We start from the raw sequence: 57,671 nt of genomic DNA, 5'->3' as shown, positions 1-57,671 counted from the left end.
AGGATCAGGCCCATCGCGATGCCCGCGGTCGGCCGCTTCAACGGCACGCCCGCATCCATCAGCGCGAGCGAGGCGCCGCAGACCGAAGCCATCGAGGACGAACCGTTCGATTCGGTGATCTCCGACACCACGCGCGTGGTGTAGGGGAATTCGTGATGCGGCGGCAGCACCGGGTGGATCGCGCGCCAGGCGAGCTTGCCGTGGCCGATTTCGCGGCGCTTGGTGCCACCGAGGCGGCCGGTCTCACCGACCGAATAGGGAGGGAAGTTGTAGTGCAGCAGGAACGTCTCTTTGTACGTTCCGGACAGTGCGTCGATGTACTGCTCGTCCTCGCCGGTGCCGAGCGTGGTCACGACCAGCGCCTGGGTTTCGCCACGGGTGAACAGCGCCGAACCGTGGGCGCGGGGCAGCACGCCGACTTCGGCGACGATGTTGCGGACGGTCTTCGAGTCGCGGCCGTCGATGCGCTTGCCGGTGTCCAGGATGTTCCAGCGAACGATCTTCGCTTCGAGCTCCTTGAACACGCCGGAGATGCGCAGCTTGTCGTATTTCGGCTCCTGCCCTTCGGGGAAGTAATGGGCGATCACCTTTTCCTTGACCTTGCCGACCGCGGCGTAGCGATCCTGCTTGACCGGAATGGCGTAGGCGGCGCGCAGTTCCTGCTCGACGAGGCCGAGCATTTCTTTTTCGAGCGCCGAATTGTCGATGGTGGTGACTTCGCGCGGCTCCTTGGCGGCCTTCTCGGCGAGCTCGATGATCGCGTTGATCACCGGCTGGAAGTGGCGATGACCGAACATCACGGCGCCGAGCATGATGTCTTCGTTCAGCTCCTTGGCTTCCGATTCCACCATCAGCACGGCGTCGGCAGTGCCGGCGACGACGAGGTCGAGCTGGGTGTCCACCATCTCGTCGAGCGTCGGGTTGAGGATGAACTCGTCATTGGCGAAGCCGACGCGTGCCGCGCCGATCGGGCCCTTGAACGGAGCGCCTGACAGGGTCAGCGCGGCCGACGAAGCCACCAGTGCGACGATGTCGGGGTCGTTTTCCATGTCGTGCGAGAGCACGGTGACGATTACCTGGGTCTCATTGCGCCAGCCGTCGACGAACAGCGGACGGATCGGGCGGTCGATCAGGCGGGAGACAAGCGTTTCCTTCTCGGTCGGACGACCCTCGCGCTTGAAATAGCCGCCGGGAATGCGGCCGGCTGCGTAGGTCTTCTCCTGGTAGTCGACGGTCAGCGGCAGGAAGTCGACGCCTTCGCGCGGCGACTTCGCGGCAACGACGGTGGCGAGCACCACGGTCTCGCCATAGGTGGCGACGACGGCGCCGTCGGCCTGGCGGGCGATCTTGCCGGTTTCGAGCTTGAGAGGGCGTCCACCCCAGTCGATCTCGACTGAATGCTTATTGAACATAGAGGTCTTCTTTCATGGGTTCTCGAAAGAAGGACGGGTCGAAAAACAAAAACCATGCGCAAGATTGCGGGACGTTGATCGAAGCGGGCGATCAGCGTCCTGCGATCCTGCCATGGTTTTTGGATTTCGGATGGCGTCCATCCCTTCGGGTCATACGGGCGCCTTGCCCGTTGTGCCCAGCCGCCGGATTGCTGCTGGACTGTCAGTCGGCACGAACGCGAACACCGAAGCGCGGTGTTCGCCCATCATGCCCCGGATGCTCGCCGTCAACGGCTCGCATCCGACGCGCACGCAGCCTCGACGAAAAACCTTTGAACAAACGCTTTCGTTCGAAATCACGCGCGAAAACGCGCGCCGTTTGGCGCGCGCAGGAACTCTTAACGACGAATGTTGTGCTTCTCGAGCAGCGACTTGTACCGCGCCTCATCCTTCTTCTTCACATAGTCGAGGAGCGAGCGGCGGGTCGAGACCAGCTTCAAGAGGCCGCGACGCGAATGGTTGTCCTTCACGTGGGTCTTGAAATGGTTGGTGAGGTTGGCGATGCGTTCCGACAGGATCGCGACCTGAACCTCCGGCGAGCCGGTGTCGCCGGCCTTGTTGGCGTTCGTCTTGATGACTTCCGCTTTGCGTTCTGCGGCAATCGACATCGTCAATTTCTCTCGTTGCGACCGGAGCTGGCAGTCAGGCCGGTCAGGTTGAACACACGCTTGGGGATGATTTCGCCGTTGCCGACTTCAGCAAGCGCGAGAAGACGGCCTGCCACCGTGACATAGACTGTGCCGCTACTTGTGGGCGCATCCCGTCCGCGCAACAAAACGGCCTGGCCCCGATGGAGCCTTGCCGCATCAGCCCGAGTGACGGCCAGTGCCGGGATGTCGTCCAGCGCGGTCTCAACGGGCATAAGCGCGTCCGCGAGGCTACCCTCGCCGGACGCGGCTCTATCGCACAAAGCCTCCAGCTGATCCAGCGGAATCATGTCGTTTTCGCCAAATGGGCCGACCAGGGTCCGCCTGAGCGCGCAGATATGGCCGTAAGTGCCGAGAATCCGGCCCATATCGCGGGCAAGTGCCCGGACATAGGTGCCCTTGCCGCATTCGGCCTCGAACACGGCGTGGTCGTTATCCGGTTGATTTACAAGGGTTAAATGGTGAATCTCGACCGGGCGGGCCGCCAATTCCACGATTTCGCCATCGCGGGCGAGGTCATAGGCGCGTTCGCCCTGGATCTTGATCGCGGAATAACGCGGCGGAATCTGCTCGATCACCCCTGTGAAGCGGGGCAACAGGGCCAGGATGGCCTCGCGGGTCGGACGCTGGTCGGAGGTCGCGGTCACCCGGCCCTCGATGTCGTCTGTGTCGCGCTCCTCGCCCCAGCACACCGTGAACTGGTAGCGCTTGCGGCCGTCCATGACGAAGGGAACGGTCTTGGTGGCTTCCCCGAGCGCGATCGGCAGCCCTCCCGAGGCGAGCGGATCGAGCGTGCCGGCGTGTCCGGCGCGCTTGGCGTTGAACAGCCGCTTGAGCACCGCAACCGCCTGCGTCGAGGTCATGCCGATCGGCTTGTCGAGCACGACCCAGCCATGGACGTCGCGCCGGTCGCGGCGGACCTGGTTGCCCTTCTGCCTGGTGTTGGCGCGCGGATCGTTGTTGACGCGGCGCGGCTCCTGATGCGGCTGCGAATCGCCGCCCAGGCCCGCAAAATTATCGTCCGCCAGATTATTCTTCTGCACGTCGCGCTGATCGGCCTGTTCGCCGCTGATCGTGTCGTGAGCCGGGTCCATCGTCATCGTTCTTCTTCCCGATCCGTGTCCGGATCCTGTTCCAGATCCTTCTGCACCGCAGGTGTTCTCAAAAGCTTCTCGATCCGTTCCGCTTCATCGAATCGTTCGTCGACGCGGAAGCGAAGGTCAGGTGCAAATTTCAGGTTAACGCGCCGCGCGATCTCGCCGCGCACGAATTTCTTGTTGCGCTCGAGCGCAGCGATGACGACCTCGGTGTCGCGGCCACCGAGCGGCATCACATAGACTGTCGCGAGCTTCAGGTCGGGTGACATCCGCACCTCCGGCACGGTGATGATGTGACCTTCAAGATCCGCATCATGCACGTTGCCTTGCGCCAGAATCTCGGCCATCGCGTGGCGAACCTGTTCGCCGACGCGCAGCTGCCGCTGCGAGCCTCCGCCTGGCGCGGAACTCTTCTTCTGATGATGGCGTGGCATGGTTGGAAATCACCTCGTCATGCCCGTGTTTGGGACACGGGCATTGTCATTTGTCCTGTTGAAACGAAGAGGGGTGGATGGCCGGAAAAATCCGGCCATCGCACTCCCGCAATTTCAGCTCAAAAAGATCCGGACGCTTCGGTAAGATTTGGACTTACAGGGAGCGCTGGATCGTCTCTACGCGGTAACACTCGATCACGTCACCGGCACGCATGTCGTGGTAGTTTTCGAAGGCCATGCCGCATTCCTGACCGGACTGGACTTCCTTCACTTCGTCCTTGAAGCGCTTCAGCGTCGACAGCTTGCCTTCGTGCACGACGACGTTGTCGCGGATCAGGCGCACATTGGCGCCGCGTTCCACGGTGCCGTCGGTGACGCGGCAGCCGGCGACCTTGCCGACCTTGGAGATGTTGAAGATCTCCAGGATCGAGGCATTGCCGAGCATGGTTTCGCGCAAGGTCGGCGCGAGCAGGCCGCTCATCGCCTTCTTCACGTCGTCCACGAGGTCGTAGATGATGTTGTAGTAGCGGATCTCGATGCCGTTGCGCTTGGCGGCCGCAGCGGCCTCCTTGTTGGCACGAACCGAGAAGCCGATGATCGCGGCGTTGAAACCTTCCGCCAGCGTCACGTCGGATTCCGAGATGCCACCGACGCCGGCATGCAGGATGCGGGCGGCGACTTCGTCGGTGCCGAGCTTCTCCAGCGAGCCGAGGATCGCTTCCAGCGAGCCCTGCACGTCGGCCTTGATGATCAGCGGGAATTCCTTGCGGCCCGCCGTCTTCAATTGCGACATCATCTGCTCGAGCGAGCCGCGCATGCCGGAGATCGAGGCAGCCGCGTTCTCGCGCTTCTGGTGCGCACGGTAGCTCGTGACCTGGCGGGCGCGGGCTTCGTTCTCGACCACGGCGAGACGATCGCCGGCTTCCGGCGGACCGTTGAAGCCGAGCACTTCGACCGGCACCGACGGACCTGCTTCCTGGACGGTCTCGCCCTGATCCGAGATCAGCGCGCGCACGCGGCCCATCTCGGCGCCGGCGACGATAATGTCGCCGACCCGGAGCGTGCCGCGCTGGACCAACACGGTCGCGACCGGACCGCGGCCGCGGTCGAGCTTGGCTTCGATCACGGTGCCCTCGGCCGGCCGTTCCGAATTGGTCTTGAGGTCGAGGATATCGGCCTGGAGCGCGATCATCTCGAGCAGCTTGTCGAGATTGGTCTTGTTCTTGGCGGACACTTCGACGTCGACGACGTCGCCGCCGAACGATTCGACCTGCACCTCATGCTGGAGCAGCTCGGTGCGCACGCGCTCGGGCTTGGCATCGGGCTTGTCGATCTTGTTGATGGCAACGATGATCGGCACCCGCGCCGCCTTGGCGTGGTTGATGGCTTCGATCGTCTGCGGCATGACGCCATCATCGGCCGCGACCACCAGCACGACGATGTCGGTGACCTTGGCGCCGCGGGCGCGCATCGCGGTGAACGCGGCGTGGCCGGGCGTGTCGATGAAGGTGATCTTCTTGCCGCTTTCGGGCGACAGCACCTGATAGGCGCCGATATGCTGGGTGATGCCGCCGGCTTCGCCGGAGACGACGTTGGCATGACGGAGCGCGTCGAGCAGCGAGGTCTTGCCGTGATCGACGTGGCCCATCACGGTCACCACAGGCGAACGGGTCTCAGTGTCGGTCGAATCGTCGGTGGCGTCGAACAGGCCTTCTTCAACGTCGGACGCGGCAACGCGCTTGACGGTGTGGCCGAGCTCTTCGGCGATCAGCTGCGCGGTGTCGGCGTCGATCACGTCGGTGATCTTGTGGATCGCGCCCTGCTTCATCAGCATGCGGATGATTTCCACCGCGCGCTCGGACATGCGGTTGGCGAGTTCCTGGATCGTGATCGCTTCCGGAATGACCACTTCGCGGATCAGTTTTTCCTTCGGCTCGTTCGCGGCATGGCCCTTCAGGCGCTGGGTGCGGCGGCGGAACGAGGCGATCGAGCGCTCGCGCACGTCGTCGGCATTGAATGCGGTGACGACGGTCAGGCGGCCGCGCTCCTTCTGCGGGCCGGGCTTGTGGGTGGGCTTGGGGGCTACCACGGGACGCGCGGCGCCGCCGGGACCGCGGCGGATCTGGCGCGGACCATCGTCCTCGTCCGGGCCGGCAGCAACCGCGGGCGCGCGGCCCAACGGGCCACCTGCCGGTCTCGCTGTGGTCGCTCCGGGACGCGCGGTCGATGTTCCCGGGCGTGCCGTGGTGGTGCCGGGGCGCGCGGCGGGGGCGCCGGGACGCGGCGCCGGAGCTGCGGGGGCGGCGGCTGCGGGGCGCGGCGCAGATGCCGGCTGCTCGCCTTCGCCAAAACGCTTCTTGGCCTCGGTCTCTGCCTTGCGCTTGGCTTCGTCCTCGTGACGGTGACGCTCTTCCTCGGCCTTGCGGCGGGATTCGGCCGCTTCGCGCTCGATGCGTTCAGCGGCTTCGCGAACAGCGCGGCGCTGGGCCTCTTCCTCGGCCTGGCGGCGCTCTTCGACTTCGCGCACCTTGGCGTCGGCCAGCGCGCTGGCGCGGGCGGAACGTTCGTCCTCGGTCAGCGTGCGCAGCACCACGCCGGATCCGGCGTTGCGCGGCGGTGCCGGGCGCGACGGAGCGGGCGTCGGAGTTGGCGCGGCCGGTGCCGGCTTCGCGACAACCGTGGGAGCCTGCGGTTCGGCACTGCCGTCGATGCGGCGCTTGCCGCGCTTCTCGACCACGACCTGCTTGCTGCGGCCGTGGCTGAAGCTCTGGCGGACAGTGCCCGTTTCGACGCGCGGCTTGAGCGATAGCGTCTTGCTCGGAACGCTCAGCTTTTTGTCGTCAGGGGTCTTGGTATCAACCATTCAGCAGTCCTAATCCTGATTTATCAGTGTTGTGCGTTGCCGCACCGTCCAATCGGGTCGTCGTATCTCTCAGAAATCCTGGCCGGGCTTTTCGGCAGTCTTGTCAGCGTCCGCCATCCGGTATCGGACCAGCATCTGGCTACGTGACAGGAATGACCTGCTCGCCGGGCCCGCGAGCAGGGCAGCATGTATCACATTTGACCGGGTCAGTGCCAAATCCAATTCTAACGATTTCAGCGCCGTGACGACGGTAATCTGCGGCTTGGCGCCGCGATTTCCGGCATTTTGACGCGCCAGCATGTCCAATTTGCGGATTCCGTCCGCGGCCCCGTCGCTGGCGTGGATCAGGACCTCGGCCGTGCCTTCCCGAAGGGCGCTTTCGACCTTGCCGAAGCCGGCCACGACCTGACCGGCCTTGGCAGCGATCCCAAGGGCTTCCGTCACGCTCCGAACCAGGAGCGCCTCGATATCGGCAGGAAGCGTCTGAGGGATGCGCAACTCGCGCTTGAAGGCCTTGCCAAAATGGTGACGCCGGACGGCTTCCGCAACCACCCCGCGAGAGGCGGTGAGCCACATGCCGCGTCCGGGCAGCTTGCGCTTGAGATCTGGAACTACGTCGCCCTGCGGCGAAATGACGAAGCGGATCAGCTCGTCGATCGGCCGGACCTGCCGACTGACCGCGCACATCCGCATGGTCGCGGACCTTTCGGTCCGCGGTCCATGGTCAAGTTCGGGGTCAGTGTCGGTGAGCATCCGGGCGACATCCTCCTTCGCCCTAAGCCGGCTGATCTTCAGTCGCCTCGGCCTCCTCAGTGGGCTTGGCGAGATCGGCCTCGGTGATCCAGCCGGCCTTGACGCGGGCCTGCATGATCATCGCCTCTGCATCGTCACGGGAAATGTCGATACCGTCGAGCGCGCCCGGGAACTTGGTCTGTTCGCCGCCTTCCTTGCGCTCGGTCCAGCCGACCAGATCGTCGGTGGCGCAGCCGGCGAGGTCCTCGACCGTCTTGATGTCGTTCTCGCCGAACTTCACCAGCATCTTGGAGGTGACGCCGGGCACGTCCTTGACGGCGTCCTCGACACCGAGCTCCCTGCGGCGGGCCTCGATCTCCGCTTCCTGCTGCTCGAGATATTCGCGGGCACGGTTCTGGAGTTCCTGCGCGGTCTCCTCGTCGAAACCTTCGATGCCGGCGAGTTCCTTGAGGTCCACCATGGCGAGTTCCTCGACCGAGGTGAAGCCTTCGGACGCCAGCAGCTGGCCGACCACTTCGTCGACGTTGAGCGATTCCATGAAGACGCGGGTGGAGTTCTCGAAGTCGGCCTGGCGGCGCTCCGATTCCTCCTGCTCGGTCAGGATGTCGATGTCCCAGCCGGTGAGCTGCGAGGCCAGACGCACGTTCTGGCCGCGGCGGCCGATCGCCAGCGAGAGCTGGTTGTTGGTGTCGGGCACCACGACCTCGATGCGCTCGCGGTCCTCGTCGATGACGACCTTGGACACTTCGGCCGGCGCCAGCGCGTTGACCACGAAGGTCGCGATGTCGGGCGACCACGGGATGATGTCGATCTTCTCGCCCTGCAATTCGTTCACCACGGCCTGCACGCGCGAGCCGCGCATACCGACGCAGGCGCCGACCGGATCGACCGAGGAATCCCGGGAAATCACGCCGATTTTCGCGCGCGAGCCCGGATCGCGGGCAACCGCCTTGATCTCGACGATGCCGTCATAGATCTCCGGCACTTCCTGTGCGAACAGCTTCGCCATGAATTGCGGATGGGTGCGGGAGAGGAAGATCTGCGGGCCACGGGTCTCGCGGCGGACGTCGAAGATGTAGGCCCGGACGCGGTCGCCGTTGCGGAACACTTCGCGCGGCAGCATCTCGTCGCGGCGGATGATGGCTTCCCCCCGGCCGAGATCGACGATCACGCTGCCATATTCGACGCGCTTGACGACGCCGTTGACGATGTCGCCGATGCGGTCCTTGAATTCCTGATACTGCCGGTCGCGCTCGGCCTCGCGGACCTTCTGCACGATGACCTGCTTGGCCGACTGCGCGGCGATGCGGCCATATTCCAGCGGCGGCAGGGTGTCGGCGATAGTGTCGCCGACCTGGGCGCCGGGATTGGCGCGCTGTGCATCCACTAGCGAGATCTGGTTGGAATGGTTTTCGACCTTCTCGACCACCAGCATGTGGCGCGACAGCCGCAGCTCGCCCTTCTTCGGGTCGATCTCGGCGTGAACGTCAGTTTCGCTGCCGTAACGTGCCCGCGCCGCCTTGGCGATGGCATCCTCCATCGCGGCGATGACGATGCCGCGGTCGATCGATTTCTCGCGCGCAACGGCATCGGCGATCTGGAGCAACTCAAGTCGATTGGCGCTGACTGCCATGGCTAGTCTCCTTCGTCAGGCTCGATCTCGCCACGCCGCGCGCGTTCGGCAGCAAGGCGATGTTTCTTTGTGTTGGTCGGGGCCGGCTTCTTTTGCGGCTTGGTGTTTTTGGTGATCTTCGCGCTGATCTCGGCGTGCGGCGCAGCCGGCGGCTCCAGCCCGAGATTGCGTCGCATCTGGCGCTCCTCGGCCTTGCCGCGGCGCATGGATTCCGCGATCAGATCGTCGGTCAGCACCAGCCGGGCCTCGCCGATATCTTCCATCGTCAGCAGGACGTCGGGATTGTCGCTCGCCTTGGCGTCGTCGCGACGCAGGTGCACCCGGTCGCCCTCGACGGCGCCCAGCTTGCCACGGAACCGCTTGCGTCCTTCATGGGCGACGGCCATGTCGATCTTCACCAGATGGCCGGAATAGCGTTCGAAATCGGAACGGCGGACCAGCGGCCGGTCGATCCCGGGCGAGGAAACTTCCAGCCGATAGGCGCGATCGATGGGATCGGCGACGTCCAGCACGGGCGACAACGCCCGCGAGATCGCCTCGCAATCCTCGAGCTGCATCGAGCCGTCCGGCCGCTCGGCCATGATCTGCACGGTGCAGCCGGCCTCGCCGGAGATGCGGATCCGCACCAGCCGGTAGCCCATGCCCTCGAGCACCGGACCTGCGACCGCAGACACACGTGCCGCCACGCCCGGCTCGACCACGAGCCTCGGCTCGGCCAGCAACTCGGCATCCGTGGAACCAGTGTTCGGTTCGGTCATATCAGGGGTCAAGGCGCTCGTTGGATAAGGCTTGGGGTTAAGGCTTGGTTAAGATTTTCAAAGCCCGCTTCGGAAACTTCCCGACAGCGCGTCAGGCTACATCTTCCGCCAAGCCGCGTTCGGGTAATAAAAAAGAGCGGGTCCTTTCGGGCCCACTCTCACTACGCGGATCGTATGAGAAGATGAATTGGCGCTGATATAGCGCTTTCTGTCCCTCCGGACAAGGCCCATCGCAGGCCAAACGAGGCTTTTTGCGCCCGATTCGCGGCGTCCCGGGCCTAACGCTTCCTTCACCTCGGAGGTCTAAATTCCCTGATTGTGGGGCGGCTTGGACCAAGGGCGCGCCCGCGGCGTGCCCCCTACGAGTTTGCGTTTTCATGACCGTTGCCACGTCGCTCATTCCCGGACTGGACGATATCGTCAAGCGCGGCGATCCGCGGCGACGCGGAGAGATCGCGCGCGCCATCTCCGAACTGTTCTTCCAGGATTCCGCCAATCTTCGTCCCGAGCTCATCGATCTCTTCGACAATCTCCTGATCGATCTCGTCCCGCATGCGGAGCTTGCCTCGCGCGTCGATCTCGCCGAGCGCTTCTCGCAGTTGAACAATGCACCGCCGCATCTGGTGAATCAGCTCGCGCGCGAAAACGAAATCGCGGTCGCGGGTCCGGTGCTGCGCCGCTCCCCCGTGCTCGACGACGCCGCGCTGGTCGAGATCGCGCGGTTGAAAGGTCAAGGGCATTTGCTGGCGATGACGGAGCGCCCCGCTTTGTCTCCTCTCATCACCGACGTGCTGGTCGAGCGCGGCGATCGCAACGTGGTGCGCCGCGCCGCGGGCAATGCCGGTGCGGTGTTCTCGCCGGGCAGCTATTCCGAGCTGATCAAGCGCGCGGCGCAGGACGGCGTGCTGACGCTCAAGATCGGCCAGCGCAACGATCTCTCGGGCGAGAACCTGAAACAGCTTTTGGACGGTACGCTCGACGTCATCCGCCGCCGGCTCTCCAGCGTGGTCAATCCCGCGCGCCAGGTCGAGATCAAGCGCGCGATGGTGGCCATTGAGGAGGCCGCGCTGCCGCCGGGGCCACGGCGCGATTTCTCGGCTGCCCAGCGCACGGTGCTTGCGTTGCATCGCGGCGGCCATCTCGGCGAGAGCGCGCTGCTCGGCTTCGCCAAGGCGAGCAAATACGAGGAATCGATCGCATCGCTCTCGGCGATGTCCGGCGTTCGCCTCTCGATCCTCGACCGCCTGATCTCAGGCGATCGCTACGATCCGATTCTCATTCTCGGCCGCGTGCTGAATCTCGGCTGGCCCACGGTGCGCGCGCTCATCCTGCTCTGGTACGGCCCGCACCGCACGCCGGCCGATGCCGACATCGAGGCCGCGCGCGTCAACTTCACGCGCCTGATGCCGACGACCGCCGAGCGGGTCGTGAATTTCTGGCGCAACCGGCAGACGATCTAGAGTCGCCTGAACCGCAGATAGGCCGCCTTGCGTCCTTCGCGCGTGGCCTTTCGGCCGTAGCGCGTCATGGTGTAGCCCGCCCATGGCTGCCTGAAATCGTCGGCGCGTTCGGCAAGCCAGACGAAATCCTGGGAATGCGCAAGATGCGACAGTGTCCAGGCGCAGTAATCGTCGATGTCGCAGACGAAGCGGAATTCGCCGTTCGGCTTCAGCACGCGCGCCATCGCCGCGATCGTCCTGTCCTGGACGAAGCGCCGTTTCCAGTGCCGCCGCTTCGGCCAGGGATCCGGATGGATCAGGTCGATCCGCGACAGCGATGCCTTAGGGAGCCAGGCCAGCAGTTCGGCCGCATCGCCTGCGAAAAGGCGGATGTTGCCGATGTTGGCGGCCTCGATCTGCGCGAGGATCTTTGCCATGCCGTTGACATAGGGCTCGCAGCCGATGAAGCCTGTCGTGGCGAAGCTCTGAGCCTCGGCCGCGAGATGCTCGCCGCCGCCGAAGCCGATCTCGAGCCGCACATCTTCAGTGGCGGGGTCGAAGATCTCGCCTGCATCCGCCGGCGTCTCGCTGGCGATGTCGAGCGACAGATGCGGCAGCAGATGACCAATCAGCTCGGCCTGGTGCTGCCTGAGCTTGTGGCCCTTGCGGCGCCCGAAGAACGCGCGCTCGCTGTCATCGCGATCGGGTCTGATTTGCGCTCGCTCATCGCAGCGTCTGGTACAGGCGATGGAGCAGCCGCGCGCGGGGGGCGAGCGACGAGATGTAGATCTGCTCATAATGGGTGTGCGCGCCCTTGCCGTCGACGCCGAGACCGTCGAGCGTCGCGGTATGGGCCGCGGTGAAATTGCCGTCCGAGCCGCCGCCGGTGTGGGTGTCGACCAGCTCGAAGCCGATCTCGCCGGCGAGTGTCTTCGCATGCTCGTAGAGCGAGGCGCCTGCGTTGCTCTTCTCGTAGGGCGGACGATTGAGCCCGCCGGTGACGGTGACGGTGACGCCGTCGGTCTTCGATGTCAGCCCAAGGATCTTGCCGACGAACTCCTCTGCGTCCCTGAGGCTCAGCACGCGCAAATCGACTTCGGCATAGGCCTCTTCGGGGGTGACGTTGGGGCGCGTGCCGCCACGCACCACACCGACATTGACGGTGACGCCACGCGCGAGGTCGTTCATCCCTTCCAGAGCCAGGATGACGTTGCCGAGCTCGCGCACGGCGCTGCGGCCGTCTTCCGGCCGTGAGCCGGCATGCGCGGGCACGCCTCTGATTGATACCTTGAAGCGTCCGACGCCCTTGCGTCCGGTGACGATCTTGCCGCCGTCGCGCGCCGGCTCCGTCACCAGCACGTATTTGGCCTTGCGCCCTTCCGCCTCGATGAGTGTGCGAGAGGTGGGGCTGCCGATCTCCTCGTCGGAGGTGAACAGATGCGTGATGCCGAGCGGCGAGCGATCGACTGCGGCACACAGTGCGCGAAACGCGTGATGGGCGATGTAGGCGCCGCCCTTCATGTCGTAGATGCCGGGACCGAACGCGACGTCACCGTCGACCTTGAACGGCAGGCGCTCGATGAATCCCATGGGATGAACGGTGTCGAGGTGGCTCAGCACCAGGATGCCCGGCCGGTCCTGCCCCCAATTCGTGCGCGCGATGAGATGGTCGCCGCAGCCGTCGACGCCGTCGACGCGCTCAAGCGTGACGGGCAGGTCGCGGTATTGCTCCGCGACCACGGACATCAGCCTGTTGACCTGTTCAGGCGCTTCCGTCGGCGTCTCGATCTCCACCCAGCGGCGGATACCATCGAGAATAGTTTGGGAATCGAACCAATTGGAGCTGGTCATGCGCGCATCTGTGCCCTTGAATCGCATCATCGAAGCGGACACGCATCAAAGCGCGGCCGGAAATGACGACATAGGCCAGATTTCACGCCGTCTCAAATCGCCATTGAGATAGTGCGTCAGCGCTTGTCGGGGCCTTCGCGGGCCGCGATCTGCTCGACGAGATCGACGATCGAGCGGCGCATCTTCGAATCGGTGATTCGCGTGAATGCCTTGGTCAAGGCAAGCCCCTCGGAGGTCGCGAGAAAGTCCGACACATAGGAGGGCGAGGCGCCTTCGCTGAAGCCATCCGGACCCGCCACGCCGCTCGGGCCGCCCTCGAACAGGAACGACACCGGCACCTGCAGAATCTCGGCGATCTGCTGGATGCGGCTCGCGCCTACACGGTTGGTGCCCTTCTCGTATTTCTGAACTTGCTGGAAAGTCAGGCCCAAAGCTTCACCGAGCTTTTCCTGGCTCATGCCCAACATGATGCGGCGCATACGCACGCGACTGCCGACATATTTGTCAACAGGGTTGGGCGCTTTCGACATTTCCTCAGCCCTCCAAACACCACCTTCAGCGCAATCAACCGGAGTGCCTCAGGTGCTAGCAACGTCAAATCAAACCCTCTTATTGGAAAACATTGCGGAGAAATTTAGCAATGCACCACTGTCTTTTGCAGCCGGTGCAGAATGGGGAGCCCGCGTGCAGTCTGTCAACCGTGGGACTACGGTTGTCAAAAGCTTCCGGCCGCGACGGCGCGATCAGGCCTTCCGCTTGGCGGTGCGTCGGCGGACGGCCAGAAACACGGCCACTGCGACGAGCATGGCGGCCGGCACATCGCCCACCCGCGCATAGACGGTCGGTGAGATCGCGGCAGGCAGACTTGCATCCAAAATGCCTTCGATTCCGAGACCGAGGCTGGCGACGGTGCGGCCCACGGGATCGATCACCGCAGAGACACCCGTATTGGCCGAGCGGACGAGCGGCAATCCAAGCTCGATGGCACGCATCCGCGACTGCTCCAGATGCTGATAGGGACCAGTCGAAATGCCGAACCAGCCGTCATTGGTGAGGTTGACGATCCAGCCCGGGCGTTCGTTGCGTCCAGCCACTTCGCCGGGAAAGATTGCTTCGTAACAGATCAGCGGTAGCGCAGGCGGCGCGCCGGGCACCTGCAGCGCATGACGCACTGTGCCGGGAATGAAGCCGCCGCGCATGCGCGTCAGTTGCTCGAAACCGAGCTTCTCCATCAATGCCTGGTAGGGAAGAAATTCTCCGAAAGGCACCAAATGCAACTTGTCGTACACTGCGAGCACGCTGCCGTCGTGATCGATGACGTAAATCGAATTATAGGCACGCGTGATCGGCGTGCCGCGCGGCAGGTCGGGCGCGCGGACCGAACCCGTGATCAGCACCGTGCCTTTCGCCAGAAGCTCGGCGATTTGCGCCATCGCGTCGACTTCGCGGGTCAGGAAGAACGGAAAGGCGGATTCCGGCCAGATCAGGATGGTGGCATCGCGCACGCCTGTCGATTGCGGGCCGGAGGCGCGGTCCGACAGCGCCAGGTATTTTTTCATCACCTCCGATTTGGCGGCGTAGTTGAATTTGGCGTCCTGCTGCAGGTTCGGTTGCATCAGGCGCAACTTGACGCCTGAGACCATCGTGGTTGGATGCAGCGACAGGCGGATCGCGCCGAAGATGCTCATGACAAGCAGGAGCGCAATTGCAGCCGCCGGCACGCGCCACGCCAGGCGGCGATCGGGCGTGCGGTCGATCAGCGTCGCGGGGCTCGCGAAGATCGCAACCGTCAGGAACGTCATGCCCCACAGGCCGACCAGCGAGGCGGTCTGCGCCAGCGGCAACGGCTCGGACAGCGCGTAACCGAACGCGTTCCAGGGAAAGCCGGTCAGCGCGTGACCGCGCAGCCATTCGGCGATGGTGAGGCTTGCGGCGAGCGCCAGAATGCGCGTGGCATCCTTGGTCCAGAGTAGGCGGGCCAGCGCAAATCCGATCGCGGTGAAGATCGAGAGATAGGCCGGCAGGCCAAGCACGGCGAACGGCGTCAGCCAGGCGAATGTATCGGCATCGACGAAGAAGGCGTAGCCGATCCAGTAGAGACCAGGGACGAAATAGCCGAGCCCGAACCAGTAGCCGGTCAGCGCCGCGGCGGGGACGCCGCCATAGCGTCCGGCGCCGGCGCCGTCGATCAGCCAGACCAGCACCGGGAAGGTGATGAACAGCACCGGGAACAGGTTGAACGGCGCCAGTGCCAGCACCGACAGCGCTCCGCACGCCATGGCGATGACGGCGCGCTTCCACCCCCAGGCGAGGATGATGGCAAGTGCAATTTGCCGAAGTCGCTGGAACGGGCTCACTGCTGGCCGGTCCCGTCGCTCGGCGGCGGGGCGGGCGTGTCATTGGCCGGCGGTTGACCGCTGTCCGGCGCGGCCTCGCGGCGCCGGGTCTCGCGCTGAGTGCGCGGCGCGGGGCGCTCCTTCCGCGTCGAGATGCGCAGCCGCTTGACGCGGCGCGGATCGGCATCGAGCACCTCGATCTCGTAATTGCCAGGACCCGAGATCACCTCGCCGCGCACCGGCAGGCGCCCGACGAAGCTGACGAGATAGCCGCCGAGAGTCTCCACTTCCTCGCCCGCCTCGCCGGTGACGAAATCCTCGCCGATCACCGTGCGAACGTCATCTAGGCTGGCGCGGGCGTCGGCGATGAAGGCATTGTCGGGCAGGCGCACGATCGAGGGCGGCTCGTCGCTGTCGTGTTCGTCGTCGATCTCGCCAACGATCTGCTCGACGATGTCCTCGAGCGAGACCAGCCCGTCGCTGCCGCCATATTCGTCGACCACCAGCGCCAGGTGAATGCGCGTGGCCTGCATCTGCGCCAGCAGGTCGATCGCCCGCATCGACGGCGGCACGTAGAGCAGCTTGCGGATGATGCGCGCATCCTCGAGCGGCATCGCGAGGTCGACGGCGCGGAGGTCGAGCCCGGCCGGCAGCGGCTTCTTGCGCTTGGTCTTGGTAGCTTCCGGCACGCGGGCACGCGAGGTCATGAAAGCGAGCAGGTCGCGGATGTGGACGATGCCGACGGGATCGTCGAGCGTCTCGTTGAAGACCACGAGGCGCGAATGGCCGGCGCTCTCGAAGCGGTCCATCAACTCGCCGAGCGGGATGTCGCGCTTGACCGCGATTACGTCGGCGCGATGCACCATGACGTCGGCGATGCGGCGCTCGTGCAGACCAAGGATGTTGCGCAGCATGGTGCGCTCGACCGCCGAGAAGCCGGTGTCGTCGGGCGTCGTTGCATCGAGCACGACCTGGAGGTCGTCGCGCACCGATCCCGCCTTCCAGCCGAACAGCGTGCGAATGGCGCGCAGGAGCCAGCCGTCGGCGGTCGGGCGCATCACCTCGCCCTGGGTCACCACGACCGGCAAATTGGCCGAGTGGCGCGGGTTGTCGTGGATCGGGTCGGAGTCCGGCATCTCAGTGCGTCCCTGCGCGGTCTGCATAGGGATCGGGAATTCCCAGGTGAGCCAGGATCTGCGTCTCCAGTGCTTCCATCTCTTCGGCGTCGCCGTCGTTCTCGTGGTCGTAGCCGATCAGGTGCAGGAAGCCGTGCACGGCGAGATGGCTCAAATGGTGGTCGAACGGCTTCTGTTCCTCGTCCGCCTCGCGCCGCATGGTCTCGTAGGCGATCGCGATATCGCCGAGCATGCGCGGTGCATCGCCCGGCTTCCATTCGCTCTCCTGCTGGAGCGCGGGAAACGACAGCACGTTGGTCGGCTTGTCGATGCCGCGCCAATTGCTGTTGAGGGTGCGGATGCCGGCATCATCGGTCAGCATCACCGCCACTTCGGCGTCGGCAACGTCTTCGTCGACACTTTCGGCCGCGGCTGCGACCGCACGTTGGATCACGGCTTCGGAGTCGGGCTCGCCTTGCCAGCAATCGGCGACGACGAGAACCTCGGTCATGGGAAGATTCGGTTGCGACATTGTCTTTGTTCGGAACGATGAGGCGCCGTGTCCGCGCCCTCTGGGTCCGGCTGTTGCCTCGTCAGGATTTGCCGGCGGCCGGCCGCGGCGGCGAGCCTTCGTAGGCGGCGACGATCCGCGCCACGAGTTCGTGGCGGATCACGTCCTCGGCTTTGAAATGAACCTGGGCAATGCCCTCGACGCCGCCCAGGAGGCGGGTCGCCTCGGCCAGGCCCGAGGTCTGGCCGTTCGGCAGATCGATCTGCGAGGGGTCGCCGGTCACGATCATGCGGCTGTTCTCGCCGAGGCGCGTCAAGAACATCTTCATCTGCATCGACGTGGTGTTCTGCGCCTCGTCCAGGATGATGGCGGCGTTGGTGAGGGTACGGCCGCGCATGAAGGCGAGCGGCGCGATCTCGATCTCGCCGGTCTGGAGCGCGCGCTCGACGATGCGCGCATCCATGAGGTCGTAGAGCGCATCGTAGATCGGGCGCAGATAAGGATCGACCTTCTCGCGGAGATCGCCGGGCAGGAAGCCGAGCCGCTCGCCGGCTTCCACCGCCGGACGCGACAGGATGATCTTGTCGACCTCCTTGCGCTCGAACAGTTGCGCGGCATGCGCGACCGCGAGCCAGGTCTTGCCGGTACCGGCCGGGCCGATGCCGAACACCAGCTCATGGCGCTTCAGCGCGCGGATGTAGGAGTCCTGCGCGGCGGTGCGCGCGCGCACCGGGCGCTTGCGCAGATTGATGCTGTCGAAGGCCGCCGATTTGGCCGATTTGGCGTCGAACTCGAACAGCGAGCCTTGCGCGATCACGGCGCGAATCGCGCCCTCGACCTCGCCCTGGTCGAGATCCTGCCCCTTCACGGCCTGGGCATAGAGCGTTTCCAGCACGCGGCGAGCGGCGTCGCAGCCGTCGCGCGAGCCGCCGATGGTGATGTGGTTCCCTTTGGAATCGACGACGACGCCGAGCCGCCGTTCGATCTGCGCCAGATGCTGGCCGTAGGGGCCGACCAGCGCAGAAGCGGCGCGATTGTCGTCGAAGTCGATGACGACCTGGGTCTCGGGCGGAACTTGCATGTCGCGGTCAAATTTGCGGCTGGGAGCTAGCGAAGACGAATCCGATGCGCTTTTGGGCAAGGGTTCAGGCTCCAGTGGCTTGCGATAAAGCGGGCTCGCGCGCGCCGTGCGGGGGCACGAGCTCGCCGAGGAAACTGTAGCGTTCGAGGCTGTCGATCCTGACAGGCAGGATCTGTCCGATGATGTCGGGCGGGGCCATCACATGGGCGGGCTGCAGGAACGCGGTGCGGCCGACGATCTGGCCGTGCTTGCGCGCCGGACGCTCGAACAGCACGTCGACCGTTGAGCCAATCGCAGCCTTGTTGAAGGCCGATTGCTGGCTGTCGATCAGTTCCTGGAGCCGCTCCAATCGCTGGTCCATTTCGGCGGGGGACACCGTCTCCTGCATGTCCGCGGCCGGCGTTCCCGGCCGGGCGGAGTATTTGAACGAATAAGCCGCAGCGTAGCCGATTTGCGTGACAAGCGCGAGGGTGGCGAGAAAATCTTGCTCGCTCTCGCCGGGGAAGCCGACGATGAAATCTGATGAAAAAGCAATGTCTTGGCGCGCAGACCGGAAACGGTCGATGACATCGAGATAATCATCGGCGGTATGTTTCCGGTTCATGGCCGCCAGAATCCGGTCCGAACCCGACTGCACCGGCAGGTGCACGAACGGCATCAGGGCACCGAGATCGCGATGGGCCGCAATCAGACTGTCGTCGACGTCGCGGGGGTGGCTGGTCGAGTAGCGCAGCCGCGCGATGCCGGGAATCGTCGCCAGATGTTCGAGCAGCCTGCCGAGCGGCCAGGTTTTTCCGTCCGGCCCGTCGCCATGATATGCGTTGACGTTCTGCCCGATCAGCGTGAGCTCGCGCACGCCGTTGTCGGCGAGCCGCTTCACGTCGTCGACGATCTTCGCCACGGGCCGGGACACTTCGGCGCCGCGCGTATAAGGCACGACGCAGAAGGTGCAGAACTTGTCGCAACCTTCCTGCACCGTGACGAAAGCGGAAATGCCGCGCGCGCGGATGGCGTCGGGCTTGGGTTGGGCGAGAAAGCCGAACTTGTCCTGGGCGGGAAACTCGGTCTCGATCGCGCGGCCTTCGTCGCGCGCACGCTTCAAAAGCTCAGGAAGGTGATGATAGCTCTGCGGGCCGACAACGACGTCGACCACAGGCGCGCGGCGTGTGATCTCCCCACCTTCGGCCTGCGCGACGCAGCCCGCGACCGCGATCTGCATCGTGCGCCCGGCGCGGGCGGCCTCGTCCTTGGCGACGCGCAGTCGCCCGAGCTCGGAATAGACCTTTTCTGAGGCTTTCTCGCGGATATGGCAGGTGTTGAGGATGACAAGGTCGGCGTCATCAGCGCTGGCCGTCTCCACGAATCCTTCCGGAGCCAGCGTATCCACCATGCGCTGGGCATCGTAGACGTTCATCTGGCAGCCATATGATTTGATGTGCAGCTTGCGCGGCGGCGTCATGGAACCCGGAATTGTGGTGGAGGACCTTCCTCAAATATAGGTTGGAGGGACGAAAATCCAGCCAATGGCGGGACGGAAGGTTCGTTCGGGGCGCCAAGCAGCCGCCAAGCAGCTGCCAAGTACGGAATCGCGAGGTTTGGCGTCAGATTCAGCCCGCCAGAGTGTCCAAAGCGACCCGCCGGACCAACTCCGGCAACTGCCGCATATCGTCGAACGTCAATCTGGCGCCGGCGGCGCGCAGCCTTTCGGCGTGTCCCGGCGGGCAATGGCTGCCGCCGTGAAAGCCCAGCACGGTCATCCCGGCGGCGTGTGCACCGGTCACCCCCGGGACGCTGTCCTCGATCACGAGGCACCGTTCCGGCGCGACTTTCATCTGGGTGGCGGCAAACAGGAACAGGTCGGGCGCGGGCTTGCCGCGTGCGACCTGGCTCGCCGAAAAGATATGCGGAGCGAGCAGGTCGTAGAGGCCGGCGCAGGTCAGGCCGTGCGTGATCTTCTCTGGCGTGCCGCTCGATGCGACGCATTTGGGCAGATCGATTGCACCGATCGCCGCTGCAACATGGGTGATCGGCTGCAGATCACTGGCGTAGAATCGCAGTGTGGCTGCGCTGATCTGCTGCTCCAGATCACCCGGGAGGCTGCGGCCGATCTCCTGTTCGACCATCAGCCGCGCGTCCTTCTCGGATACGCCGAGGAAGCGGACCAGCACCTGCTCCGAGGTGATCGGATAACCGTGCCGCGTCAGCACATCCGCATGGGCGCGACAGGAGATCACCTCGCTGTCCACGAGCACACCGTCGCAGTCGAAGATAATGAGGTCTACGGGCACCAAACTCAAGACGTCGGCTTGTCGTCGTCGAGCGGGACGCAATAGAGCTCGAGCCGGTGGTCGACCAGCTTGTAGCCGAGCTTGCGGGCGATCTCCGCCTGCAGCTTCTCGATCTCTTCGGAGGTGAACTCGATCACCTTGCCGTCGCGCAGATTGATGAGGTGGTCGTGATGGCTGTCGCGCATCTGCTCGTAGCGCGCGCGGCCTTCGCGGAAATCGTGACGCTCGATGATGCCGGCATCCTCGAACAGCTTGACGGTGCGATAGACGGTCGAGATCGAGATCTTGTCGTCGACCGCGACACAACGCCGGTACAATTCCTCGACATCGGGATGATCGAGCGCCTCCGCGAGCACGCGGGCGATGACACGGCGCTGCTCGGTCATGCGCATGCCGGTGGCGGCACAGCGCGCTTCGATGCCGGACGCCTTGGATGCGGAAGAAGGTTTCAGTGCGGTCATAGTTTGTCTGCCTGGCGGGGGCGCTTTCTGCCACCAATGTTACGACAAGTCACGCCGCATCAGAAGGGCGTTCAATTGGTCCCCGTTCGGCTGCTTATAGTAGCGTTCGCGGCGCCCGACCACTACGAATCCGGCACCATCGTAGAGCCGCCGCGCCGGCTGGTTGTTTTCCTCGACCTCGAGAAATATTGTGCGCACGCCGCGCCCTGCGAGATGGCCGAGATGGGTCATCAGCAGCGTGCGGGAGAAGCCGCGGCCGCGATAGGCCTCGTCCACGGCGATCGAGAGGATTTCGGCTTCATCCGCCCCGATCCGCGACACCGCGAATCCGACGGTCCTGCGTCCCTGGCGCAACCGATGTACGAGCGTGTTGCGCTCGCTGACCATGCTCTCGAATTCGCCCTCGCCCCAGCCGCGTGCGAAGGAGGCGCCGTGAAGCTGCGCCAGCCGCGCGGCGTCACGCACGGATGCGGGCTCGACGGCGGCAGTGCCGCCGCGCCACCATTCCAACAGCCATCTCATCATGGGGTCGCGGCTTGCGCTGCAAACGGCGGCTGTGCCGCCGGCTTGGCGTCGGGCGCTTTCAGATAGAACGGCCGCGCCGGATTCGTCGCGGGATCGGCGGCAGCGCCGAGCCATGCGACCCAGCCGATATCGGGCGCGGGCTGCGCGTCGACCGCGACGGGCTGCGGGACGTCGTTCGGCCAGCGCTCGGCGAGGATATTTGCGGCATTGCCGACCAGATGCGGCGCGCCGAACTGCGAGGCTGCGATCGCCGCGTCGACGGACGCGACGCTCGGCCGCACCAGCTGGCTGCCGTCGCCGGCGACGATCTGGAAATAGACATGGTCGTGGCGCGCGTCGATTGCGGAGATCACGGGTGCCGATTTGCTCTGGCCCACGATGGCGGCGGCATAGCTCGACAAGGTGGTCAGGCCGATCGCCGGCCGCGCTGCCGCGAGCGCAAGGCCGCGCGCCGCCGAAATGCCGACGCGCAGGCCGGTGAAGCTTCCGGGGCCGACCGTGACCGCGATGCGATCGAGCGAGGTGAAGCCGAGATTGGCCGATTGCATCACGCGCGCGATCATCGGCATCAGCGCCTCGGCGTGGCCGCGCTTCATGAGAAGCTGCTCCTGCGCGAGGAGCTCGGCCGCTTCGGTGTCGAGCACGGCAACGGAGCAGGCGTCGAGCGCGGTATCGATGGCGAGGATCAGCATGAAAAAACGAATGGCGAGTGGCGAATAGCGAACACTCTAGCCGATCGGAGTTCCATTCGCCATTCGCTACTCGCCATTCGCGCTCTAATCACATCGGCCGGACTTCGACCACGTCCGGCACGAAGTGCTTCAGCAAATTCTGGATCCCGTGCTGGAGGGTCGCGGTCGACGACGGGCAGCCGGCGCACGACCCCTTCATGTTGAGATAGACGATGCCGTCCTTGAAGCCGCGGAAGGTGATGTCGCCGCCGTCATTGGCGACCGCCGGCCGCACGCGGGTCTCGATCAGGTCCTTGATCATGTCGACCGTTTCGGCATCGGACTCGTCGAAGAACTCGTCCTCGTCGTCGAGATCGGCATCGTCTTGAGCCGCGCCGCCGACGAGCAGCGGTGCGCCGGACATGTAGTGCTCCATGATGGCACCGAGGATCGCGGGCTTGAGCTGCTGCCATTCACCGTTTGCCTTGGTCACGGTGATGAAGTCCGATCCGTAGAACACGCCGGTGACGCCGGGCACCTCGAACAGCTTTTCGGCCAGCGGCGAGCGCGTAGCGGCTTCGCGGGTGGCAAATTCCATCGGGCTGCCGTCGACCACGACGCGGCCGGGAATGAACTTCAGCGTGGCGGGATTGGGGGTGGCTTCGGTTTGAATGAACATGGTTTTCTCCAGACGTCGCCGGTTCAAGGCCGGCGCGTGAGCTATCCAGTAGCAGATGGCGACGGCGAACGCACGGTCAAGGGGGTGGCGAGGAAACTTCGTTGTTATTTCAGCGAGTTAGAGAGCCAAAGAGCTTCGCAATCATGGCCGGGTTTGACCCGGCCATCCACGCCTTGCTTCCCAGTGCCAAAGAACGTGGATGCCCGGGACAAGCCCGGGCATGACGAATATCTGGCTGGACGCTACGACAGCGAATCCACGCTTCCGTCGCTCAGGGCGCCGGAAATGATCGTCACCGGCACCGGGAACGCCCCCAGCGCATGGGTCAGCAGCGAGACCAGCGGCCCCGGACCTTCCGCTCCGGGATTTGCGGCGAGCACGAGCATGGCGATGTCAGGGTCCTCGTCGATCACCGCGAGCAGCTGTTCCATCGGCGCGCCTTCGCGGATCACCCGTTCCGGCGTGATCGCGGCGATCCCATTGGCGCGGCCGGCGGCACGGTCGAGCGCGGCTTCCGCCGCTTCCTGCGCCTCGGCGCGCATGATGTCGGCGACCCCTAGCCATTCCTGGGTCTGCTGCTCGGGCTCGATGATGCGCAGCATCACCACGCCGCCGCCGGCGCGGATCGCCCAGCGGCTGGCGTAGTAGACCGCGCGATCCCATTCGGCGGTGTCGTCGACGATGACGAGGCATTTGGGCTTGTGACCCGGCTCGAAGCAAAGTCGCTTGCTGGTCATGCATGTCCCGGAATGTGCAGGGACGGCATGCTGCCACACTCCCGCAGCGTTGGGGAGAGGAGATGCGGCCGGCGCTCTGGCACCGACCGTCCTAGCGCCGGCGAATGAATCCAACGATGTCCTTGGAGAGCTTCATGGTCTCGTCGGCGATGGCGCGGGCCCGATCGGAACCTTCGTTCAGGATCGAATCGATATGGCCGGGATCGGCGACGAGGCGCTTCATCTCGCCGGCGATCGGCGCCAGCTTGGTGACGCAGAGCTCCGCCAGCGCGTTCTTGAAGCTGGAGAACTGGCCACCGCCGAATTCTCGCAGCACGTCCGCCTTGGGGCGGCCGGAGAACGCGGCGAAGATGCCGACGAGATTGTCGGCCTCGGGACGGGCCTCCAGGCCCTTCTCCTCCGACGGCAACGGCTCCGGATCGGTCTTCGCCTTGCGGATCTTCTGCGCGATGGTGTCGGCGTCGTCGGTCAGATTGATGCGCGAATTGTCCGACGCATCCGACTTCGACATCTTCTTGGTGCCGTCGCGCAGGCTCATCACGCGCGTCGCCGGCCCCGTGATCAGCGGTTCCGGCAGCGGGAAGAACAGGCCGTCATTGGCGCCGAGGGTGCGGATCGAATCGCCGAAATCGTTGTTGAACTTCTGCGCGATGTCGCGCGAGAGCTCGAGATGCTGCTTCTGGTCCTCACCGACCGGCACGTGGGTGGCGCGGTAGAGCAGGATGTCGGCGGCCATCAGCACCGGATAGTCGAACAGGCCGACCGAGGCGTTCTCGCGGTCCTTGCCGGCCTTCTCCTTGAACTGGGTCATGCGGCCGAGCCAGCCCATGCGCGCGACACAGTTGAAGATCCAGGCGAGCTCGGCATGGCCGGAGACCTGGCTCTGGTTGAACACGATGTGCTTCTTGGGGTCGATGCCGCTTGCGATGAACGCCGCGGTGACCTCGCGGGTATTGCGCGCGAGCTCGGCCGGTCCGCCCCAGACGTCCACGCCTTGCGTGATCGCGTGCATGTCGACGACGCAATAGATGCAGTTGTGGGTTTCCTGCATCTTCACGAAGTTGACGATCGCGCCGAGGTAATTGCCGAGGTGCAGATTGCCCGTCGGCTGGACGCCCGAAAAGACCCGTTCAACGAATGGCATGGTAAGCCTTCCCATAGGTATTCGGCCGTCGTTTCCAACAGCGGCGCTGCCCCGTCAAGGGCAATTCGATGGACCCGCGCACCGGGGCCGGGCTAGGCGGGCCGCTTCAAGGCGGCTACAGCCTCGCGCAAGGAAGAGGCACCGAGGAATTGCAGCAGCAGGCCATAAACCGCCAATCCGGCTCCGATCTGCACGCCCAGCACGACGAACTTGATCAAGCCATGGGTCTCGGCAGGCACGAGGCCCACGGTCAGCCAGAGCAGGGCGCCCATGGCGGCTGCGGCTAGGACGATCCGCGGCAGCCGCTTGCGGGCGGCGGCATCGACCGAGAAGCCGAACGCGGCCGTGCCCTTGCGAAGCAGCGAGAGCGCGCTGCTCCAGGCGCCGGCCGCGATGCTCGCGGCGATCCCGCTCGCGCCGAAAAAATGGCCGAGCAGAACCGCGAGCACGACCGCGACCACGAACCCTTTGGCCGTCGCGAGCAGCGGCGTCATTGTGTCGCCGCGGGCATAGAAGGCCGGCGACAGCGCCTTGATCAGCACGTGCGCGGGCAGGCCCAGAGCCAGCCATATCAGCGCGTGCGCAGTCGCCGCGCTGTCCCCGGCACCAAACGCGCCATGCTCGAACAACAGCCGCACGATCGGTTCGGCCAGCACGGTCAGGCCGAGCGTGGCAGGGAGCGCCAGCCCGGTCGCAAGCTCGAGAGCGCGCGATTGCGCATGCGCCACCGCCTCACGGTCGCCGCCACTCACCGCGCGTGTCAGCTCCGGCACCAGCACGGTGCCCATGGCGACGCCGACGATGCCGAGCGGCAGCTCGATCAGGCGGTTGGCGAAATAGAGCCATGACACCGCGGACGGCGTCGCCGATGCGATGATCGCGCCGGCCACCATCAGCCATTGCGGGCCCGAGCTTGCGATCATGCCGGGGATCGCTTTGGCGAAGAAGCTGCGCATCTCCTTGTCGAAACTGATGCGCAGAGGCGTCGCAAGGCGCGCGCTGCGCTGCGACAGCAGCATCAGGAGTTGCAGCAGGCCGGCGACGCCGACCGTGGCGGCAAGCAGCCAGGCGGCGAAGCCGGCGTCAGCGTGCCAGACCAGGAGCAAAGCGATCGCGGCGATCAGCGCGATGTTGAACAGCAGCGGCGAGAACGCCGTGAGCGCAAAGCGTCCGAGCGCATTCAGCAGGCCCATCAGCACCGTGACGGGACCGGCGAAGGCGAGGTATGGCAGCATCAGCCGCGCGTTCTGGACCGCGAGATCGAGCGTGCCGGTACCGAGAAAGCCGGGCGCGATGACCATCATGATCAGCGGCATCAGCAGGGCAATGCCGAGCGAGATCCCGATCAGGGCCGCGCTGACGGTGCCGAGCACGCGTCCCGCGAATGCCGCCGCAGCCGCCGCGCCATCGTGGTCCCGGACGCGCAGCCAGGCCGGGACCAGCGCCGCGTTCAGTGCCCCCTCGCTGAGCAGCCGGCGCACCACGTTGACGAGCTGAAACGCCGCCAGAAACGCATCCGCCACCGCGCCGGTGCCGAGCAGCGCCGCGATCAGGGAATCGCGGGCAAAGCCCAGCAGCCGCGAGGCCAGCGTTCCCGTCGAGACGGTCAGGAAGGAGCGGATCATCGGCTCTTTATCATACCGTTGCTTGCCCGCGCAGGCCCGGTCGTGATAGGCCGCGAGCCAGATTTCAGGCCGACAGGAAGCGGATTTTCGCAGGGTTCGCAATCCGCCAGACAGGATCAAGGTGAATGGCTGACGTGAAATATGACGTTCTCGGCATCGGCAACGCGCTGTTCGACGTGCTGGTCAGGACCGACGAGGCCTTTTTGGCCAGACACGGCATGGCCAAGGGCAGCATGTCCCTGATCGACGAGGCGCGGGCGGCCGCCATCTACAACGACATGGGGCCGGCCACTGAAGTCTCGGGCGGCTCGGCTGCCAACACCATCGTCGGCATCGGCAGCCTGGGGGCACGGGCCGCCTATGTCGGCAAGGTCAAGGACGACCAGATCGGCAAGCTGTACGTCCACGACATCCGCTCGGCCGGCGTCGCCTTCAACACGCCCGCCGCGACGGACGGCCCCGCCACCGGCTGCTCCTACATCCTGGTCACGGATGACGGCGAGCGCACCATGAACACCTATCTCGGCGCGGCGCAGGACCTGTCGCCCGCCGACATCGACCCGACCGAGATCGCTGCGGCCGGTATCGTCTATCTCGAGGGTTATCTCTGGGACCCCAAGAACGCCAAGGACGCCTTCGTCAAGGCGGCCAAGATCGCCCACGACGCCAGGCGCAAGGTGGCGCTGACGCTGTCGGATTCCTTCTGCGTCGACCGCTATCGCGACGAGTTTCTCTCACTGATGCGCAACGGCACCGTCGACATCGTCTTCGCCAACGAGTCCGAGCTGCATTCGCTCTACATGACCTCCGACTTCGATACCGCGCTGAAGCAGCTGCGCAACGACGTCAATCTCGGCGTGGTCACCCGCAGCGAGAAAGGCTGCATGGTGGTCTCCTCTGAAGACGCCGTCGCAGCGCCTGCGTTCCCGGTCGACAAGGTGGTCGATACCACCGGGGCCGGCGATCTGTTCGCCGCAGGCTTCCTGTACGGCCTGTCGCGCAATCTTGCCTACAAGCAGTGCGGTGAGCTCGGTGCGCTCGCGGCTGCCGAAGTCATCCAGCACATCGGCGCGAGGCCGCTGGTGTCGCTGAAGGAGTTGGCCGGCCAGCGCGGGCTGACGGCTTAGGGAGAGGCTCTCTCGTCCGTCATTGCGATCCACAATCACCGCTGTCATCGCCCGGCTTGACCGGGCGATCCAGTACGCCGAGACGTTCCCAGCTTACGGAGAGGTCGCGGCGTACTGGATTCCCCGCCTTCGCGGGGAATGACACTCGTCGTGTGACGAGAGCACTCACCTCACGCCGTCTTCGCCGCCTTCAGCCCAAGCCGCTGCTCCACGGCATCGCGCATCACGAATTTCTGGATCTTTCCCGTCACCGTCATCGGAAACTCGTCGACGAACTCGACGTAGCGCGGAATCTTGTTGTGCGCGATCTGGCCATCGCAAAAGGCGCGGACCTCCTCGGCCGTCAGCGTTTCGCCCGGCCTGACGCGGATCCAGGCACAGAGCTCCTCGCCGTAGCGGCTGTCGGCGACGCCAAAAATCTGCACGTCCTGAATCCTGGGGTGACGGTACAGGAATTCCTCGATCTCGCGCGGGTAAAGGTTCTCGCCGCCGCGGATCACCAGGTCCTTGATGCGGCCGACGATGTTGCAATAGCCGGCGTCATCGATGGTGGCGAGGTCGCCGGTATGCATCCAGCCATTGGCGTCGAGCACGTCGGCCGTCTTTTCCTTCTCCTCCCAATATCCCAGCATGACGCTGTAGCCGCGGGTGCAGAGCTCGCCGCGCTCGCCCCGCTTCACGATCTTGCCTTCGAGATCGATCACCTTGACCTCGACATGCGGGTGAATGCGGCCGACCGTGGAGACGCGCCGCTCGAGCGGGTCGTCGGTCGCGCTCTGGAAGCTCACCGGGCTGGTCTCGGTCATGCCATAGGCGATCGTGACCTCGCGCATGTTCATCTCGGTGTTGACGCGCTTCATCACCTCGATCGGGCAGGGCGCGCCCGCCATGATTCCGGTGCGCAGTGATTTCAGATTGAACGTCTTGAACTCGGGGTGGTCGAGTTCGGCGATGAACATGGTCGGCACGCCGTACAGGGCGGTGCATTTCTCCTGCTCGACCGCACGCAGCGTCGCGAGCGGATCGAAGCCCTCGCCCGGGTAGACCATGGTGGTGCCGAGCGTGACCGAGGCTAGGTTGCCCATCACCATGCCGAAGCAATGATAGAGCGGCACTGGAATGCAGATGCGATCCGCTTCCGTCAGGCGCATCGCGCGTCCCGTGAAATAGCCGTTGTTGAGGATGTTGTGATGGGTCAGCGTGACGCCCTTTGGCGATCCCGTGGTGCCGCTGGTGAACTGGATGTTGACGGGGTCGTCGAACTGAAGCGCAGCACCGAGCGCGGCAAGTTGCTCGCGATGCCCCGCTCTGCCCATGCGCGCGACCTCCTCGAAAGGGATCGTGCCTGAAGCCGCCGGGCCGCCGATCTGGATGACCATGCGCAAGGCCGGCAATCGCGCCGCCTGCAGCTGTCCGGGCGTGGCGTCCGCCAGCTCCGGCAGCAACGAGTTGAGCATCTCCATGTAATTGCTGGTCTTGAATGCAGTGGCGGTGACGATCGCCGCGCAGCCGACCTTTTTCAGCGCGAATTCGAGCTCGCTGAGCCGGTAGGCCGGATTGATCGTCACCAGGATCAGGCCGGCCTTGGCGGCGGCGAACTGGGTCAGCGTCCATTCCGGCCGGTTCAGCGACCAGATGCCGATCCGTTCCCCGCGTTCGAGCCCGAGCGCGAGAAAGCCCGCGGCGAGCGCATCGACCCGCCCGGCGAATTCCTTCCAGGTCCATCTGACGCCGTGGCTGGGCGAAACCAGCGCCTCGCGATCGCCCCAGCGCCGCACCGCGTGGTCGAGGCTGCGACCGATGGTGTCGCCGAGCAGCGGCGTGTCCGAGATGCCGCAAACGTAGCTGTCGGCCTCACCTGCCAGATCGTTCGCCAAGTTCGTCTCCTCAAAGTTGATACCTCGTGCCTGATGCCGATGGCTTTGGGCACGAGGTTATCGATTGCGGCGAAGTTGCGCGAGGCTGCGCACCTCGTATTGATCGGCTACGCCGCCTTCTGGCCGCTCCCTGCATCAAGACCGGCATAAACCCCGCGCTCGAATCCCGCGAAGGCTTCCAGGCATTTCGCGTCTGCGAACGGCAACACCTGCATCAGGATCACGCCGGTGACGTCCCGGGCCGGGTCGATCCAGTAATAGGTGTTGGCAAGGCCCGCCCAGGCGAGGCTGCCGGCGCTACGGCCTTCGGCCGTCTTCGCCGTGTTGATCATGAAGCTGAGGCCCCATTTCTTGACCTGCTCCGGATAGAGGTCGACGTCGTTGGTGTACATCGGCGCCGCCGTCGTCATCTTGGTCATATTGAGATCGCCCATCTGGTTCTGGCTCATCATGGCGATCGTCTCGGCCTTCAGCACCTGGTTGCCGTTGCCGCGTCCCTTGTTGAGGATCATCTGGGTGAACTTGATGTAGTCGGCCGCGGTCGAATAAAGGCCGCCGCCACCCATGTGGAATTCGGGATTCTGCTCGAGCTCGAACGGGATCGATGCGAGCTGGCCGTCCTCGCCGCGCGCGTGCATGCCGACCAGGCGCTTGCGCATGCCCTCGGTGATCTTGAACGCCGTGTCGCTCATGCCGAGCGGGTTGAACAGATTGTCGCGCAGGTAAGCATCCAGCCGCTTGCCGCTGACGGCTTCCACGGCCTTGCCGACGAAATCGATATTGGTGCCGTATTCCCAGCGCGTGCCGGGGTCGGTCATCACAGGCGTCTTCAGCGCCGCGTTCTGGCAGGTGGTGATCGCGGGAATGCCGTTCTTGTCGAGATAGACCGCGAGATCGCCGTTCCACATATTGTAGCAGAAGCCGGCGGTGTGGGTCATGAGCTGGCGCAGCGTGATCGGCCGCTTGGCCGGGCGCAACTTCGCCTCGCCCTTGGCATCGAAGCCTTCGAGCACTTGCGGATTGGCGAGATCAGGCAGCACCTCGCCGATCGGCGCATCCAGCGACAGCTTGCCCTGCTCGACCAGCTGCATCGCGCCCGCCGATGTCACCGCCTTCGTCATCGAGGCGATCCAGAACACGCTGTCCGCCGTCATCGCGTCGGGCTTGGACAGGTCGCGCTTGCCGAACGCGCCCTGATACAGCACGTCGTTGCCGCTGGCGGCGATCACGACAACACCGGGAATCTCCTTGGCGTCGCTCTTCTGGCGCAGAATCTCATCGATCTCAGCTTTGCTTTGCATGGCGTTTCCTCAGGGTTAATTATTGTTGGCAGCGATCGATTGTCCTCCGGCCCGCTTCGTGGGGCAAGCGCGTCCAGATGCCCGCTTCGGTCGCGATGTCGTGACTTGACGGTCCTCGCCGCGCGCAGGACGACAGGCAGGCCGAACGGCAACACTCCGTCACAATCTGCGGTGGATGGTCGCTACTCGCCGTGACCGTGGACGGTCTCTGGCGATATGTTTCACGTGTTTGAAGCACTTGAAACATTTTGTGCGCTGCGGCGTTCAGCATTCGGCCCAATCGGCGGCCGAAATTAAGACTTGATGCAAATTTGGCGGTCCTGAGTGGCCGTGAGGGGGCCTCAGATGATTTCGACCTGGAGCGAATGGAAGCGCTATCCCCGTCCCGGACGGGGCGAGAACCTGGAGGCGCCGATTTCGCCCGGGATCTACGAGGTGCGAATCGCCGGTACCGGCGCACTCTATTCCTTCGGCGCAGTCGACAATCTGGCGCAATCCCTGGCGCTGCTGCCGGTCGGCTCGAAGAACTGGTTCGGCCGCCGCAACCCGTCCGACGTTCCCGATCTCGAATACCGGACCTGCGCAACCTCGTCGAAAGCCGACGCCAAGGCCGCGGCAGAGCGCATGATCGGCCGCCGCGAGACCTATATGAGCGGCGCGGCCTAAGGCCGCTGCCGGTTTGGCTCCCATCAGTTGTGCGTTGTGGGACGGTGCATTGCGCGCCGCTTGTCCCTATATTCCGGCCGATCCGATCGCCCCAAAATGATCGTTCGAGGAGCAACGCCATGACCCCGCCCGCTGCCGCACGCGCCACGCAAGCCACCGCCACCCTGCGCGACCGGTTGAAAGACCCCTCGCTGCTGAAGGAGGCCTGCTATATCGACGGCGCCTGGGTCGGCACGCCGGCCTTTGCCGTCAACAATCCCGCGACCGGCGTCGAGCTTGCAAAAGTGCCGCAGCTCGGTGCGGATGATACGACCAAGGCGGTTGAGGCCGCGCAGCGCGCCTTTCCGGGCTGGGCCAAGCACACCGCCAAGCAGCGCTCCAACATCCTGCGCAAATGGTTCGAGCTGATCATCGCCAACCGCGAGGATCTCGCGCTGATCCTCACCTCCGAGCAGGGCAAGCCGCTGTCGGAAGCGCTCGGCGAGGTCGACATCGGTGCCGCCTATGTCGAGTTCTTCGCCGAGGAAGCCCGCCGCGTCTATGGCGAGACCATTCCGACGCAGCGGCCCGACGCGCGGCTGCTCGCGATCAAGCAGCCGATCGGCGTCTGCGGCGCGATCACGCCGTGGAATTTCCCCAACTCTATGATCACGCGCAAGGTCTCGCCGGCGCTCGCCGCCGGCTGCACCGTGGTGCTCAAGCCCGCGAACGAGACACCGCTCTCCGCGCTGGCGCTGGCCGTGCTCGCCGAGAAGGCCGGCATTCCCAAGGGCGTGCTCAACATCGTCACCGGTGACGCGCCGCCGATCGGCAAGGTGCTGTGCGAGCATCCGGCGGTGCGCTTCGTCGGCTTCACCGGCTCGACCGCGGTCGGCAAGATCCTCTACCAGCAGGCCTCCGTCGGCGTGAAGCGGCTCGGCCTCGAGCTCGGCGGCAATGCGCCCTTCGTGGTGTTCGACGACGCCGACATCGACGCGGCAGTTGAAGGCGCCATCGTCTCGAAATACCGCAACATGGGCCAGACCTGCGTCTGCGCCAACCGCCTCTATGCCCAGGACAAAATCTACGACGAGTTCGTGCAGAAGCTGTCGAAGAAGGTTGCCGCGATGAAGATCGGCGACGGCACCGAGAGCGGCGTCACCCAGGGTCCGCTGATCAACATGAAGGCGGTCGACAAGGTCGAGCGCCACATCGCCGATGCCGTGAAGCGCGGCGCCAAGGTCGTGACCGGCGGCAAGCGCAGTGAGCTCGGGCGCTCGTTCTTCGAACCGACCGTGCTGGCCGACGTCAAGTCGGACTCGCTGGTAGCGCAGGAGGAAACCTTCGGCCCGCTGGCGCCGGTGATCCGCTTCAAGGACGAGGCCGACGTGATCGCGATGTGCAACGCCTCGCCGTTTGGCCTGGCGTCCTACTTCTACTCCCGCGACCTCGGCCGCGTCTGGCGCGTCGCCGAGGCGCTGGAGTCGGGCATGGTCGGCGTCAACACCGGTCTCATCACCACCGAAGTCGCGCCCTTCGGCGGCGTCAAGGAAAGCGGCCTGGGGCGCGAAGGCTCGCATCACGGCATGGAAGAATATGTCGAGATCAAATACGTGATGATGGCGGGGGTGTGAGTTCGAAGTCTTGCAGCCCGGATGGAGCTGTGCTCCATCCGGGCTGCGGGCTGATCATCGCCGCAGCACCGCAATCGTCCGGTTCGCAAAGGTCAGCCGCTCGGCCATGACCGACACAAAATAGGTCAGCAGCTTGTGGCTGAGTGCGGGGTCCTCATCCCGGATCGAGTCGAACTGGCGCGTGTTGAGCACGTAGAGCACGCTGTCGACCTCGGCCTGGATCGTCGCGCTGCGCGGCGTGTTTGACACCAGTCCCATTTCACCGATCGTGGTGTAGCGGCCGAGGCTGCGCACGCGCGTGGTGCGATCCTCCTCGGCGGGAACCATGATGCCTACGCGTCCTTCGAGGATGAAGTGCATGGAATCGGCGGGGTCGCCGGCCCGCACGATGATCTCGCCGGACTCGACCTCGATGCGCTGGCAGCGGTGGATCAGCCTGTCGGCATCGTCCTCGCTATCGAGGATTCGTGTGAACCAGCCGCGCAGGCTGGCCTCCTCCTGCTCCAGCCCCTGATGCTGCGCGATGAGCTCGTTCTCGCACCATTCCAGCGCATGATCGAGCTCGGGAATGATAGTGACGCCGTCGCCGACGAAGTCGCTGGAGCGCAGCACCTTCTCCGCCGCGGCCGGCAGATGCACCAGGATCAGCTCGACGCCGAGGTCATGCGCGCTGCGCTTGATCTGGGCAAAGCTGTAGGCAGCCGAGGAATCCACGCCGGTGACGAGCTTGAAATCGAACAGCAGATAGCGGCATTCCGGGCGCTCCTGCAGCAGTTGCTTGACATGCTGGTAGAGCCGGTTGGCGGAGCCGAAGAACAGGTAGCTCTGGAGATTAAGACCCTGAATCTTGCCGCCATGGGCCAGCAGCACCTCCTGGTCGTCGCGCGAGCGATCCAGCGAAGAGCGAAACTCGGCGCCGTCAAAGCTGTACTTGATCGACTCGACCCGCGCCGCGCTGAACGCAAACGTCGCGCAGCCGATGATCACGCCGATCAGGATGCCTGGGACGAAGCCCCAGCCGATGATGATGACGATGATGGCGATCAGCGAGAGATATTCGAGCTTCGACAGCCGCTTGCGCGATTCGATGATCCATTTGTGCAGCTGGTCGGCGCCCAGATAGAGCAGCAGGCCGCCGAGTACGAATTTCGGCATGAAGCCGAGCAGCTCGGGCGCGACCGCGAGCATCAGTAGCGACATGGCCGCAACTGTGAGTCCGGACAGGCGTCCGCGACCGCCAGCGCCGAAATTGAGGACTGACCGGCTGACCGAGATGCAGCCGGCATAGCCGCCGAGTGCGCCGGTCAACATGTTCGCGGCACCGGTGACGTTCAGCTCGCGCTCCAGATTGGCTTCGCGATGCACGGCGACTTCGATACCGGTGGTATTGAACAGCGTGCTCGACGCGGCGACGAAAATGACGGCAACGAGGTTGCCGAGCAAGTCCGGCACCGCTGACCACGGATATCGCGCGAGCTCGTCGATGTGCCAGGGCAGCATGAAGGCTGCCTGCGGAGGAGGCCGGAAGGTCCAGCCCAAGGCACGCGCCTGCTCCAGCGAGATTCCCGAGGCCCAGAACGCCACATGAGCGGTGAGCATGCCGCCGATCAGGATGATCGGCAACCCGAACGGGCTACGCGAGCGGTGCCAGGTCAGGTACAGCACCAGCGCCATCGCGCAGGCCGCACCCAGCTCCAACAGCGCGACGCCATTGGCGACGCGCCGGAGCGTCGCGAACTCCACGGGATGATCGGTGATGACCCGGATCGCACCCATGACGATCACGAATCCGGTGGCGCCGAGAAAACCGCCGACCACGGGGTAAGGCACATAGCGGATGGCGCGGCCCATTCGCGTCAGGCCCAATCCGCACAGCACGAATCCGGTCAGGATCGTCGACAGACCGAGCGTGATCAGAACGGACGAGAGCAGCGGCGCGGGCAGGCTGGCCGTCTCGATGCGCTCGACCAGCGAGGCCGCCAGGATGCCCGTCATCGCGGCGGTCGAGCTGTCGGGTGCGGCGATTGCGAAAGGCAGGGAACTGCCCAGCGCGATCACGGCCGCAAGCACGGCGGAGCTGATGAAGGTCGCGGCGATGCCGAACGAAAGATAGGGCGACAGAGGGCCAGCGAAGATCAGCAGCGAATAGGACAGCCCGAAGGTGACGGTCAGGACGCTGGCGGCGCTGCCGCCCAATATATCGTTGAGCGCACGCTTGAGGGACGGATTGAAACGGGGAGCCGGACTGAAAATGATCGCTGGATCGGTCACGCCGCTGCGCTCGCCCCTGGAAGTCCTGTCCAGACGTAGACCACTGCAGGTTTAACGCAACTGAATTCTTGTAGCTATGAAGTACTCAGACAGTTTTGGCGATATCTCGTAGCGATCCGATCGATGGCTTGTGAATGGCCAATCATCCGGAGCCGCGGATGGTGCCGGGCACGCCGGCCTCTCCAATTCATTGCGAACGGAGCGAAACCATCCAGCATCGTTCCGCGGGGTAGCGACGGAGCTAGATCTTCAGCTCTGTTCCGGTCACCCGCCGATACGCTTCGAGATACCGCTTGCTCGTCGCCTCAACCACGCTCGCCGGCAGCGGTGGAGGCGGGGCGTCGCCGTTCCAACGGCCGGCGTGGCGCTCGACGTCGAGATAGTCGCGCAAGGGCTGCTTGTCGAAACTCGCCTGCGGCTGGCCGGGCTTGTAGGCATCGACCGCCCAGAAGCGCGAGGAATCCGGCGTCATCACCTCGTCGATCAGGATGATGCGGCCGTCCTTGTCGCGGCCGAACTCGAACTTGGTGTCGGCGATGATGATGCCCTGCTCGCGCGCCAGCTCCTCGCCGAGCGTGTAGATCGCGCGTGTCATGCTCTCGAGCGTGTAGGCGGTCTCCTCCCCGACCACCTCGCGCATCCGCGCGATGGTGATGTTCTCGTCATGGCCGGTCTCGGCCTTGGTTGCCGGGCTGAAGATCGAGGGCTCGAGCTTCTCGCTCTCGACGAGGCCCGCCTTCAGCTTCTCGCCGGCGAGCGTGCCGCTGGCGGCGTATTCCTTCCAGGCCGAACCCGAGAGATAGCCGCGGATCACGCATTCGATCGGGAATACGGTGGTGCGCTTGCAGAGCATGGCGCGGCCGAGAAGCTCGGCACGGTGCGGCTTCAACGCCGGCACGGCTGCGATGATCTCGTCGGTGTCGGCGCTGATCATGTGGTGCGGGACCACACCCTCGAGCTCGTTGAACCAGAACGCGCTGATCTGCGTCAGCACCGCGCCCTTCATCGGGATGGTCTCACCCATCACGACGTCGAAGGCGCTGATGCGATCGGTGGTGACGAGCAGCAGGCGGTCGTCGTCGACGGCGTAGATATCGCGCACCTTGCCGCGTCCGATCTTGGGCAGGGGCAGGTCGCTGGAGAGCATGGTGGTCATCGCAAAGCTTTCGCAGACTTGGCTTTCAGGCAGGACTTCCGGCCGCGACTGATGGCACGGCCGGCAACCGGATTAGCCTATTCCGGCAGCGGAATGAACTCATGTTCCTGCGGAACTGCAGCGAAACGGCCGGTTTTCCAGTCCTGCTTGGCCTGCTCGATCCGCTCCTTGCTGGAGGAGACGAAATTCCACCAGACGTGGCGCGGCCCTTCCAGCGCATCGCCGCCGAGAAACATCATCCGGGTGGGCCTCACGGCCTTCACGGTGATGCGGTCGCCCGGGCGGAAGATCAGCAGCCGCGGCGCCTCGTAACGCTCGTTCGCGATCTCGACCTCGCCGTCGACGATATAGATCGCGCGCTCCTCATGATCGGGGTCGAGCGGCACGCTCGCGCCTTCCACGGCCGTGACCTCGGTGTAGAACCAGGGCGAGACCATCGACACGGGCGAGGTGATGCCGAACGATGAGCCCGCGATCACCTTCGCGGTGAAGTCGCGCTCGGAGATAACAGGCAGGTCGCCCGAGCCGTAGTGCTGGAACGACGGCGCGATCTCTTCGGAGCCTGCCGGCAGCGCGATCCAGCTTTGCAGGCCGAGCATCTTCTGGCCCGAGGCGCGTTGCACCTCCGGCGTACGCTCGGAATGCGCGATGCCGCGCCCGGCCGTCATCAGGTTCATCGCGCCGGGCTGGATCTCCTGCACGTTGCCCTCGCTGTCGCGATGCATGATCGCGCCGTCGAACAGATAGGTGACGGTGGCGAGCCCGATATGCGGATGCGGCCGCACGTCCATGCCCTTGCCGGAGACGAATTGCACCGGCCCGAAATGATCGAAGAAGATGAATGGGCCGACCATCTGCCGCTTGCCATGCGGCAGTGCGCGCCGTACCTGAAAGCCGTCGCCGAGGTCGCGCGTCCGCGGCACGACGACGAGATCGAGCGCATCGCAGGACGTGGGATCGCCGAGCACGGGATCGTTGGAGGGTTGCCAGCTCATGGTGGATTCCTTCTGTATATGCGGCGATCGTAACAGGATTTGACGTGTCCGTCGCGGCGCCCCCGCCTTGCCGCGATGGCCTATTTGCCGACATCGCGCGATATCGGCGATACCTAATCTGGAAACCGGAGCGGGCGATGGTTTCTCCGATCAAGCCGGGCGCAAATCTGGTCGAGCTCAACGGTGCCGGGATCGAGACCGCCTCATTCTGCGCGATCCATCTTGAAAAGCGCGGTCTGACGAAGGATGTTCAGCTGGCCTCAACCGCGAACGATCGCATCACCCGATGACACTTGCCGCAACCGAGCTTGCCTTCCGCGCTGCATCCGTCGCGCTGCTGCTGATGCTGGCGACGTCGCTGGTGTCCGATTTCCGCAACGTGCTGGCGGCCCGTCTCGCCACCGCCTTTGCCCTCGGTTCGGCCGCGCATGCGGCGAGCTATTCGGTGGATGTCACGTCACCGATCCCGCTCCTGCACGCGCCGCTGATCGCGCTGTCGACCGGCGACATCGTGGTGTTCTGGCTGTTCACGCGCTCCCTGTTCGACGACGAATTTCGCCTCCGCTGGTGGCACGGATGCATCTGGGCGCTGGTGGCGGCCTTCAGCTTCGCAGGCTGCGTCTGGATTGCGCCCAGCGGCTATGTGCGGTTCTCGGTGACGGTGGTCAATCTGATCGTGCTCGGTTTCATCGTGCTTGCTGTCGGGCAGATGATCGCCTCCTGGCCGGCCGACCTGGTCGAGCGCCGCCGCAGCGCTCGCGTCTTCGTCGTCTGCGCCATCGCGCTCTATGGCGGGTTGAACGCTGTGCTCCAGATCGCCGCCGCCGGCTACCACGTCGGCGATGTCGCCGAAACCGTCAGTGCCGGCGCGCTCACCTGTACTGTTGCGGCGATCGTCTATGCCATGATGCGCGTGGACGGAGCGGACCTGTTTCCGGCCACAGCGGAGCCCGAACCACCGATTGTTTTCAGTCAGCCTGCGACCGAGGATGCTGCCGACCAAAAGCTCATCGACGCCCTGATGCGCCTGATGGCGGACGAGCGGATCTATCGCCACGAGAACATCACCATCGGGGTGCTCGCTGGCCGGCTGAAAATCCCGGAATATCGGCTGCGCCGGTTGATCAACCAGCGGCTCGGCTACCGCAACTTCAATGTGTTCCTGAACAACCACCGCATCGAGGAGGCCAAGGCCGCGCTGGCCGATCCCGCACAGGCCGAGGTCCCCGTCATCACCATCGCGATGGATGCGGGCTTCCAGTCGCTCGGCCCCTTCAACCGCGCGTTCAAGGCGGTGACGGGTGTGACGCCGACCGAATACCGGCGTCTCAAGGTGACCGCGGCGTAGATTTTTAGCCTATTGGAATCACATAGGAATTTCGAAATCGGCTAGTTTCCGTCAGTTTCGACGTTGTCATTTTTTAAATCCGGCGAGCGCGTATCGCCGATCTCCGGCCTGCTCTCCCGCACTCGCCCCGAAGCCGGAGAAAGCCCGTGACCCGTCGCCGCAAGATCATCCTCGCCACCACCGCCATCGCCTGTGCCGGCCTCGCGTTCGGCGCGGCGCGCGCCCGCGACGTGCCGAAGGTTGCGACCGGCTTCATCGCCGACAGGCTCTGCTCGGAGACCTTCGTCTCCGGCCTCGATCCCATGCGCGACCTCGCCGAAACCACCGACGCGATGCCGGGCACCGGCCTCCTGACCTGGGCGATGGATTTGCAAATCGACCGCGCGCGCAAGGATGTCACGGTGACCCTGTTCGGGATCGGCCGCAGCCATGCCGTCTATCGCGAAGGACTCGGCTGCACGCTGGAGCACGGCGAGGGGATCACCGACGTCGCGCTGCCGCCCGACGACAAGCAGACGGCGTTGCTCCCCGAGATCGCCGGTCCGGGACTGGTGTCGCCGCAAAGCGAGGGACTGTCAGCCGCGCTCGACCGCGCCTTCACCGAACCCGCACAGCCGCCTCACCGCCGCACCCGCGCCATCGTCGTGATGAAGGCCGGCCGCATCATCGCCGAGCGCTACGCCGACGGCATCGGACCGGAGACACAGCTGCTCGGCTTCTCCATGACGAAGTCGGTGATTTCGGCGCTGACAGGCGTGCTGGTGCGTCAGGGCAAATTGAAGCTCGACGGGCCCGCACCGGTCGCCGCGTGGAGAAATCCTGACGATCCACGTCATGCCATCACCCTCGATCAGTTGTTGCGGCACACTGCGGGCCTTGCGCTTGGCAGCTCACTGGAGGCCTCGCTTGGCTCGGCCTTCGAACCGGTCAACCGGATGAAGTTCGTGGAGGCCGACATGGCCGCCTATGCCGCGAGCATCCCGCTCAAGACCGTGCCCGGCACGGCGTGGAACTATCACGACGGCAACACCCTCATCCTCTCGCATCTGATCCGCGTTGCTGCGGGCGGCAGTCCCGCAGACGCGCTGCGCTTCGCGCGCCGTGAATTGTTTGCCCCGCTCGGCATGCGCCATGTCACGCTCCAGCTCGATGGCTCGGGCACGATCGAAGGATCGAGCGAGATGCTCGCATCCGCGCGCGACTGGGCGCGCTTCGGCCAGCTCTATCTCAATGACGGCGTCGCTGGCGGCAAACGCATCCTGCCGGAGGGCTGGGTGAACTATTCCGCGACGGCCACGCCGAACGCCTGGGTCGGCATCGGCGCTGGCTTCTGGACCAATCAGGGCAACAGTTTTGGCGCGAAGTTTCGCATCACACACGGCTGGCCGCGCGATGCCTTCTTCGCCAAGGGCACGATCGGGCAATACACCATCGTGATTCCGTCGGAGCGGCTGGTGATCGTCCGCCTCGGCCGCTCGCCGAACGCGCCGCCGCAAGCGGACGGCGTATTCGATCTCGTCCGCGATGTCGTGGCAGCGACGCGCGAGAAGGGGAAGATGGCAGGGGTGAATTGAGGTGCTACTTACCCTCCGGGGGTGGGTGGAGCACCGCGAACGCGACTCTATTAATTACCGCCCCAGCTCCGTCGCCTGCGCGACGCGATCGAATCGCTCCAGCGTCATGATCGCGTCGGCGAATTTTTCCGCCCGTGCATTCAGCACCGGCCGGGCCAGTGTCAGGAACTTCTGCTGCATCGCCTGCGCGTCCGGGAACGAATTCGGCTCGCCGGAGGGATCGGCATAGAGCCGCTCATGCACGCCATCCTCAGTCGTGATGCTGACTCGCGCGCCGAAGGGGTGCGTGCGGCCGACTTCGAGCCGATCGTCCTGCACCACGTCGAACTTGTTGGCGAGCGCGTCGATGGCGGCGTCGCCGAGGCGGTTGTAATCGTCCCAGCCGAACGAGCCCTGGTCGAGTGCGAGCGCGCCGGTGAAGAACATTGAGAACTGGCCGCCGACGATCGAGGTCGGGTGCCGCTTGGTCGCGGCATCGCCGGTCAGCGTGATGCCGTTGCGGTGCAGGCCGATCTCGACGCGCTTGACCTGGTCGGGTGTCAGATTGTGCTCGCGCCGCATCGCGATCAGCGCGTCGATCGCCGCATGGGTGTAGCGGCAGCTCGGATACGGCTTCACGCCGATCTTCATCGTCTCATAGGTGTTGCCGAGCCCGGCGACCGCCTTGTCGGGATGCGGATCGTCGGTATAGCCGGCGAGCAGACCGTGCTTGCCTTCGACCGATTCGGCCGAGCCGACGAAATCGTTGCGCGCCAGCGTCGCGGCGATCACGCCGTTCATCGCGGCGGCGCCGACCTGGTAGCGCTTGTTCCAGGCGCCGTTGACCAGGAATTGCAGCGAGCCCGCGGCCTGGCTGCCGGAGACGCCGAAGGCAGCGATGATCTGCTGCTCGGACAGCCCGAGCAATTTTCCCGCCGCCGCGGCCGCGCCATAGGTGCCGGCGGTCGCAGTCGGGTGGAAGCCGCGTGCGTAATGCGAGGTCGGATCGAGCGCATTGCCGAGCCGGCAGCAAACCTCATAGCCTGCGACGATCGCGGTCAGCACGTCGCGGCCGGACGCACCGACCATCTCGCCGACGGCGAAGGCGGCCGGAACCACCGGCGCACTCGGATGCAGCGAGGAATCGGCATGGGTGTCGTCGAAATCGAGGGAATGGCCGAGCGCGCCGTTGAGCAGTGCCGCGACCGCCGGGGTCCAGGTCTTGGTGTCGCCGAACACGGTGGATTCGCCCTTGGTGTCGAGAGCGAGCGCCTCCAGCATCTTCAGGATCGACGGGGTCGATTCCGCCTCGCTGCGGGCCCGGATCGCGCTGCCGAGGAAATCCAGCGTCAGCACTTTTGCGCGATCGAGCACCTCCGCCGGAATATCCTGGTATTTCAGATTGAAGACATAGGCGGCGAGCGTTGCGGTTTCGTGGGCCATCGTGTTTCCTCGTTTTGGCGCGCAAGTTAGGCGGGCTGATTTGGCCTTTCAAGCGGCCTTGCGGCCGCGGGCATCAGCCATGCTTTTGCTTGGCTGCAAGAGGATCGGACCGGGACGTTTGACCATGGCATTCGCGGGGAAGCTGTTTGAACTGGTCAGGTCGCGGCGGACGCAGCTGGGCCTGGCGATCCGGGTCACGGTGGCCGCGACCGCGGCCTATGCGCTGGCCACCGCGCTGCATCTGCTGTTGCCGCTCTGGGCGGTCCTGACCTCGCTGATCGTGACCCAGATGAGCGTCGGCCGCTCGCTGAAGGCGACGCGCGACTATTTGCTCGGCACCATCGGCGGCGCCATCTATGGCGGTGCCATCGCGATCCTGATCCCCTACTCCAGCGAAGCCGGGCTTCTGGGATTGCTGGTGCTGTCCGTCGCCCCGCTCGCCTTCATCGCCGCGATTAATCCGAGCTTGAGTGCGGCCACGGTGACAGCCGTGATCGTGCTGCTGGTTCCGACCATGCATCATTCCGATCCCATGACTTCGGCGATCGACCGCGTCAGCGAGGTCGGGGTCGGCGCCATCACGGGATTGCTGGTCTCATTCCTGGTGCTGCCGTCACGCGCGATACGGCAGATCCGTGCCAGTGCGGCGATCCTGCTCGAGCTGATTGCGGACGCCTTCACCGAGCTGCTCGCGGGCCTCACCCGCGGCCGCGACAACGACGCGCTGCACCGGATCCAGGACGGCATCGGCACCGCAATGGTCGGGCTCAATGCGATTGGCGCCGAAGCCGAGCGCGAGCGCGCCGCGCGCCTGTCGGGCGGGCCCGACACCGGCCCCCTGCTGCGAACGGTCCTGCGGTTGCGCCACGATGTCGTGATGATCGGCCGCGCCACCGTGGTGCCTTTGCCGATCGAGGTGCAGACGCGGCTCGCGGGGCCGTTGACGGAAGTCTCGACCGTTATCGCGCATTTCCTGCGATCGGCTGCCGCGGCCATGCGGCAGGGCGCCGGCGCGCCGCCGATCCATCCTGTCCACGTCGCGCTTCAGCACTACGCCGAGGCGGTCGCCGCGGTGCGCCAGGACGGCCTGATCCGCGGCCATTCCGGCGACACCGCCGAGCGTTTCTTCGCCATCGGCTTCTCGCTGGAGCAGATGCACCAAAATCTCTGCGATCTCGACCGCGTCGTCGGCGAATGGTCGGAGGCCGCGGCGGGCAAGTCGGTGCGTGTGGCGGAGTAAGCTACCGCTTCGTCAGTCCCTTGCTTTGCATGCGCCACACCAGCAGATCGATGCGGTCCTGGCCGAAGAACGGCTCGTTCTCGAACACGAAGGTCGGCACGCCCCAATGGCCGGAGGCGGCGTGGTGCTTTTCGTTTTCCGCGATCACCTGTTCGTAGCGATCCGGGTCGGCGCTGATCGCGGCATCCATCGCGGCGAGATCGAAGCCCGCGGCCTCGGCGGCGCGCGCGAGGTGATCGCCTTCGTTCCAGCCCGCCACCGAGCCGTCCCACAGCACGCGCGCGATCGCGTCGGTGAATGCGAGCGAGCGTCCTTCGAGCTGCGCCAAGGCGCCGAGGCGGGTGAGGCGGTGGATGTAGGGCTGCTCGGCCGCGACATCGAGCGTCGTCATATCCTGCACGATCGGATCGGGGCGGGGAAACCGGAATGCAATGCCCTCGTGCTCTGCGACGCGGCGAGAGTCCAGCACGACATATCGCGCGAATTGCGGATTGGCCTTCTTGAAGAAGCCGGGCACGCGCACCGCGAGCGGATAGACCGGCCGCAGGTTCACCGCGAGATCATACTCTTTGACGAGCTTGAGCGTCTTTGGCAGCGCCAGATAACTGAACGGGCTGCGGAAGGAGAAGAAAAGATCAACTGACAGGGTCATCGGCCGGCTCCGCGATCCGCCGCATCATGGCGCGGACGACGAGCTTGTGAAAGGGCATGATGAGGGCGAGGTAGGTACGGCCCAGAAGATTATGCGTCCGCACCAGCGTGGTCGAGGTCACCTGGCGGTCCGCCGCGGTGCCCGCGACATCGACCACGATGCGGAAATCGAGGTGAGAATCGTCAAAACCGGCGACCAGCCGCTCCGGCGTCTCGTTCAGCACCGGAAACAGGCCGATCAGCCCGCCCGGGGCCGGCGCGCCTTCGCCCGATGTTTTCAGCCCGAACGGACTCACCAGGATATTGCGCAGGCGTATCAGCACGTCGATCCAGCGCGGCCCGTGCAGCACCATCCTCGTGCAGGCCTCGCGCGCGTTCACAGCCGCTGCGCCAATCCCGACACGGAACGCGTCGATGAACTGCGCACCTGCCAGCACCGTGCCGGCATCGACATCAGGCGTGACTTCGTGGACTGTCCCGATCATGCCGCCACTCTGCGCGTCAGCATCCGGAAGCGCAAGATCAACAAGCCGGCATAGACGAACGAGCCGATCGACAGTCCGATCCAGACGCCGACTGCGCCGAGATCGGCGTGGAAAGCGAGCCACCAGGCGATGGGAAAGCCGACGCACCAATAGCCGATCGCGGCGAACACCAGCGTCATCCTGGTGTCATTGATGCCGCGCAGGGCCCCGCCCATGATGGTCTGGAGCGCATCGGCAATGAAGAAAGTGGCGCCAACCAGCAGCAGCGTCGCGGTCAGCTCGACCGTTGCCGCACCGGTCTCGCCGCGGCCAAAAAACAGCCGCCCGAGCTCGTAGCGGCCGAAGATGATGGCGACGGTCAGCGCGGAAACGAACGTGATCCCGAGCAGCGTTGCGACGAGGCCTGCACGCCGCACCGCGGCCTGGTCGTTGCGGCCGAATGCGTGGCCGACCCGCACCGTGGCGGCCATGCCGATGCCGAGCGGGACCATGAAAAGCACGGCCGTGACCTGGAGCGCGATCTGGTGCGCGGCGAGTGCCGTCGTCGAGATCAATCCCATCAGCAGTGCGGCCGACGAGAACAAGCCGTATTCCAGCAGAAGGGAGAACGAGATCGGTGCTCCGATCGCGATGAGCTGCCGCATCAGGGGCCAGTCGATCCGCCACAGCCGCGCAAGCGGCTGGTAATCGGCAAAAGGCTTTCGCCATGCGGCGATGGCCAGCGCAGCGAGAAAGGTGCCGAGGTTGACGATCGTGGTCGCAAGCCCCGCGCCGAACAGGCCGAGCTCCGGCAGGCCGAACAGGCCGTGGATCAAGGCATAGACCAGCACGGCGTTGACCGGGATCGCCGCCAGCGTGATCCACAGCGGCGCCTGCGGCCGGTTCACTGCGCTCATCATGCTGCGCAGCGCGATGAAGCCGAGTGCCGGCGCGATGCCCCAGGCCAGCCCGTTCAGATAGCGTTGGGCGAACGCGGCCGACTGCGGTGCCTGGCCGAGCGCAAGCAGGATCCTTTCGCCGTAGAGTGGCGAAGCCATCATCGGCAGCGAGATCAGGAACGAGACCCACAGGCCGACGCGCAAGGCGTGACGAAGCCGTTTGACGTCGCCCGCGCCAAACGCCTGTGCGGCCAGCGGCGATACTGCGGTCACCAGCCCGAGCCCGAAGGTGAAGCTGACGAAATAGACCGTGTGCGCCAGCGCCGCCGCGGCGACTGCATTCTCGCCGAGATGACCGATCATCGCCAGATCGGTCGTGATCATCGCGATCTGGCCGAGCTGGGTCAGCATCATCGGCACAGCCAGCCGCAGCGTCTCGACGAACTCTTCGGCGAGATGATTTGGCGGCACGCCGGCTTGCGGCTGCGATTGATGTCGCACGGTGTCGAGCATGGCGGGTCAATAGCACGGCCGCGCGACGAAAACATGGCCCGTGAGAACGAGGGGTGAGGTGCTCTATCCGCGAGCTCGGTCTCGTAGGGTGGGCAAAGGCGCACTTGCGCCGTGCCCACCATCTCTCCAATATTGCTACAGAGGCGTGGGCACGCTTCGCTTTGCCCACCCTACGATACTAGGCGCTTCGCATCACTTTCTGCCGTAAGGCAGAAGGGAGAAGATGCCTCAGCCCTTCCGCTCCGGCACGCGCTTGATCTTCGCGCCCAGTGCGTTCAGCCGTTCCTCGATGCGTTCATAGCCGCGTTCGATCTGGTCGGCGTTGTTGATGGTGGACGTGCCCTGGGCGCACACGGCGGCCAACAGCATCGCCATGCCGGCGCGGATGTCGGGCGAGGTCATGGTCGCGCCATGCAGGCGGCTGGGGCCTGCGATGATCGCGCGGTGCGGGTCGCACAGCACGATGCGCGCGCCCATCGCGATCAGCTTGTCGACGAAGAACATCCTGGATTCGAACATTTTCTCGAACATCAGGATCACGCCCTCGCATTGCGTGGCGGTGACGATCGCGATCGACATCAGATCTGCCGGGAAGGCGGGCCAGGGCTGATCCTCCAGCTTCGGCACGTGGCCGCCGAAATCGTCCTGGATCTTCAGCGTCTGGTTCGACGGCACGATCAGGTCGTCGCCCTCGACGCGGCAGACGATGCCGAGCCGCTCGAACCCCATGCGGATCGAGCGCAGATGCTCGACGCCGGCGCGGGTGATGCGCAAGGGAGATCGAGTCACGGCGGCAAGCCCGATCAGCGAGCCGACCTCGATGTGGTCGGGCTGGATCCGATAGGTCGCTTCTCCCAGCGTTGCCGGCCCATGAATGATCATGGTGTTGGTGCCGATGCCCTCGATTTTCGCACCGAGCGCGACCAGGAAATTGGCGAGATCCTGCACATGCGGCTCGGAGGCCGCGTTGCGCAAATAGGTGACGCCGTCGGCGGCAACCGCCGCCACCAGCGCGTTCTCCGTCGCGGTGACGCTTGGCTCGTCCAGGAACACGTCCGCGCCGGCAAGCCTGGGTGCACGGAATTCGAGCCGGTCGGTCGCGGTGACCTTGGCCCCCAACTGCTCCAGCGCCAGCACATGCGTGTCGAGTCGGCGGCGGCCGATGACGTCGCCCCCGGGCGGTGGCAGCATCACTTCGCCGCAGCGCGCGAGCAGGGGGCCTGCGAGCAGGATCGAGGCGCGGATACGCACGCACAGCTCGGGGTCGAGATCGGCGGCGCGGATGCTCTTGGCATGGATGTGAAGCGTATTGCGCCCGGTCCATTCCGCGGAGGCACCGACCGAGCGGATCAGCTCGACCAGCGTCTCGGTGTCGCGGATCCGCGGCACGTTCTCCAGCGTCACCGGATGCTCGGTGAGCAGCGCGGCGGCGATGATCGGCAGCGCGGAATTCTTGTTGCCTGACGGCTCGATCGAGCCCGAGAGCCGGTGACCGCCCTCGACGATGTATTGGATGGGCGCCAAATGGAGTCTCGCTGTCCTGATGGGTGGGCTGTTTCGGGCGGAAACTATAGAGAATCGAGCAGGGGAGCAATTCCACACTTGTTGCGGCGGAAGGCCACTCTGCGGCCGAAGAAGCCCTTTTTTTGGGCCGGCGTTTAGAACAGGCCGATGATATTCGCCACCACATAGAGGATCACGATCAGCATCAGCACGCCCATGGCCAGGAAGGAGATCTCGATGGCGATGGCGCCGGTCCCCAGCGCGGCTGCCACGCCGGCCAGGAGCCTCTCTTCGCGAAACACGAGGGCAAGGACCGAGAACAGGATGGCGAGCAGGCCGAGCGAGATCGCGCCGATCGAGGAGGTCTCCCTCAACTGGCTTCCCGTCGATTTCTCGCGCGGCGGCGCCTGATATTCGACGCCCTTGACCCGCGCGATCAGGCGGTCCTTGAGGCGGTGACCGGTGTCGACAATCACTTTGTCCGCCGGCGGTGGCGGGTAGATCGCAGGTATCACCCAATGCGGCAACACGGCCGCGATCAGCGCCAGCACGCCGACGATGCTCCCGATCACGCCGAGCCGGCGCGAGGGAAGGACAGGGTTGGTCGTTGCAGAGGCGGTCATGGCATGGCGCTTCCCGGCCCGGAACGGGCCAGCGGGTTCATGCGGTTTCGTCGCGATGACGGGTGGTGAGGTTCAGGGGAGCCAGGATTGATCGTCTTGCCCGGGCTTGTCCCGCCTGCGCGGCCGAAGCCGCTTCGGCGAGGCGAAGGCCCGGGCATCCACGTTCTTTCTGCCGCAGTTGAGACGTGGAGGGCCGGGACATAGGCGAGCAGAAGCGACGCCGTCCTCTGGACGGCTAGGCCCGGCCATGACGCTGCGAAAGCAGCGAGCCTCAGATATCGATCGTCGCGCTCAGCGAATGTTCCTGGATGAAGTCGCGGCGCGGCTCGACCACGTCGCCCATCAGCTTGGTGAAGATGTCGTCGGCCTCGTCGACCTCCTTGACCTTCACCTGCAGCAGCGAGCGTGCATTGGTGTCCAGCGTTGTCTCCCAGAGCTGCTCCGGGTTCATCTCACCCAGACCTTTGTAGCGCTGCAGCGTGACGCCCTTGCGGCCGGCGTCGGTGACCGCTTCGAACAGATCGACCGGGCCGTAGACCATGTGCTCGGTGTCCTTGCGGCGCAGTTTGCCCGGGCGGGCATAAACGTCCTGGAGCTTCACGGTGTATTCGTCGAGCTTGCGGGCTTCGATCGATCCTAAGAAGGCGTCGTCGATGAGGGCGGCTTCCTTGACGCCGCGCACGGTGCGCTCGAACTGGAAGCCTTGGCCTTCGACGTATTGGCCGACCCAGCCGCGCTCGACCTCGTCGGCGAGTGTGTCCAGGCGGGCGGCGATGTATTGCGCGGCCGCGGCGGCTTTCTCCGGGTCGCCGTAGATCGCCTTGTTGAGCACGCCGGTGATGGCGGCCTGCTCGATCACCTTGCGATTGTAGCGGGTGTGCAGACTGCGCAGGATGCCGCGGACGGCGCGGGCGTCGTCGATCAGCGAACGCAGGTCGCGTCCGGTGCGATCGCCGCCGGTGCCGGGAATATAGAGGCAATCGTCCAGCCCGGTATCGATCAGATAATCTTCCAGCGCCCGCTCGTCCTTCAGATATTGCTCGGACTTGCCGCGGTTGACCTTATAGAGCGGCGGCTGGGCGATATAGAGATAGCCGCCGTCGATGATCTCGCGCATCTGCCGGTAGAAGAAGGTCAGCAGCAGCGTGCGGATGTGGGCGCCGTCGACGTCGGCGTCCGTCATCACGATGATCTTGTGATAGCGCAGCTTTTCGATCGAGAATTCGTCGCTGATGCCGGTGCCGAGCGCGGTGATCAGCGTGCCGATCTGCTCGCTGCCCAGCATCTTGTCGGGGCGGACACGCTCGACGTTCAAGATCTTGCCGCGGAGCGGCAAGACGGCCTGGAATTCGCGGTTGCGGCCCTGCTTGGCGCTGCCGCCTGCCGAGTCACCCTCGACGATGAAGAGTTCGGACTTCGCCGGGTCCTTTTCCTGGCAGTCGGCAAGCTTGCCGGGCAGCGAGGAGACCGAGAGCGGGCTCTTGCGCGTCAGCTCGCGCGCCTTTCGCGCAGCTTCACGCGCCGCGGCCGCCTGGATCACCTTGCCGACGATCATCTTGGCTTCGCTCGGATGCTCCTCGAACCAGGCCTGCAGCGCCTCGTTGAGGACGTTCTCGACCACGGGGCGCACTTCCGAGGACACCAGCTTGTCCTTGGTTTGCGACGAAAACTTGGGGTCCGGCACCTTCACCGACAGCACGGCCGTGAGGCCTTCGCGGCAGTCGTCGCCGGTCAGCGCGATCTTTTCCTTCTTGGCATGGGCCTCGGCATAGCCGTTGACCTGGCGCGTCAGCGCGCCGCGGAAGCCGGCCAGATGGGTGCCGCCGTCGCGTTGCGGGATGTTGTTGGTGAAGCACAGCACGTTCTCGTGGTAGCTGTCGTTCCACCACAGCGCAGCCTCGACGCCGATGCCGTTGGCCTCGGCGCGCACCATGATCGGCGCAGGCACGATCGCCTTCTTGTTGCGGTCGAGATATTTGACGAACTCCTCGACGCCGCCGGAATAGTGCATCTCCTCGCGCTTCTCGACCGCGTGTCGCATGTCGGAGAGCGCGATGTTGACGCCGGAATTGAGGAAGGCGAGTTCGCGCAGCCGGTGCTCGAGCGTGGCGAAATCATATTCGATGTTCTTGAAAGTCTCGGTCGAGGCCTGGAACGTCACCTCGGTGCCGCGCCTGCCGGGCGCATCGCCGACCACCTTGAGCGGTGCGACCGCATCGCCATGGGCGAACTCGATGTAGTGCTCCTTGTTGTCGCGCCAGATCCGCAAGCCAAGCTTGCTCGACAGCGCGTTGACGACGGAGACGCCGACGCCGTGCAGGCCGCCGGAAACCTTGTAGGAGTTCTGGTCGAATTTACCGCCGGCGTGGAGCTGGGTCATGATGACCTCGGCCGCCGAGATGCCTTCGCCCTTGTGGATGTCGACGGGAATGCCGCGGCCGTCGTCGCGCACGGTGACGGAATTGTCGGCATTGAGGATCACGTCGACGCGCGTGGCGTGGCCCGCGAGCGCTTCGTCGATCGCGTTGTCGACGACCTCGTAGACCATGTGGTGCAGGCCCGAGCCGTCATCGGTGTCGCCGATATACATGCCGGGACGCTTGCGGACGGCATCGAGACCCTTGAGCACGCGGATCGATTCCGCCCCGTAATCGCTTGGATTTGAGGGCTCGTTTTCGGCAGGCGTCTGCCGAGCAGGTTCTGTCATGAGTGGCCTTCGAGATGTCGCCCGAATCAGCCGCGCAAAAGGCGCTGATTTGCGAGCTATTTGTGCCACGAAAGAGGGCTAGCGCCTAGCGCAAAGTATCTTCCGTCAACCCTTTGACTAGATGGGGTTTTTTGGCCGGTTTTCAAGGCTTCCGACGGCCAATTTCGGGGGCTGCAAAAAGCCCGATTCGAAGGCGTGTTTCGGCGTTGAATGGCGTGGATTTTGCGGGCTCGGGAGAGTGCTCCGAGGCGCCTTTTGAGGCACGCGCATGCCTTCACTATGCCCGGGCTTGTCTCGGGCATAATGACCGTTGCCATGCGGACCGAAGAACGTGGATGGCCGGGCCTTCGCCTCGCCGAAGCGGCTGCCGCCGCGCAGGCGGACAAGCCCGGCCATGACGATGCAGAGAGAGCAGGAGCGCAGCAGCCTCAATACATCTGCAGCGGCAGCACGTCGCCGCTTGGGCCGACCAAGAGGCCCCAGGCCTCGCCCGCTCCGACAGTGAGTGCCTCGGTGCGGGCGGGCTGCCCGGGCATGCGCAGCGCGTACGGGTACTTGCCCGGCGGCAGATCGAGCATCGGGCCTTTCGGCGATTGCGGGCCGCCGGCCCCGGCAGCGATCTTGACGGTCTGCTTGTTGATCGTCAGCGAGGCCTCGCTCGATCCCATATTGCCAAGCATGAGCCTCGCCTGTCCCTCCTTCGGCATGATGTCGGCCTTAGCAGCGACATCCGCATTCTTCTGCGCCAGATTGACTGTGGTCTCGCCTTTGGTACGGCCGAGTGTGAGCGTGGCCGGGCCCTGCGGTGAGGTGAAGTCGATCTTTGCGCGTTCCGCGGACACGGCTGCGCCGCCGGTCTTTTCCTGCCAGCCGAGCCTGGACAGCTCCGCACGATAAAAGGCGAGAACGTCCTGGAGCGGCGCAGGGATGCTGGCGGTCAGCTCGCGGCGCAACGGCGCCTCGCCGCCGGGGATCTTCGTGGTGGCAAAGGATTTCGACGAACGCTGCGTCGGCACGGGCAGTTGGGAGTCGGAGTCGGGCTTGAGCGGCTCGGAGGATTTGGCCTGTACTTCCGCGGCGGCCGCCGGCTTGGCCGCTTCCGTCACCAGGCCCGAGCCGTTGGCGCGGACATTCACCTTCGAACCCATCTGCATCACGGTCATCGAGATCGACTTGCCGCCCCTGGAGAACGCCATCACCGCCATGTTGGGTTGGTTGATGACGGAGGGCTGCTCCTTCCAGCCCGAGCCCTTCAGCGTCGCGCGGTAGAAGGTGCTGAGCGCCTTCACGCTCGACGCCGAGGAGAATTCCAGCCGGCCATCGCCGCCTTCGAGCCTCACGCCTTCGGCGTTTTCGGGCAGCGGCAGCGGCGTCTTGCTGTCGGCGAGCACATTGAGCGGCGCATCGGACAGGGAAGTCGCCTGCGTCTTGCGCCTGGCCTCATCGGCAGCAATGAGCTGCTGGGCAGCACCCAAGGCATCGCCGAGGAACCTCGCATCGGCCTCCTTCTTCGCCTTGGCGCGGGCGGCAAGCGCTGATTCCTTCACCTGCGCGGTCAGGCTGATCATGGTGAAATCATACTTGCGGCCGAGCCGCAGCACGCCGGTCTCTTCCACCGAGGAGATATTGATCGCGACATCGTCGCCGGGCGCGAGCGGTCCCTTGCCATCCTCGTGCCAGCCGCGCGCGGCGAGCTCGCGACGATAGAAGGCGAGCACCGCGGGCAGCTCGGCCATCGCGGCCGCCGACATCTCGCGCTTGTTGGAGCTCGCGCCGCCGAGGCCCCGCGCAGACTTGGTCGGCTTGGGGCGCGGCAGGCCGGCCATGTCATCGTCGGCCTCGAGCTCTTGGGGCAGCGCGAACGGCGCCACCCGGATCTCGACATTGGTGCGGCCGTCGTCGCGGCGCATCAGGGTCAGCATCACCGGCTTCTGCTTGTAGAACTGCGTCGTGTCGCCGCCGGGATGGTCGTAGAAGGCGCGCACGCCGTTCGGGACGGTCTCGCCGAGATCGGCGTTCGGCCAGCGTGACGCCGTCTCGGCCGTGAGCCTGCGCCATCCCATGGCGGCCATCTCGCTCCCGAAGAAATCGGAGGTCGCATCCAGCGCGCCGGGCGCGATGCAGCCGAGATAGGGCCGGGTCTCGTCGAACACGAGCTCGGTCGCGCCGTCCGGAAACGGCACGTTGGAATAGATCCGGTTCGGCGTGTAGGACACGGCGGATTGGCCGCGGGTCTGAGTGAAGGAGGCACGGAGCCCCTGCCGCCCCTTCTTGAAGACCAGCGCGGAGCTGTTCTCGTCCAGCGGGTACACATAGGGCACCCAGCCCTCCGCGCTCAGCAGCTTCTTGGTGGTCTCCGACGCGGCGGCAACCCCGCCCGGCAGGGCGTATGTCACACGATGAGTGGCCGCCCGCGAGGTGTCCTCCACCGCGCCGTCCGGCCGCGGCAGGGTACGGACGTCGACGATGCCGTCGTCTGCCGCGCTCGCGTGACGGGACGTGCTCGCCATCGCGAGAATGCCGCAGGCAAGGAGCAGCCATCTTGCCGGGGCTTGCGCCCCGCGCCGGATCATCGGCATCGTCAGAACTCCTGGATTTGGCGCGGCGTCATGCCCGCGCAATTGCAGGCTGCGGCACCATCGGCGCGGCCTCAGACCAGAAGTCGCGGCAGGAACCGGGCAGGTTCAACAGGCGGCGCGGGCGAACAGACGGCGGAGCTCAATACAGCTGGAGCGGCGGCCACGCCGCTCCGTCGCGCCCGACCGCGAGCTCCCAGGTATCGCCGGCCGCGACGGCGAGCGTGTTCGTGGTGGTTGGACGGCCACGCGCGCTCAGTTCGTAGGAATATTTGCCGGGCATGAGGTCCAGCGCGACGGCGTTGGCTCCGGCGGGGCGCGGGATGGTCCGCTCGTTGATCGTGAGCACGGCCTCGTTCTCGCCGATGTTGCTGAACACCAGCTTCGCTTTGCCTGGTTCAGGCAGCACGTTCGCGCGTGTCGCGACATCCGAATTCTTCTGCACGAGATGCACCGAGGTGCTGCCGCCATCGCGGTCGAGCTGCAGCGCTGCCGGCCCGATCGGGGAGACGAAGGCGAGGCGCGCGTGATCGGCGGTGACCACCGCGTCTTCCTGCCGTTCCTGCCAACCGAGTTTTCGAAGCTCGCTGCGATAAAAAGTCAGGACGTCACCGAGCGTTGCGGGCACGCGGGCTTCAAGCCTAGTCCGGAGCGGAGCTTCGATGCCGGGCATCACCGTGGTGTGGATTCCGCGATAGCTGTAGCGGGTCGGCGCAGGCAGCCTGGCAGCAGGGTCCAGCGTGAGCGCGGCCGAGAACAGCGGCGGCAGGTTCGATACGAAGGCGCCGGCGCTTGCCGCGAGCAGGCAGCTTCCGAAGAGCGCGAGGCCGCACGCAATGAGTTGCCATCGTGCCGGAGCTTGCGCTCCACGCCCCACCGTCGCCATGCTCATGCTCCAAGGATGTCGCGCATGGCTGAAATCCCGCGCGATGGCCGCATCTTGCAGCCTCAAGCAGCTAGTCGCGGCCGGAAACGGTCGGGTTCAACCCGGAGGCCTAGCGTCGGACGAGACCTGTCCGCTCTCGACGTCGAAGACCTCGCCTCCAGCGCCGATCTCGGTGAAGGCGGCCGGATCCGCGCCGGTCAGCCACACTTGCGCGCCGAGCTTGCGCAGCTCGTCGAACAGCGCGGCGCGCCTGCTAGGATCGAGATGGGCGACGACCTCGTCGAGCAGCAACAGCGGCACGATGCCGGTCATCTCGGCGACCAGGCTCGCATGCGCCAGCACCAGCCCGATCAGCAGCGCCTTCTGCTCGCCTGTGGACGCATCGCGCGCGGGCATGCTTTTCGGCGCATAGATCACCTGGAGGTCGGTGAGGTGCGGGCCGTCGGTGGTACGGCCGGCGATGGCATCGCGCGGACGGTTGTCGCGCAAGATCTGGCGATAGCGGTCCTCGACCGACGTCGCCGTCTCCGTCAGCAGCGCGTTCTCCATCCAGCCGTCGAGCGCGATCTGCGCCGAGGGAAAGGCGGAGGCCTGCGCGCGCGCATTGAGCATGCCGGTGAGCCTTGCTGCGGTCTGGCCGCGCGTTGCCGCGACCGCGACTGCGAGCTCGGCGGTCTCGCGTTCGATCGCGTCACACCAATGATCGTCGTAATTGCGGGTTTCGAGCAGGCGGTTGCGTGAGCGTAGCGAGCGTTCCAGCGCGTTGATGCGGCTGGAATGCTCGCTGTCGATCGCCAGCACCAGGCGGTCGAAGAAGCGCCGCCGCTCCGAGCCTGCGCCCATGAACAGCCCGTCCATCGCCGGCGTCAGCCACACCATGCGGATATGGTCGCCGAAGGCGGCCGCCGAACCCACCGGCTCGCGGTCGATGCGGCAGCGCCGGCTCACCGTGCTGTCGGGCCGTGGCGCATCGATGCCGGTGCCGAGCGTCGCCAGCCCCAGCGCGCCTTCGACTTGCGCCGAGACCGCCCAGGAGCCGTCGCCCTGGTTGTCGGCGACGTCTTCCAGCGTCGCGCGCCGCAGGCCGCGTCCCGGTGACAGGAACGAGATCGCCTCGATGCAATTGGTCTTGCCGGCTCCGTTCGGACCGACCAGCGCCACCATGTCGGCCGCCGTCTCGAGCCCCGCCGCCCGATAATTGCGAAAATGCGTCAGCGTCAGGCGATGAATGCGGGAGGGGTCATGAGATCCGTTTTCCGTCATGCCCGGCCTTGTGCCGGGCATCCACGTTCTTGGCTCCGAAGACGTGGATGGCCGGGACAAGCCCGGCCATGACGATGTAGTGACAGGTATGGATGCCGGTAGGTCACACCCGCATCGGCATCAGCACGTATAGCGCGCTCTTGTCGTCGCGGTCTTGCACCAGGGTCGGCGAACCGGGATCGGCGAGCCGGAGTGTTGCGACGTCGCCTTCGATCTGGGAGGCGATGTCGAGCAGGTAGCGGGAGTTGAAGCCGATATCGAGGGCGTCGGAGGCGTATTCGACCTCCAGCTCTTCGGTCGCGCTGCCGGAATCCGGATTGGTCACCGACAGCACCAGCTTGCCCGGCGACAGCGACAGCTTGACCGCGCGGCCACGCTCGCTCGAAATCGTGGAGACGCGGTCGACCGCGTTCTCGAAGTCCTTCTTGTCGACGACGAGCTCCTTGTCGTTGCCCTGCGGGATGACGCGGCCGTAGTCGGGGAAGGTGCCGTCGATCAGTTTCGAGGTCAGCACGACGTTGCCGATCGTGAAGCGGATTTTTGCCTGCGACAGCTCGATCGTCATCTCGGCGTCGGTGTCCTCGATCAGGCGCTGCACCTCGCCGACGGTCTTGCGCGGCACGATCACGCCGGGCATGCCCTCGGCGCCCTTGGGCTGCACCAGATCGAGCTGGGCGAGGCGGTGGCCGTCGGTGGCGACGCCGCGCAAGGTCGCGGCCTTGGGCGTGCCGGCGGCGTGCAGATAGATGCCGTTGAGGTAATAGCGGGTCTCCTCGGTGGAGATCGCGAACTGGGTGCGGTCGATCAGCCGCTTGACGTCCTTGGCGGCGAGCGAGAACGAATGCGACATGTCGCCGGCGGCCAGATCCGGGAAATCATTCTCCGGCAGGGTCTGCAGCGTGAAGCGCGAGCGGCCGGCGCGGATCGCCAGCACCGCGCGGTCGCCGTCGGCTTCGAGCACGATCTGCGAGCCGTCCGGCAGCTTGCGCACGATGTCGTAGAACATGTGCGCCGGCACGGTCGTGGAGCCCGCGGTCGCGGTTTCCGCCGGCAGCGTCTCGGTCACCTCGAGGTCGAGGTCGGTCGCCTTCAGCGACAATTTGGCGTTCTCGGCCCGGACCAGCACGTTGCCGAGGATCGGAATCGTGTTGCGGCGCTCGACCACGCGATGGACATGGCCCAGCGACTTCAGGAGTTGCGCGCGTTCGACCGTAACCTTCATTGCACTACTCGCCCGATCCCAAAGAAAACACTGCGTTGGAAAAGCCGGGCGGCGGGACGCGCGCCACGGCACCGAAGACCCCGGAAAGCCCGATCATCGAGCCGATATGACCAAAGCCGCCAAGGTCGCGCAAGGTGGCTCGGATGGCCCCCGGATTCAAGGGATAGGGGACCAGTTCCGCACGATTCCCACGATTTCCGCCCAAAAGAAAACCGCCGCCCCAGGCGTGGCCGGGACGGCGGGAGAATGGCGGGAGCTTAGGCTTCTATTCCTGAAGCTGGCGCTTCAGCGACTCCACTTCCTCGGACAGCGCGGTGTCCTTGGAGACCAGGGCCTCGATCTTGCGCACGGCGTGCAGCACCGTGGTGTGGTCGCGCCCGCCGAAGCGGCGGCCGATCTCGGGGAGCGAGCGCAGGGTCAGCGTCTTGGCGAGATACATCGCCACCTGGCGCGGGCGCACCACATTGGCGGTGCGGCGCGAGGAGAGCAGGTCGGAGCGGCTGACATTATACTGCCGCGCCACCACGCGCTGGATGTCCTCGATCTTGATCCGCTTGGGCTCCTGCGGCCGGACCAGGTCGCGCACCTCGTGCTCCGCCATCTCCAGCGTCACCGGCCGGTTGTTGAGCTTGGAATGCGCCAGCAGGCGGTTGATCGCGCCTTCGAGGTCGCGGCCGTTATGGGTGATGGTGCGCGCCAGATAGAGCAGCACCTCCTCCGGCACCTCGAAGGTCGCATGATGGGCGCGGGCGGCTGCGACGCGCGATTTGAGGATGCCGTGGCGCAGCTCTTCGCCGAGCGAGCCCATCTCGACCACGAGGCCGCCGGCGAGCCGCGAGCGGACGCGGTCGTCGAGGCTTTCGAGATCGGACGGCGGTCGGTCGGCCGCGATCACGACCTGGCGGCCGGCGTCGATCAGCGCGTTCAGCGTGTGACAGAACTCGGCCTGGGTCGATTTGCCCTGCAGGAACTGGAGATCGTCGATCACCAGCACGTCGATGCCGCGCAGCGCTTCCTTGAAGGCCAGCGCCGTCTGCGTCTTCAGCGCGGCGACGAAGCCGTACATGAATTTTTCCGCGGTGAGATACAGCACCTTGCGCTCGTTGCCGGAATTGCCGGCCCAGGTCACCGCCTGCAGCAGATGCGTCTTGCCGAGCCCGACCCCGGCGTGGATGTAGAGCGGGTTGAACATGACAGGATCGCCGCGGCGACCTTCCGCGACCTGACGCGCAGCCGCATGCGCCAGCGTGTTGGAGCGGCCGACGACGAAGCTCGCGAAAGTCAGGCGCGGATCGAGCGGCGAGCCGCCGAGGGCGTCGTGATTGGCCGACACCGGCGCGGTTGCGGTCGAGCGCAGCTCCGGCGTGGGCATGCGTCGCGTCTCGACCGGCGCGGGGGCTTCCTTCGGCTGCATCACCGGGCGCACGGCCGAACGTACCGTGAGGTCGATGCGATGCACTTCGGGCATCTCGGCCTGCCAGCACGACAGCACGCGCTCGGCATAATGGGCCTGAATCCAGCTCTTCAGGAACCGGGTCGGTACCGAGAGCCGCACGCTCTCATCCTGCACGCCTTCCAGATCCATGCGCGCAAACCAGCTCGTGTAGACGTCTTCGCCAACGTTCGAGCGCAGCCGGCTCTTCACGCGTGACCAGCGATCCTGTTCCATTGTCAT

General features: G+C 65.3%; 49 protein-coding genes and 1 pseudogene (1 of these 50 running past the window's edge). 8 read left to right on the top strand and 42 right to left on the bottom strand.

The window, feature by feature from the left end; genetic code table 11:
• The 8 genes from pnp to rimP form a co-directional block, all read right to left on the bottom strand.
• A protein-coding gene (gene pnp / locus CIT39_RS00250) for a polyribonucleotide nucleotidyltransferase (RefSeq protein ID WP_094976104.1) crosses the window boundary here: on the bottom strand, nt 1-1,412 show its 5' portion. It extends 745 nt beyond the left edge of the window; 1,412 of the gene's 2,157 nt are visible here — the first part of the coding sequence; its start codon is at nt 1,410-1,412; the stop codon falls past the left edge of the window.
• Between the two features lie 377 nt (nt 1,413-1,789).
• Complete coding sequence (gene rpsO / locus CIT39_RS00245) at nt 1,790-2,059, bottom strand: 30S ribosomal protein S15 (protein ID WP_094976105.1); 270 nt, start codon at nt 2,057-2,059, stop codon at nt 1,790-1,792.
• A gap of 2 nt (nt 2,060-2,061) precedes the next feature.
• A complete protein-coding gene (truB, locus tag CIT39_RS00240) occupies nt 2,062-3,198 on the bottom strand; it encodes a tRNA pseudouridine(55) synthase TruB (protein WP_162308823.1) in 1,137 nt (378 codons plus the stop codon).
• The gene (rbfA, locus tag CIT39_RS00235; RefSeq protein ID WP_094976106.1) at nt 3,195-3,629 is read right to left on the bottom strand and encodes a 30S ribosome-binding factor RbfA; all 435 of its coding nucleotides are present in this window, start codon (nt 3,627-3,629) and stop codon (nt 3,195-3,197) included. Before rbfA ends, truB begins: the two co-directional genes overlap by 4 nt.
• A gap of 154 nt (nt 3,630-3,783) precedes the next feature.
• Nucleotides 3,784-6,492 carry a translation initiation factor IF-2 gene (infB, locus tag CIT39_RS00230; RefSeq protein ID WP_094976107.1) on the bottom strand — a complete coding sequence of 903 codons (2,709 nt, stop codon included), beginning with the start codon at nt 6,490-6,492 and terminating at the stop codon, nt 3,784-3,786.
• Nucleotides 6,493-6,561: 69 nt separating this feature from the next.
• Nucleotides 6,562-7,245, bottom strand: coding sequence for an RNA-binding protein (locus CIT39_RS00225; protein ID WP_094976108.1), 684 nt, complete (start codon nt 7,243-7,245; stop codon nt 6,562-6,564).
• Between the two features lie 22 nt (nt 7,246-7,267).
• Nucleotides 7,268-8,878 (bottom strand): transcription termination factor NusA, encoded by a 1,611-nt coding sequence (gene nusA / locus CIT39_RS00220; protein WP_094976109.1) that lies wholly within the window; start codon nt 8,876-8,878, stop codon nt 7,268-7,270.
• A gap of 2 nt (nt 8,879-8,880) precedes the next feature.
• Nucleotides 8,881-9,636 carry a ribosome maturation factor RimP gene (gene rimP / locus CIT39_RS00215; RefSeq protein ID WP_094976110.1) on the bottom strand — a complete coding sequence of 252 codons (756 nt, stop codon included), beginning with the start codon at nt 9,634-9,636 and terminating at the stop codon, nt 8,881-8,883.
• Nucleotides 9,637-10,013: 377 nt separating this feature from the next.
• Between rimP and CIT39_RS00210 the strand changes: the two genes are divergently transcribed.
• Nucleotides 10,014-11,096, top strand: coding sequence for a DUF2336 domain-containing protein (locus CIT39_RS00210; RefSeq protein ID WP_094976111.1), 1,083 nt, complete (start codon nt 10,014-10,016; stop codon nt 11,094-11,096).
• Here the strand turns inward: CIT39_RS00210 and trmB are convergent.
• The 16 genes and pseudogenes from trmB to murJ all read right to left on the bottom strand — a co-directional run bounded on the left by trmB (nt 11,093) and on the right by murJ (nt 26,099).
• A pseudogene (gene trmB, locus CIT39_RS00205) lies at nt 11,093-11,802 on the bottom strand (tRNA (guanosine(46)-N7)-methyltransferase TrmB). The gene CIT39_RS00210 and the pseudogene trmB sit on opposite strands and share 4 nt — an antisense overlap.
• Entirely contained in the window at nt 11,799-12,956 is a 1,158-nt protein-coding gene (locus CIT39_RS00200) for a M20 family metallopeptidase (protein WP_094976113.1), read from the bottom strand. Before CIT39_RS00200 ends, trmB begins: the two are co-directional and overlap by 4 nt.
• An 86-nt stretch (nt 12,957-13,042) precedes the next feature.
• Nucleotides 13,043-13,456: a helix-turn-helix domain-containing protein gene (locus tag CIT39_RS00195; RefSeq protein WP_094894323.1), complete on the bottom strand. Its 414-nt coding sequence runs from the start codon at nt 13,454-13,456 to the stop codon at nt 13,043-13,045.
• Between the two features lie 213 nt (nt 13,457-13,669).
• Nucleotides 13,670-15,283 carry an apolipoprotein N-acyltransferase gene (gene lnt / locus CIT39_RS00190; RefSeq protein ID WP_094976114.1) on the bottom strand — a complete coding sequence of 538 codons (1,614 nt, stop codon included), beginning with the start codon at nt 15,281-15,283 and terminating at the stop codon, nt 13,670-13,672.
• Entirely contained in the window at nt 15,280-16,398 is a 1,119-nt protein-coding gene (locus tag CIT39_RS00185; protein WP_162308822.1) for a hemolysin family protein, read from the bottom strand. Before CIT39_RS00185 ends, lnt begins: the two co-directional genes overlap by 4 nt.
• A 1-nt stretch (nt 16,399) precedes the next feature.
• Nucleotides 16,400-16,909, bottom strand: a complete 510-nt coding sequence (gene ybeY / locus CIT39_RS00180; protein ID WP_094976116.1) for an rRNA maturation RNase YbeY — start codon at nt 16,907-16,909, stop codon at nt 16,400-16,402.
• Nucleotides 16,910-16,970: 61 nt separating this feature from the next.
• Nucleotides 16,971-17,969, bottom strand: a complete 999-nt coding sequence (locus tag CIT39_RS00175) for a PhoH family protein (protein WP_094976117.1) — start codon at nt 17,967-17,969, stop codon at nt 16,971-16,973.
• A gap of 64 nt (nt 17,970-18,033) precedes the next feature.
• Nucleotides 18,034-19,428: a tRNA (N6-isopentenyl adenosine(37)-C2)-methylthiotransferase MiaB gene (gene miaB, locus CIT39_RS00170; protein WP_094976118.1), complete on the bottom strand. Its 1,395-nt coding sequence runs from the start codon at nt 19,426-19,428 to the stop codon at nt 18,034-18,036.
• Nucleotides 19,429-19,576: 148 nt separating this feature from the next.
• Nucleotides 19,577-20,257, bottom strand: coding sequence for an HAD family hydrolase (locus CIT39_RS00165; protein ID WP_094977006.1), 681 nt, complete (start codon nt 20,255-20,257; stop codon nt 19,577-19,579).
• Between the two features lie 5 nt (nt 20,258-20,262).
• Entirely contained in the window at nt 20,263-20,718 is a 456-nt protein-coding gene (locus tag CIT39_RS00160; RefSeq protein ID WP_094976119.1) for a Fur family transcriptional regulator, read from the bottom strand.
• A 39-nt stretch (nt 20,719-20,757) separates the two neighbouring features.
• Nucleotides 20,758-21,243, bottom strand: a complete 486-nt coding sequence (gene rimI / locus CIT39_RS00155) for a ribosomal protein S18-alanine N-acetyltransferase (RefSeq protein ID WP_094976120.1) — start codon at nt 21,241-21,243, stop codon at nt 20,758-20,760.
• Entirely contained in the window at nt 21,240-21,935 is a 696-nt protein-coding gene (tsaB, locus tag CIT39_RS00150; RefSeq protein ID WP_094976121.1) for a tRNA (adenosine(37)-N6)-threonylcarbamoyltransferase complex dimerization subunit type 1 TsaB, read from the bottom strand. Before tsaB ends, rimI begins: the two co-directional genes overlap by 4 nt.
• A gap of 88 nt (nt 21,936-22,023) precedes the next feature.
• Nucleotides 22,024-22,593: a NifU family protein gene (locus CIT39_RS00145; RefSeq protein WP_094976122.1), complete on the bottom strand. Its 570-nt coding sequence runs from the start codon at nt 22,591-22,593 to the stop codon at nt 22,024-22,026.
• Between the two features lie 242 nt (nt 22,594-22,835).
• Complete coding sequence (locus CIT39_RS00140) at nt 22,836-23,330, bottom strand: universal stress protein (RefSeq protein WP_162308820.1); 495 nt, start codon at nt 23,328-23,330, stop codon at nt 22,836-22,838.
• Between the two features lie 91 nt (nt 23,331-23,421).
• Entirely contained in the window at nt 23,422-24,474 is a 1,053-nt protein-coding gene (gene trpS / locus CIT39_RS00135) for a tryptophan--tRNA ligase (RefSeq protein ID WP_094976124.1), read from the bottom strand.
• Between the two features lie 92 nt (nt 24,475-24,566).
• Entirely contained in the window at nt 24,567-26,099 is a 1,533-nt protein-coding gene (gene murJ, locus CIT39_RS00130) for a murein biosynthesis integral membrane protein MurJ (protein ID WP_094976125.1), read from the bottom strand.
• Nucleotides 26,100-26,224: 125 nt separating this feature from the next.
• Between murJ and CIT39_RS00125 the strand changes: the two genes are divergently transcribed.
• Nucleotides 26,225-27,226 carry an adenosine kinase gene (locus tag CIT39_RS00125; protein WP_094976126.1) on the top strand — a complete coding sequence of 334 codons (1,002 nt, stop codon included), beginning with the start codon at nt 26,225-26,227 and terminating at the stop codon, nt 27,224-27,226.
• A gap of 170 nt (nt 27,227-27,396) precedes the next feature.
• On the opposite strand, the gene CIT39_RS00120 is transcribed toward CIT39_RS00125, so the two are convergent.
• Together CIT39_RS00120 and CIT39_RS00115 are read right to left on the bottom strand one after the other, a co-directional pair.
• Nucleotides 27,397-29,091 (bottom strand): AMP-binding protein, encoded by a 1,695-nt coding sequence (locus CIT39_RS00120; protein WP_094977007.1) that lies wholly within the window; start codon nt 29,089-29,091, stop codon nt 27,397-27,399.
• Between the two features lie 119 nt (nt 29,092-29,210).
• Entirely contained in the window at nt 29,211-30,404 is a 1,194-nt protein-coding gene (locus CIT39_RS00115; RefSeq protein ID WP_094976127.1) for a serine hydrolase domain-containing protein, read from the bottom strand.
• Between the two features lie 345 nt (nt 30,405-30,749).
• On the opposite strand from CIT39_RS00115, the gene CIT39_RS00110 reads away from it, so the two are divergent.
• A complete protein-coding gene (locus CIT39_RS00110; RefSeq protein ID WP_094894365.1) occupies nt 30,750-31,070 on the top strand; it encodes a hypothetical protein in 321 nt (106 codons plus the stop codon).
• Nucleotides 31,071-31,189: 119 nt separating this feature from the next.
• Nucleotides 31,190-32,683, top strand: coding sequence for an NAD-dependent succinate-semialdehyde dehydrogenase (locus CIT39_RS00105; RefSeq protein ID WP_094976128.1), 1,494 nt, complete (start codon nt 31,190-31,192; stop codon nt 32,681-32,683).
• A 54-nt stretch (nt 32,684-32,737) separates the two neighbouring features.
• Here CIT39_RS00105 and CIT39_RS00100 read toward each other — a convergent pair whose 3' ends face one another.
• The 3 genes from CIT39_RS00100 to CIT39_RS00090 form a co-directional block, all read right to left on the bottom strand.
• Entirely contained in the window at nt 32,738-34,954 is a 2,217-nt protein-coding gene (locus tag CIT39_RS00100) for a SulP family inorganic anion transporter (protein WP_094976129.1), read from the bottom strand.
• Nucleotides 34,955-35,195: 241 nt separating this feature from the next.
• Entirely contained in the window at nt 35,196-36,110 is a 915-nt protein-coding gene (locus tag CIT39_RS00095) for a phosphoribosylaminoimidazolesuccinocarboxamide synthase (RefSeq protein WP_094976130.1), read from the bottom strand.
• Between the two features lie 77 nt (nt 36,111-36,187).
• A complete protein-coding gene (locus CIT39_RS00090) occupies nt 36,188-37,105 on the bottom strand; it encodes a pirin family protein (RefSeq protein ID WP_094976131.1) in 918 nt (305 codons plus the stop codon).
• A 44-nt stretch (nt 37,106-37,149) separates the two neighbouring features.
• Between CIT39_RS00090 and CIT39_RS00085 the strand changes: the two genes are divergently transcribed.
• The 3 genes from CIT39_RS00085 (at nt 37,150) to CIT39_RS00075 (ending at nt 40,027) form a co-directional block, all read left to right on the top strand.
• On the top strand, nt 37,150-37,395 hold the full coding sequence (locus CIT39_RS00085) for a hypothetical protein (protein ID WP_140481692.1): 246 nt from the start codon (nt 37,150-37,152) through the stop codon (nt 37,393-37,395).
• Nucleotides 37,392-38,453, top strand: coding sequence for a helix-turn-helix domain-containing protein (locus tag CIT39_RS00080; RefSeq protein ID WP_094976132.1), 1,062 nt, complete (start codon nt 37,392-37,394; stop codon nt 38,451-38,453). Before CIT39_RS00085 ends, CIT39_RS00080 begins: the two co-directional genes overlap by 4 nt.
• Before the next feature lie 146 nt (nt 38,454-38,599).
• Nucleotides 38,600-40,027 carry a serine hydrolase domain-containing protein gene (locus tag CIT39_RS00075; RefSeq protein WP_094976133.1) on the top strand — a complete coding sequence of 476 codons (1,428 nt, stop codon included), beginning with the start codon at nt 38,600-38,602 and terminating at the stop codon, nt 40,025-40,027.
• Between the two features lie 54 nt (nt 40,028-40,081).
• Here the strand turns inward: CIT39_RS00075 and CIT39_RS00070 are convergent, their stop codons facing one another.
• A complete protein-coding gene (locus CIT39_RS00070) occupies nt 40,082-41,449 on the bottom strand; it encodes an MmgE/PrpD family protein (protein WP_094976134.1) in 1,368 nt (455 codons plus the stop codon).
• Nucleotides 41,450-41,573: 124 nt separating this feature from the next.
• On the opposite strand from CIT39_RS00070, the gene CIT39_RS00065 reads away from it, so the two are divergent.
• Nucleotides 41,574-42,689: an FUSC family protein gene (locus tag CIT39_RS00065; RefSeq protein WP_094976135.1), complete on the top strand. Its 1,116-nt coding sequence runs from the start codon at nt 41,574-41,576 to the stop codon at nt 42,687-42,689.
• A 1-nt stretch (nt 42,690) separates the two neighbouring features.
• On the opposite strand, the gene CIT39_RS00060 is transcribed toward CIT39_RS00065, so the two are convergent.
• The 12 genes from CIT39_RS00060 to dnaA form a co-directional block, all read right to left on the bottom strand.
• Nucleotides 42,691-43,341 (bottom strand): 2-hydroxychromene-2-carboxylate isomerase, encoded by a 651-nt coding sequence (locus CIT39_RS00060; RefSeq protein WP_094976136.1) that lies wholly within the window; start codon nt 43,339-43,341, stop codon nt 42,691-42,693.
• On the bottom strand, nt 43,325-43,825 hold the full coding sequence (locus CIT39_RS00055) for a DUF2867 domain-containing protein (RefSeq protein ID WP_094976137.1): 501 nt from the start codon (nt 43,823-43,825) through the stop codon (nt 43,325-43,327). The genes CIT39_RS00060 and CIT39_RS00055 overlap by 17 nt, the downstream gene beginning before the upstream one ends.
• A complete protein-coding gene (locus CIT39_RS00050; RefSeq protein WP_094976138.1) occupies nt 43,822-45,216 on the bottom strand; it encodes an MATE family efflux transporter in 1,395 nt (464 codons plus the stop codon). The genes CIT39_RS00055 and CIT39_RS00050 overlap by 4 nt, the downstream gene beginning before the upstream one ends.
• A 228-nt stretch (nt 45,217-45,444) precedes the next feature.
• Nucleotides 45,445-46,740, bottom strand: coding sequence for a UDP-N-acetylglucosamine 1-carboxyvinyltransferase (gene murA / locus CIT39_RS00045; RefSeq protein ID WP_094976139.1), 1,296 nt, complete (start codon nt 46,738-46,740; stop codon nt 45,445-45,447).
• A gap of 134 nt (nt 46,741-46,874) precedes the next feature.
• Nucleotides 46,875-47,342 carry a hypothetical protein gene (locus tag CIT39_RS00040; RefSeq protein ID WP_094976140.1) on the bottom strand — a complete coding sequence of 156 codons (468 nt, stop codon included), beginning with the start codon at nt 47,340-47,342 and terminating at the stop codon, nt 46,875-46,877.
• 271 nt (nt 47,343-47,613) lie between these two features.
• Complete coding sequence (gyrB, locus tag CIT39_RS00035) at nt 47,614-50,049, bottom strand: DNA topoisomerase (ATP-hydrolyzing) subunit B (RefSeq protein WP_094976141.1); 2,436 nt, start codon at nt 50,047-50,049, stop codon at nt 47,614-47,616.
• Nucleotides 50,050-50,477: 428 nt separating this feature from the next.
• A complete protein-coding gene (locus tag CIT39_RS00030; RefSeq protein ID WP_094976142.1) occupies nt 50,478-52,628 on the bottom strand; it encodes a hypothetical protein in 2,151 nt (716 codons plus the stop codon).
• Nucleotides 52,629-52,767: 139 nt separating this feature from the next.
• Nucleotides 52,768-53,511 carry a hypothetical protein gene (locus CIT39_RS00025; RefSeq protein WP_094977008.1) on the bottom strand — a complete coding sequence of 248 codons (744 nt, stop codon included), beginning with the start codon at nt 53,509-53,511 and terminating at the stop codon, nt 52,768-52,770.
• A 96-nt stretch (nt 53,512-53,607) separates the two neighbouring features.
• Complete coding sequence (gene recF, locus CIT39_RS00020; protein ID WP_334273056.1) at nt 53,608-54,774, bottom strand: DNA replication/repair protein RecF; 1,167 nt, start codon at nt 54,772-54,774, stop codon at nt 53,608-53,610.
• A gap of 103 nt (nt 54,775-54,877) precedes the next feature.
• Nucleotides 54,878-55,996: a DNA polymerase III subunit beta gene (dnaN, locus tag CIT39_RS00015; RefSeq protein WP_094976144.1), complete on the bottom strand. Its 1,119-nt coding sequence runs from the start codon at nt 55,994-55,996 to the stop codon at nt 54,878-54,880.
• A gap of 4 nt (nt 55,997-56,000) precedes the next feature.
• Entirely contained in the window at nt 56,001-56,129 is a 129-nt protein-coding gene (locus CIT39_RS00010) for a hypothetical protein (protein ID WP_334273055.1), read from the bottom strand.
• A 132-nt stretch (nt 56,130-56,261) separates the two neighbouring features.
• Nucleotides 56,262-57,671 (bottom strand): chromosomal replication initiator protein DnaA, encoded by a 1,410-nt coding sequence (gene dnaA / locus CIT39_RS00005; protein WP_094976145.1) that lies wholly within the window; start codon nt 57,669-57,671, stop codon nt 56,262-56,264.

The sequence above is a fragment of the Bradyrhizobium symbiodeficiens genome, assembly GCF_002266465.3.
Lineage (GTDB): Bacteria > Pseudomonadota > Alphaproteobacteria > Rhizobiales > Xanthobacteraceae > Bradyrhizobium > Bradyrhizobium symbiodeficiens.
This window is presented reverse-complemented; position numbering and strand designations above follow the sequence as displayed.

What these genes read in the sequence shown, in the direction of transcription:
- CIT39_RS00175 (WP_094976117.1), bottom strand. Translation starts at nt 17,969, where the DNA reads ATGCAAGTTCCGCCCGAGACCCAGGTCGTCATCGACTTCGACGACAAT.
- CIT39_RS00160 (WP_094976119.1), bottom strand. Translation starts at nt 20,718, where the DNA reads ATGACCGCACTGAAACCTTCTTCCGCATCCAAGGCGTCCGGCATCGAA.
- rimP (WP_094976110.1), bottom strand. Translation starts at nt 9,636, where the DNA reads ATGACCGAACCGAACACTGGTTCCACGGATGCCGAGTTGCTGGCCGAG.
- CIT39_RS00090 (WP_094976131.1), bottom strand. Translation starts at nt 37,105, where the DNA reads ATGAGCTGGCAACCCTCCAACGATCCCGTGCTCGGCGATCCCACGTCC.
- rpsO (WP_094976105.1), bottom strand. Translation starts at nt 2,059, where the DNA reads ATGTCGATTGCCGCAGAACGCAAAGCGGAAGTCATCAAGACGAACGCC.
- truB (WP_162308823.1), bottom strand. Translation starts at nt 3,198, where the DNA reads ATGACGATGGACCCGGCTCACGACACGATCAGCGGCGAACAGGCCGAT.
- CIT39_RS00070 (WP_094976134.1), bottom strand. Translation starts at nt 41,449, where the DNA reads ATGGCCCACGAAACCGCAACGCTCGCCGCCTATGTCTTCAATCTGAAA.
- CIT39_RS00095 (WP_094976130.1), bottom strand. Translation starts at nt 36,110, where the DNA reads ATGACCACCATGCTCTCCAGCGACCTGCCCCTGCCCAAGATCGGACGC.
- CIT39_RS00115 (WP_094976127.1), bottom strand. Translation starts at nt 30,404, where the DNA reads ATGCAAAGCAAAGCTGAGATCGATGAGATTCTGCGCCAGAAGAGCGAC.
- trpS (WP_094976124.1), bottom strand. Translation starts at nt 24,474, where the DNA reads ATGCCATTCGTTGAACGGGTCTTTTCGGGCGTCCAGCCGACGGGCAAT.
- miaB (WP_094976118.1), bottom strand. Translation starts at nt 19,428, where the DNA reads ATGACGCCGCCGCGCAAGCTGCACATCAAATCATATGGCTGCCAGATG.
- CIT39_RS00030 (WP_094976142.1), bottom strand. Translation starts at nt 52,628, where the DNA reads ATGCCGATGATCCGGCGCGGGGCGCAAGCCCCGGCAAGATGGCTGCTC.
- CIT39_RS00210 (WP_094976111.1), top strand. Translation starts at nt 10,014, where the DNA reads ATGACCGTTGCCACGTCGCTCATTCCCGGACTGGACGATATCGTCAAG.
- ybeY (WP_094976116.1), bottom strand. Translation starts at nt 16,909, where the DNA reads ATGTCGCAACCGAATCTTCCCATGACCGAGGTTCTCGTCGTCGCCGAT.
- murJ (WP_094976125.1), bottom strand. Translation starts at nt 26,099, where the DNA reads ATGATCCGCTCCTTCCTGACCGTCTCGACGGGAACGCTGGCCTCGCGG.
- CIT39_RS00145 (WP_094976122.1), bottom strand. Translation starts at nt 22,593, where the DNA reads ATGTTCATTCAAACCGAAGCCACCCCCAATCCCGCCACGCTGAAGTTC.
- CIT39_RS00065 (WP_094976135.1), top strand. Translation starts at nt 41,574, where the DNA reads ATGGCATTCGCGGGGAAGCTGTTTGAACTGGTCAGGTCGCGGCGGACG.
- CIT39_RS00080 (WP_094976132.1), top strand. Translation starts at nt 37,392, where the DNA reads ATGACACTTGCCGCAACCGAGCTTGCCTTCCGCGCTGCATCCGTCGCG.
- CIT39_RS00060 (WP_094976136.1), bottom strand. Translation starts at nt 43,341, where the DNA reads ATGACCCTGTCAGTTGATCTTTTCTTCTCCTTCCGCAGCCCGTTCAGT.
- CIT39_RS00140 (WP_162308820.1), bottom strand. Translation starts at nt 23,330, where the DNA reads ATGACCAGCAAGCGACTTTGCTTCGAGCCGGGTCACAAGCCCAAATGC.
- rimI (WP_094976120.1), bottom strand. Translation starts at nt 21,243, where the DNA reads ATGATGAGATGGCTGTTGGAATGGTGGCGCGGCGGCACTGCCGCCGTC.
- CIT39_RS00050 (WP_094976138.1), bottom strand. Translation starts at nt 45,216, where the DNA reads ATGCTCGACACCGTGCGACATCAATCGCAGCCGCAAGCCGGCGTGCCG.
- CIT39_RS00040 (WP_094976140.1), bottom strand. Translation starts at nt 47,342, where the DNA reads ATGACCGCCTCTGCAACGACCAACCCTGTCCTTCCCTCGCGCCGGCTC.
- recF (WP_334273056.1), bottom strand. Translation starts at nt 54,774, where the DNA reads ATGACGGAAAACGGATCTCATGACCCCTCCCGCATTCATCGCCTGACG.
- CIT39_RS00200 (WP_094976113.1), bottom strand. Translation starts at nt 12,956, where the DNA reads ATGATGCGATTCAAGGGCACAGATGCGCGCATGACCAGCTCCAATTGG.
- CIT39_RS00195 (WP_094894323.1), bottom strand. Translation starts at nt 13,456, where the DNA reads ATGTCGAAAGCGCCCAACCCTGTTGACAAATATGTCGGCAGTCGCGTG.
- infB (WP_094976107.1), bottom strand. Translation starts at nt 6,492, where the DNA reads ATGGTTGATACCAAGACCCCTGACGACAAAAAGCTGAGCGTTCCGAGC.
- dnaN (WP_094976144.1), bottom strand. Translation starts at nt 55,996, where the DNA reads ATGAAGGTTACGGTCGAACGCGCGCAACTCCTGAAGTCGCTGGGCCAT.
- tsaB (WP_094976121.1), bottom strand. Translation starts at nt 21,935, where the DNA reads ATGCTGATCCTCGCCATCGATACCGCGCTCGACGCCTGCTCCGTTGCC.
- dnaA (WP_094976145.1), bottom strand. Translation starts at nt 57,671, where the DNA reads ATGACAATGGAACAGGATCGCTGGTCACGCGTGAAGAGCCGGCTGCGC.
- CIT39_RS00185 (WP_162308822.1), bottom strand. Translation starts at nt 16,398, where the DNA reads ATGCCGGACTCCGACCCGATCCACGACAACCCGCGCCACTCGGCCAAT.
- CIT39_RS00110 (WP_094894365.1), top strand. Translation starts at nt 30,750, where the DNA reads ATGATTTCGACCTGGAGCGAATGGAAGCGCTATCCCCGTCCCGGACGG.
- nusA (WP_094976109.1), bottom strand. Translation starts at nt 8,878, where the DNA reads ATGGCAGTCAGCGCCAATCGACTTGAGTTGCTCCAGATCGCCGATGCC.
- CIT39_RS00055 (WP_094976137.1), bottom strand. Translation starts at nt 43,825, where the DNA reads ATGATCGGGACAGTCCACGAAGTCACGCCTGATGTCGATGCCGGCACG.
- CIT39_RS00225 (WP_094976108.1), bottom strand. Translation starts at nt 7,245, where the DNA reads ATGCTCACCGACACTGACCCCGAACTTGACCATGGACCGCGGACCGAA.
- CIT39_RS00125 (WP_094976126.1), top strand. Translation starts at nt 26,225, where the DNA reads ATGGCTGACGTGAAATATGACGTTCTCGGCATCGGCAACGCGCTGTTC.
- gyrB (WP_094976141.1), bottom strand. Translation starts at nt 50,049, where the DNA reads ATGACAGAACCTGCTCGGCAGACGCCTGCCGAAAACGAGCCCTCAAAT.
- CIT39_RS00105 (WP_094976128.1), top strand. Translation starts at nt 31,190, where the DNA reads ATGACCCCGCCCGCTGCCGCACGCGCCACGCAAGCCACCGCCACCCTG.
- rbfA (WP_094976106.1), bottom strand. Translation starts at nt 3,629, where the DNA reads ATGCCACGCCATCATCAGAAGAAGAGTTCCGCGCCAGGCGGAGGCTCG.
- CIT39_RS00025 (WP_094977008.1), bottom strand. Translation starts at nt 53,511, where the DNA reads ATGGCGACGGTGGGGCGTGGAGCGCAAGCTCCGGCACGATGGCAACTC.